The following is a 57098-nucleotide window of genomic DNA, read 5'->3' as shown; positions in this document are numbered from 1 at the left end:
CAGGGCAACAAGCAATGCCGGCAGGCGAACCATGAGCGGGGACTCCACGCTGAAAACGGTCGCCCGGCGGCAGGCCGCCGCCGGACTCAGGGGTTGAGTTCGGGGATGTGCAGCGACGATTCCTGCTTCGCGTAGAACCGCGCCAGGGCCTTCAGCTGCGCATCGGTCATGCCCTGCACCTGCCCGGCCATGATCGCGTTGTTGCGGTCACCGTCACGGTAGGCCTTCAGCGCATGCATGAGATAGCTCTCGTACTGGCCGGCAATGGTGGGGTACATCGGCGTCTCCGATACTCCCGCTTTGCCGTGGCAGCTGGCGCATACCTGGGTCTTCTCCTTGACCCAGTCGGCGCCGTGCGGCGCGGACTTCTCCGCCGCCTTCTCGTCGGCGGCCAGGGCGGACATTGCCGGCGCCAGCGTCGCAGCAACAAAAAACGTCATCAAGTACTTGCGCATCACCGCTACCACCTTGTTCATTCGCCGGGCGATTCGGACAGGTAGGCGGCAATGTCCGCCATGTCCTGATCGGAGAGACTGGAAGCCTGGGCATTCATGGTCGGGTGATTCCGCTGACCATCACGATAGGCCTTGAGAGCCGACTCGATGTAGTCGGCATGCTGTCCACCCAGGCGGGGTACGGCGAACGTGGGATAAACGTTGCTGTAGTCCTCGATACCGTGGCAGCCCATGCAGGTGCTGGCCTTGATCCGCCCGGCCTCGGGATCCCCCTCCTGCGCCGCAGCCGGTCCCGCGAACCCGACGGCCGCAAGAATGCCAGCGGCGCCGATGCGCCAGATCTTCTTCATTCACCCTCTCCGATTTATGCTGCGCCCGGTCGCGACGCGGGCCTAATGCTGTTCAAAAACGGCGCCGGAGTCAATTCGCATCGGCGCGACCAGCTCGCCGGCAGACCCGGGTCGGGGACGCGGCATGACGGTGCTCAAGGGGTACGGACGTCACCCGGGTCCCGGCGAACCGGGTCGGTCACCGTGGCGACACTGGCGGAGAAATTGAACGGCCCGCTGACCGTCCCGGCCGGCAGGTCGCGATCATCGAACTGGAGCAGCGCAAGCTGGGCGCTGCCGCCATCGGCCCCGGCGCCACGATCGATCCAGACACCCACCCGGGGCTCGCCCGGCGCGGCCGCCTGCAGCGGTCCGCACAGCTGCCGCACCCGTTCCGGCAACAGCGACGCTGCGCCGCCGGCCAGGGGTTCGGTCGAAGCCCGCACATCGACCCAGGTGCGCAGGCGGCGTTCGCCCGCCGGCAGCGGCAGTCGCGTGATGCCGTGACGCAGCAGCGCGCCGGCCGCCTTGCGGCCATAGCCAACCAGCCCGGTGCCGCGGCCATCGGTTGCCGCCAGGGCCGTGCGCGACGGCGCATCGCCACCGCGGCGCCACCAGCCGTCGAACTGCGCCTGCACCCGTAGGCTTTCGCCACGGGCATGGCGGCTGGTGGTCACCGCCACGCTGGCACGGCACAGCGGCGCCCCGCCCCAGGGATTGGGCAGGGCGAAATCCAGCTGCGTCCGGCGCGGCGCATCGGTCGGCGCCGGCGGCGCGGCCCGCACCCGGCGGGACAGGTTTCGGAATTGACCCCAGAGTGACATGGCGTTCGAATCGGTCACGATATTCGTCATGCATTATAAACGGGCATCGCCATGAGCACCCACCTCTGTCGACAGTTCCGCGTCACCGGCCGCGTTCAGGGCGTGTTCTTCCGCGCCAGCGCGCAGCAGGAAGCGCGCCGGCTGGGCCTGACGGGCCATGCCGCCAATCAGCCCGACGGGTCGGTCACGGGCCTGATCTGCGGCGACCGCGAGGCAGTGGCCGCGTTCGAAGCCTGGCTGTGGCGGGGACCGTCGGCGGCACGCGTGGCGCAGGTCGAACTGGCTGACAGCGATGTCCGGCCGCCATCGAGCTTCGATATCGGCTGACAAGCGACGCTCCGTTTCACTTGCCGAGCCCATAAAAAAGCCCGGTTTCCGGAGGGGGGCCAGAGACCGGGCAGCAGGGCAGGCTAGGAGGATTCATGGCCGCCGGCCCTGATGGCCGACGGGTTGCGATTGCCGCTGTGCAACATGATGCCGCCGGCCAGCGATTTTTCAAATGAATTGTTGATAACAACGCGATAGTTAAGGGCTATAATTGCCTGTACAGAGCCCGCCGCAGCCGTTAAGCTCGCGCGGCTTTTCCCCAGCAGGTTCCCATGTCTACTGCCGACCAGGTCGCCAAGCGCCGGACCTTCGCCATCATCTCCCATCCGGACGCCGGCAAGACCACGCTCACGGAGAAACTGCTGCTGTTCGGCGGCGCGATCCAGCTGGCCGGCACCGTCAAGGGCCGCAAGGCCGCGCGCCACGCCACCTCGGACTGGATGGCGATGGAGCAGCAGCGCGGCATTTCGGTGACCACCTCGGTGATGCAGTTCCCCTACGCCGAACGCATCATGAATCTGCTGGATACCCCGGGCCACGAGGACTTCTCCGAAGACACCTATCGCACGCTCACGGCGGTGGATTCCGCCCTGATGGTGATCGACGCCGCTCGTGGCGTGGAGCCGCGCACCATCAAGCTGATGGAGGTCACGCGGCTGCGCACCACTCCCATCTGTACCTTCATCAACAAACTGGACCGCGACGGTCGGCCGCCGCTGGAGCTGCTCGACGAGATCGAGGACATCCTCAAGATCCGCTGCGCGCCGATTACCTGGCCGATCGGCATGGGGCGGCAGTTCCGCGGCGTGTATCACCTGCTGGAAGACAAGGTTCATCTCTACCACGGCGAGGACAACGAAGCCGGCGGCAAGGAAGAGACCATCGCCGGGCTCGACGATCCGCGGCTGGCCGAGATCGCGGGCCAGGATCTCGACACCCTGCGCGAGGAAGTGGAACTGGTGCAGGCCGCCGGCCACGGCTTCGACCTGGACGAGTACCGGGCCGGGCGTCTGACGCCGGTGTTCTTCGGCTCGGCGATCAACAATTTCGGCCTGCAGTCGCTGCTGGACGCGTTCGTGGAATGGGCGCCGCCGCCCCAGCCCCGCGAGGCCCAGTCCCGCGCGGTGGAACCGGGCGAGGACAAGCTCGCCGGTTTCGTGTTCAAGATCCAGGCGAACATGGACCCGCAGCACCGCGACCGCATCGCCTTCCTGCGCCTGTGTTCCGGCCGCTACACCAAGGGCATGAAGATGCGCCACCTGCGGGCGGGCAAGGAAATCCGCGTGAACGACGCCATCACCTTCATGGCCAATCGCCGCGGTGCGGCCGAGGACGCCTGGGCCGGCGACATCATCGGCATCCACAACCACGGCACCATTGCCATCGGCGACTGCTTCTCCGAGGGCGAGGACCTGCGCTTTTCCGGCATTCCCAACTTCGCGCCCGAGCTGTTCCAGCGCGTGGTGCTGCGCGACCCGCTCAAGGCCAAGGCCCTGAACAAGGGGGTGGATCAACTCTGCGAGGAAGGCGCTACCCAGGTGTTCCGGCCACTGCACAACAACGACGTGATCCTGGGCGCGGTGGGCGTGCTGCAGTTCGACGTGGTGGCCGAGCGGTTGCGCACCGAATACGGGGTGTCGGCGACGTTCGAGGCCATCGACGTCTACACCGCCCGCTGGATCTACGCCGACGACGAGCGCGAACTCAAGCGATTCGCCGATCGCAACACCCCCGGGGTGGCCCGCGATCACGGCGGGGCCCTGGTGTATCTGGCCGCCTCACGGGTGAAGCTGGACCTGACGCAGGAACGCTGGCCGGATATCCGCTTCGAGAGCGTGCGCGAGCAGTACGCGGAATAGGGCCGGCGGGGTGTCGCCGTCCGGCGTCATGGGCAGGACCCCGCGACTGGCCTAGAATCGGGACCACGAACCAAACCCGCGGCGCGCCGTCCAAGCCGTGACACGACGCGAGAGGTCTCATCATGAACAAGTTCTGCACCGCCACCCTGGCCGGCACCCTGATGCTTTTCCATGCCGTCGCCGGCGCCGGCATCAGTGAAAATGAAGAGGTCAACGAGGCCACGGCGGTCCTGACCGATTTCGTGAATATCCCGGAAAACGCGATCCCGCCGAAACTCCTGAACCAGGCGTACGGCGTTGCGGTCATCCCCAGCGTTCTCAAGGTCGGGCTGATCATCGCGGGCCGGCGCGGCAGCGGCCTGGTTTCGATTCGCGGCGAGAACGGCAAGTGGAGCAACCCCGCCTTCATCAACCTGACCGGCGGGTCGCTGGGCTGGCAGATCGGCGCCTCCAGCACCGACGTGATCCTGATCTTCAAGTCCCGCCGCAGCATCGACCGCATCGCCCGTGGTGACTTCACCCTGGGCGGCGACGCGTCGGTGGCCGCCGGCCCGGTCGGGCGCAGCGCCAGCGCCGCCACCAACATCAGCTTCGATGCCGAAGTCTATTCCTACTCCCGTTCGCGCGGGCTTTTCGCGGGCATCTCGCTGGAAGGCGCGGCGCTGTCCATGGACCACGCGGCCAACCAGGATTTCTACGACGAGGCCGGGATCACGCCCTACGAGATCCTCGACAGCACCGACGACTCGGCCATGCCGGAGCCCGGCCGGCAGTTCGTGCGCACGCTCAGCCAGTACCTCCCGCGTCCTCAGGAGTAGGCAGCAACCCGAAGGCTGATCCGCGGTCATGGTTCGCGGGCTCTGGCGCCGCCTGCGGCGCTGGCTGCTGACCGCGCTGCTGTTAGCCCTGGCCGCCCCGGCACTGGCCGTGCTGTTGCTGCGGTGGGCCGATCCGCCGACCTCGGCCTTCATGCTGCAGAACCACTGGCAGCAGCCGGCCGGCGGACCGGGCGTCGACCAGCGCTGGGTGGACCTGGACAACATCGGCCCCACCCTGCCGCTGGCCGTGGTGGCGGCCGAGGACCAGACCTTCCCCGACCATCACGGCTTCGTCTGGGGCGCCATCGGCGACGCGCTGGAGAACAACCTCGCCGGCGGCAGCATGCGCGGCGCCAGTTCCATCACCCAGCAGGTGGCCAAGAACCTGTTCCTGACGCCGTCCCGCAGCTACCTGCGCAAGGCGGTGGAGGCCTACATCACGGTATGGATCGAGTGGCTCTGGCCCAAGCAGCGCATTCTCGAGGTGTATCTCAACATCGCCCAGTTCGGCGATCACGTGTTCGGCGCCGACGCCGCGGCCCGTCAATTCTTCAACGTTGACGCCGCCGATCTGACCGCCGGCCAGGCGGCCCTGCTGGCCGGCGTGCTGCCCGACCCGCGGGACCTGGATGCGGCCGCGCCCGGCCCCTACCTGCTGGAACGCCAGCGCTGGATCCTGAGCCAGATGCGCCAGCTCGGTCCGGGCCATATTGCCGGCGCGCTCCCGCCCTGACCCGGGCAGGCACAACCTGCAACACCGGCCGGATCGGTGGTAACTTGAACCGGGAATAACAAGACACACGGCCCAGCAGGGTCGGGCGAGGGTAGCGATGACGGGGCGGAACTGGCTGATCGCGGCGCTGGCCGCGACACTTGCAGCGTGTGGTGGCGGGGGCGGCGACAGCGGGCCCACGCTGGGGGTGCCGGACGACGGCAACGACGGGGGTGGCGGCGGCACGCCGAATCCTTCCGGTCGAGAGTTCATGATCGAGCCCGGCGCCAATGCCACGCGGGATGCGCTATCGGCCTTCATCCAGGCCGGTCCCGGCGACGTTATCCGCTTCGACTGCGGCTTCTTCGCGATGGACACCGGCCTGGTGCTGCAGAACAGCGAAAACGTCACCATCACCGGCTGCGGCCGCAACCGCACGGTGCTGTCGTTCGACAACAGCGATACGGCGGAAGGCATTCTCGCCCTCAACATCCGCGGCCTGACTATCCAGGACCTCACCGTCACCGACACCCCCGGGGACGGCGTCAAGGTGATCGGCTCGGATTTCGTTACCTACCGCAACATGCGGGCGATGTGGTCCTCCGCCAACAACCCGGTCACGGCCGCCAATTTCGAGTCGGCCGTGCAGATCGCCTGCCCGGCCCAGCCGCTGACCGCGATCAACCGGGCCGACTACCGCACCAGCCCCGACAACGGGCGTTACGCTATCTACCCGGTGCTGTCGAACAACGTGCTGATCGAGAATTCGGAAGCCATCGGCGCCTCCGATGCCGGCCTTTACGTGGGCCAGAGCAACGACGTGATCATCCGCAACTCGCGGGCGGCCTTCAACGTGGCCGGCTACGAGATCGAGAATACCGACCGCGCCGACATGCACGGCAACTTGGCCGAGTGCAATACCGGCGGCTTCCTGATCTTCGACCTGCCCGGCCTGTCCCAATACGGCGACGGCACGCGCGTGTTCGACAACATCGCCCGCAACAACAACACCGACAACTTCGCCGCCGGCGGCATCGTGCGGTCGGTGCCGCGCGGCACCGGTGCGCTGATCCTGGCCTACGACCGGGTGGAGATTTTCGACAACGAATTCCGCGACCACGACACCGCCAGCGTGATCATCGCCAGCCACGAACTCATCGGCCCGCCGGGCGACCGCCGGCTGGACATGTATGCCGAGGGTGTACACATCCACGACAACCTGATGATCAACGCCGGCGGCAACCCGCCCCTGCCCGATCAGACCGCGCTGGAGGGCAGCCAGGACAGCCTGCTGCCCACCCTGGTGCGCCTCAAGAACGGCGGCTTCGGCGCCCACATCGTCTGGGACGGCCTGTACGACGAGACCGACCAGGACGACGCCGAACACCAGGCCCGCGGTGGCAGCGGCGACTGCCCCTATCCCACCGCCGCAGACGGCAATCCGGTACCGGCCGACGCGCGCGGCGAACCGCAGTACGCCGGCGCCGATCCCAACCCGACCTGCCGCTACAACGATTACAAGTTCGACGACAGCCCGGACGGATCACGCGAACGGCCGAGCATGTTCATCTGTATCGACGAGGGCAGCAACGACCGGCAGGCCAATCCGCTGGTGCCGTTCTTCGCCAATTTCGGCGGTCTCGAGGGCCTGGAAGCGCTGGACCTGCTGGGCGACCCCACCCGCCTGGCCGACCCGGCGTTCCTGGCATCGCTTACCGGTATCGTGCCGGCGCTGATTCCGGACCGCGATGTCTCGCCGCATCAGTGCCTGACGGCCTACGGGGAAACCCTGCCATCGCTGCCGCCCGCCGAAGTGGCGAGCTTCACTCCCAGCGGCAACGCCCAGACGCCCCCGGACGAGGAGGAAGTGCGAGCCGCCTGCGAGGCCACCCCCGCCCCGGGGCAGATCAATCACGGCGCAGTGAATGTCGATTGCCCCCGACTGGAACAGTACAACCTGTTTGCCGATCCCGCGGATCCGCTGTCGGACCCCAACGGCCGCGGTACGCCGTTCGATCTCAACACCCGGCTGTTCGCCGACTACTCGCGCAAGCGCCGGGTGGTATTCATGCCCGAGGGCACGTCGGCCCGGTACCGGAGTGGTGCGGACGGCGCCAACGCCACCTATGTGTTTCCGGTGGGCACCATCATCGCCAAGACCTTCTTCTTTCCGGATGAATCCAGCGGCACCCGGCAGGTGGTGGAAACCCGGCTGCTGATCAAGCGAGCCAACGATAGCGGTCAACCACGCTGGGCCGGCCTGCCCTACATCTGGGAAACCACCCCGTCCGGCGAGCGCGTGGCCCGGCTGCGCCTGGGCGGCGGCGAGGCCGCCGTGTCCTGGCACTACACAAACACCGGATCGGGCGAACTGCACAGCGGCAGTTCCGAGCGCTACCAGATACCCCATGCCAATCAGTGCGTGACCTGCCACGGCAACGACGACCGCACCGCCGGCTCACCACCGATCGGGCCCAAGCCGCGCAATCTCAACAAGCCGTTCGATTATCCCGACGTCGGTCGGATGAACCAGATCGCCTACTGGATCGATAACGGCCTGCTCCAGGGCGCGCCGACCCCGCAGACCGACACCGCCGGCATTGCCACCAACATCCCGCGCCTGCCGGCTTTCGACGATGCCACCGACGGCGGGCTGGAGTCACGCGTGCGCGCCTATCTGGAGGTCAACTGTGCGCACTGCCACAACCCGGCGGGCATCGCCTCGAATACGGGGCTGTTCCTGGAGGCCCTGCGCGAGGTGGATGCCAGCTACGGCATCTGCAAGACGCCGACCGCCGCGGGCGGCGGGGCCGGCGGCCGCGAGTTCGACATCGTGCCGGGCGACGCTGACGGCTCGATCCTGCCGTTCCGCATGAATATTGCCGGCAACCCGGAAATCCAGATGCCGCCGATTTCCCGCAGCGTCATCCATACCCAGGGCGTGGCCGGGGTGCGCGACTGGATCGACAACGTGGTGGATGACAGCTATGACAATGCCGAATCCTGCGGCGGTGGCGGCCTGCTCGACGGGCTGCTGCGCCGGGCGCACTGAGGACAACCCGCACAGGCCGGGCCTCAGAAACGGTCGAGCGGGATCTTGAGATAAGCGGTGCCGTTGGCCTCGGCCTCGGGCAGGCGGCCACCGCGGATGTTGACCTGCAGCGAGGCCAGCATCAGCTTCGGTAGCGGCAGTTCCGCGTCGCGGGCGTCGCGCATGGCCACGTACTCGGCCTCGCCGGGGTTATCGGCGAAATGCTTGTTGTGCGCCTTCTGCTCGGCCACGGTGGATTCCCAGGCCGGCTCGCGTCCGCCCGGCATGTAGTCGTGGCCGGTGAACAGCCGGGTGGCGTCCGGCAGGGACAGAATGTCCTGAATCGAACGGTAGAGCTGCGCGGCGCTGCCGCCGGGAAAATCCGCCCGCGCCGACCCGAAATCCGGCTGGAACAGGGTGTCGTGCACGAAGGCGGCATCGCCGATCACGTAGGTGATCGAGGCCAGGGTGTGCCCGGGCGAGAACATCACCCGGGCCGACAGTTCACCGATACTGAACTGATCGCCGTGGGCGAACAGGCGGTCCCACTGTGAGCCGTCGGCGGGGAAATCGGGCAGGTGGTAGATGTCCCGCCACAGCTTCTGCACCTCGACCACCTTTTCGCCGATCGCCCTGGGCGCGTTGAACACGTCCGCCAGATACGGCGCGGCGGAGAAGTGATCCGCATGCGGGTGCGTATCCAGCACCCAGGTGACGGTCAGCCCGGCGTCTCGCACGTAGCGCACGATTTCGTCGGCGCTGTCGGTGCCGGTGGCACCGCTGTTGAGATCGAAATCCATCACCGGATCAATGACTGCGGCTTCTCGGGTGGCCGGGTCGCTGACCACGTACTGAACGCTGAAGGTGGGCTGATGGAAAAAAGCCTGCACATGGGCTCGGGGCTGGGTCATGGGTCACGCCTCCGGGTGCGCGCTGGTTGAGGTTCACCGGTAAACTTGGGTACGAAACATGCCATGTCAACCATACCCCGTAGTGTATTTTTCGGCTTTCGGTGATTCCTCCTGAAAACCCGTCGGCCGCGGTCGCACCACGCCTCAGCGCCATGATTGTTACCAGCCAATTCCGACCCGCATTCTGGTTGCGAGGCCCCCACCGGCAGACGCTGTTCGCCGCCCGCGGTCGCCCAACTCCGGCGCTGACCATCGATCACGAGTTCTGGCACCTGCCGGACGGCGATGTCATCGACCTGGCCTGGCTGCCCGACCGGGCCCAACCTCCGGATACCCCACTGGTCGTGGTCCTGCACGGGCTGACCGGCTCGATTGATTCCAGCTATGCCCGCGGCCTGCTCCGGCAGGTGCACGCTCGTGGCTGGCGCGGCCTGCTGATGCATTTCCGCGGCGCCGGGCCGCGACCCAACCGTCTGCCGCAGGGCTACCATTCGGGGGATACCGCGGACATCGGCCGGCTGCTGGTCCGGCTGCGGGAACGTTACCCGTCGGCCCCGCTATTCGCGGCCGGCTACTCCCTGGGCGGTAACGTGCTGCTGAAATATCTGGGTGAACGGGGTAACGCCGCGCCGCTGAATGCGGCGGTGGCCGTATCCGTGCCATTCGATCTGGACCGCTGCGCCACCGCCATCAACCGCGGGCTCTCGCGTGCCTACCAGGCCCATCTGCTCACCCACATGCGGACGGAAATCCGCCGCAAGGCCGACGTCGTGGCCAGTGCGTTGACGCTGCCGGACCTGGATACGCTGCGAGACTTTCGCGCCTTCGACGATGCCGTGACCGCGCCACTCAACGGCTTTGCCGATGCCGCGGACTACTACGCCCGCTGCAGCAGCCGGCCCTTTCTTCGGCACATCCGGGTGCCCACCCTGATCCTGCATGCCGCCGACGACCCCTTCATGCATCCGGACGTGGTGCCGCGGGCTGATGAACTGGCGCCCTGCGTGCGACTCGAACTGTCGGCGCACGGCGGGCACGTGGGGTTCGTGGCCGGGGACCGTTTCGGTCGTCCGCGCTACTGGCTGGAAGAGCGGATTCCGCGGTATTTCGACACGGCAGGGGCCGGCGACCGCATGCGGGCGACCAGCCACGCGAGCGCCCCGGCGTGAAGCGCCTGTCCGTGATCATCCCGGTCCTCGACGAGGCCGAACAACTGCCGGTCCTGTTCGACGCGCTGGCGGCGCAGCGAGGGGTGGATCTGGAAATCATCGTGGCCGACGGGGGGTCGCATGATGCCAGTCGGCTGATTGCCGCGCGATTTGGCGCGGAAGTGATCGCAGCCGAAACCGGACGGGCCCGACAGATGAACGCCGGGGCCGCGCGGGCGCATCACGACTGGTTGCTTTTCCTGCATGCGGACAGCCATCCAACGGGGGCCGATCAGTTGGCCGAGGCCTTGGTCATCCTCGAGGGCGAGCCGCCTCGCACCGCCGGTCATTTCGCCCTGCGCTTCCAGCGCCAGACGCGTGGACACGGTTTTCTGTACCGATACATGGAAGCCAAGAGCGCGAGCAACCGCCGCTACACCATCAACGGCGACCAGGGCCTGTTGATCCGCCGCGACTGGTTCCGGGAGCTGGACGGGTTCGATCCCGCGCTACCCTTTCTCGAGGATCAGCGCATGGCGGCCGCCATCCACGCGCAGGGACGCTGGCTGCGGCTACCGGGCCGGCTGACCACCTCGGCACGTCGGTTCGAGCGCGAAGGACCACGCCAGCGCTACCTGCTGATGGCCATGATCATGGTGGCGCACGTTACGGGGCTGACGGGCTTTTTTTCAGAAGCATCGGCGGTCTATCGACGACAGGGGGATACCGAGCGGTTGCTGATCACACCCTATTTCCGATTGCTGCGAGACCAGGTAGGACAACTCGATGCCGATAGCCGGAAGGCGTTCCGACAACGGCTGGGACGGTTCGCGGCGGATCAGGCCTGGCAGGTTTTCTTCGCCCTGGATGTCCTGGCGGAACCGTTGCTCCGCGGCCGGCGGCCCGCCACCACACTGCATGACCGGCTGCTCTCACCGCTGCTGGCACACCCGATTGCCGCGGTCCTGGCCGCAAGGCTGGTCATCATGACCAGTCTGACCGTGATTGCCCCCTGGTATCGGTGGCGCGAGCGGCGGGCCCTGCACGCGGCGGGACCCGCCTAGCACCGGGGCGGCGTCAGCCCCGCGGGCCGAACAGCAGCCAGGCGATCAGCCCGACAACCGGCAGCACGATGATGGCCACCACCCAGACAATCTTGATCACGGGTTCGGCCCCGCTCTTCACCACTTGCAGAATCGCCCAGATGTCGGCGATGAGAATGACCAGGCCCAGCAGGCCACCAATTGCTTCCATGTTCAGACTCCGATAGCCGGCGCGCCGCGCGGGGCGAACCGATCAGGATGAGGGGATAAATGCGTCAGAACGGCCGGCGCGGCCGTCAGGCAGGTTCTAGAGCGGTGGCTTTCGGCCACGCACCAGGTGGACGATCACGCTCACCACGAAGAGCACGAGAAACACGACGAATAGGATTTTCGCGATGTCGGTGGCGGCCGCTGCAATGCCGCCGAATCCGAATACGGCCGCCACGATGGCAACAACAAAGAATGTAATGGCCCAACCGAGCATAGTTGCTCACTCCTGTTAGCAGGTCGGCCCTCCCCTCATCCTCGATTCTACGCACCCGCCGTCACCCGGGGGAAGCCCGGTGCGATCAGTCCGATTCAGGGCAGAGCTCGGCCACCTGCTCCTCGGCCCGGACGATGACATCCACGCGCTCGTCGGCGTCGAGTTCGCGGGTTTCGCCCTCCGGCCCGGTCGTGGTCAGACGAGCCGCATCGCGATAGGCCTGCAGGCGGGTACGGGCCTTCTCGCATTCCTGCTGACGGACTTCGGCCGCCCGTTCGGCCCGGTCGTCGGCCTCATCCGTCCGGCCGGCCTCATTGCCGGATGTGTCGCGGTTCGCGGTGCGCGCGGGCCCGGCAGGGGTCGACTGGAGCTTTTCGGCGGTCCGGCCCGCCGCCGGCCGGTCTCCATAATGAACCCGGCCCTGATCGTCCACCCAGCGGTAGATCTCGGCGAACGCCAGGCCGGCGAACAGTGCCAGGCCCGCGCCGGCGAGCCTTACGAGAGTGCGCGGCCGCTGCCTCATCAGTAACCTGTGATCAGCCGCATGCTCAGACGCTTCATCGCGAACGGCAGCCACTGACCCGACACGAACAGCAGCTTGTAGAGCAATCCCACGGGCAGATGCAGGCGCCGGCGGCCGGTGGCGGCGCGCCAGGCGACCTTGGCGACACTATCCGGCGTCAGGCTGATACCCAGACGCTGCATGCTGGTGGTTTCACCGACATCATCGAGCATGGGGCTGCGAACGAACGAGGGCCAGATGGCGCATACGTGGATATCGGCCGCGGCCCATTCCAGGTTGAGCGCCTCGGTCAGACCGCGCACGGCAAACTTGCTGGCCGAGTAGCTGGCGAACTCCGGCACACCGAAATCGGCCGACGCCGAGGCCAGATTGATCAACCGCGCGCCCGGGGTTTTGGCCAGATAGGGATGGGCGGCATGCGCCACGCGCATCACCCCGGTGACGTTGACGTCGATAATCGCGGCATGGCGATCGGCCTCGATCTCGGCGAACTGGCCGATGGAGAGGATGCCGGCATTGTTGAGCACGGCGTCGAGCCGGCCGGCGGATTCCGCGAACGACGCCACACCGGCCCGGACCGATTGATCGTCGGTGACGTCCATGACGCCGGTGGTGATGTTGTCGTGTTCGTCGGCCAGCGCCTCGATGCCGCTATTCGGCAGGTCGAACGCGCCCACCCGCCAGCCACCGGCGGCAAAACGCAATGCGGTGGCGCGGCCAATGCCCGAGGCCGCGCCGGTGATCAGAATGCTCCTGTCTGCCATCTTCCGGCTCCCAAGTCCGTGATGTCGTAGGCCTACCCGCAGTTTAGCCGTTCCGGCCGTATCCGCCGAAGGACGGGCTCACCGCAATCGATCCAGGCGCAGGCGGGCGCGGTCGTCGAACAGGCGGCGAACGCCCAGCCACACTGCCGCGAGCGTACCGAAACCGGTGCCGGCGGCAATCAGGAACATGATCAGAATCTGGTATTTCACCGCCTCCCAGGGGGGTGCGCCGGCCAGAATCTGGCCGGTCATCATGCCCGGCAGGCTGACGATACCCGCCGCCGCCATGGCGTTGAGCGTGGGGATCATGCCGGCCCGGACCGCGTCCCGGCGGAGGCCCTCGATGGCGTCGGCCGCGCTGTAGCCCAGCGCCAGACGGGCCTCGATGGCCGCACGCTGGTGACCAACCCCGCTGGTGAGACGATCCATGCCCAGGGCCACCCCGGTCATGGTGTTGCCAAGCAGCATCCCCAGCAGCGGAATCGCGTACTGCGGGGCATGCCAGGGTTCGGGCTGGATCACGATGGTCAGTGCCAGCACCGCGGTCACGAACGACGACAGGAACATCGCCAGCGTCCCCCCGGCGAAGCTCCAGCCACCAGCAAGGCGCCGGACCTGGCGGGCCGAGGCTTCACGGCCGGCCAGCAACAGCATCGCCAGGGCAATCCCGCCGACCCAGACAACGCTGCCGCGGGCAAACACGGTTTCCAGCACCAGACCGACCAGCGCCAGCTGCACCACGGTGCGCGCTGCCGCCACCAGCAGCGGCCGCGCCAGTTCCAGGCGCATCGGCCAGGCGGTTGCGGCCAGGGCCAGCACCAGCACGCCGGCGAGGGCCAGATCCCGCGGCGTCAGGGCGATCAGCTGCACGAGAATCGACCCGTGCTGTCCAGCCGGGCGATCCGGTCGGCCACCCGGCCCAGCCGGTCGCCGTCGTGATCCACCCAGATGACCGCCATGCCGTCCTGCCGGCAGGCCGCCAAACGCGCGATGACCACCTCGATCAGATCGGCGTCCAGATGGCTGACCGGCTCGTCCAGCAGCAGCACCAGCGGGCCGGCTGCCAGATGTCTGAGCAGTGCCAGACGCTGACGCTCCCCGGCCGACAGCCGTTCCACCGACCAGTCGCGAACCGCCGGAGCAAACCCGAACTCGTCGAGGTCGGCATCACCAACCATTTCGATGTGGGCCCCGACGCGGGCATCCCACCAGCCGGGTTCCGCGGCCACGAAACTCACGCTGCGTCGCCAGGCCGGTCCCGGCATGGCACTCGCCGACCGGCCGTCCAGCCGGCATTCGCCCTCATGCGGCTCGAGATCGGCAACAGCCCTAAGCAGTCGGGTCTTGCCGGCACCCGAGGGCCCGGTCAGGCCGAGGCAGGCGCCGGCCGCGATGTCGAAGTCGGCGGGGCCGATGCCGCCGACCGACAGGCCGGTCACGGCGAGTCTCGGCCCCGCCACGGACGATTACAGCGCTTCGGTGTCGGTTTCGCCGGTCCGGATACGAATCACCTGCTCCAGCGGTGAGACGAAGATCTTCCCGTCGCCGATCTGACCGGTCTTGGCGGCTTCAATAATGGCCTCGACCACTCGATCCACCTGGTCGTCGGCGATCGCCACCTCCAGCTTGACCTTGGGCAGAAAATCCACCGCGTACTCGGCGCCGCGGTAGAGCTCGGTATGCCCCTTCTGGCGCCCGAAACCCTTGACCTCGGTCATCGTGGTGCCATGCACGCCAACCTCGGCCAGCGCCTCGCGCACGTCATCAAGCCGGAACGGCTTGATCACTGCCGTGACCATTTTCATCGTGTCGTCTCCCCTGAGTTGGTGAAATGCAGTGTACTACCGGCCGCACCCCGCGGTGAAAGCCGCGGGGTGCGGCATTTGCATCCGGCAACGGTGCCGGGCGACGCCCGCCACCGTCACGCATTACAGGTCGTAGCCGCGCTCTTCGTGCTCGGCGATATCCAGACCCATGGTTTCCTGCTCTTCGGTCACGCGCAGGCCGGTGGTCACCTCGAGCAGCTTGAGAATCCCGAATGTCAGCACCGCGGTGTACACCAGCGTGGCGATCACGCCGACGAACTGCACCCAGAGCTGGCCACCCATCGAGTCGATGCCGTCGGCAAACCCCTGACCGGAAAACACACCCAGCTGAGTGGAGGCGAACACCCCGACCAGCATGGTGCCGAGTATGCCGCCGACGCCGTGAACCGGGAACACGTCCAGACTGTCATCGACCTTGAGCACCCGCTCCAGGAAGTTGGTGGCGGTGAAACACACCAGACCGGCCGACAGGCCGATCACCAGCGCACCGGCCGGACCGACGAAACCGGACGCCGGCGTGATGGTGCCCAGCCCCGCCACCATGCCGGTGACAATGCCCAGCACGCTGGGTTTGCCGTAGCGCAGCCATTCCGCAATCATCCAGGCCAGCGAACCGGCGGCCGCCGAGATGTGGGTCACCAGGATCGCCATGCCGGCACTGCCATCGGCGGCCAGCGCCGAGCCGCCGTTGAAGCCGAACCAGCCCACCCACAGCATGCCCGCACCGGTCACGGTCATGGTCAGGTTGTGCGGGGGCATGGCCACTTTCTGGAAGCCGCGGCGCGGTCCCAGCACGATCGCCGCCACCAGCGCCGCCACACCGGCGGTAATATGCACCACGGTGCCGCCGGCGAAATCCAGCAGCCCCATGTCGCCGAGCCAGCCGCCGCCCCACACCCAGTGGGTGACCGGAAGGTAGACCAGGGTCAGCCACAGCACGGTGAAGCCCAGCAGGGCGGAAAAGCGGAATCGCTCGGCAAAGCCACCCACCACCAGGGCAGGAGTGATCACCGCAAAGGTAAGCTGGAACATGGCGAACACGCTTTCCGGAATGGTGCCGGACGTGCTGTCCACGCTGACCCCGCTCAGGAACACGTTGGACAGATCACCGATCCAGTTATTGCCCTCGGAAAACGCCAGGCTGTAACCGTAGGCAAACCAGATAATGGTGGCCACACAGCAGATGGTGAAACACTGCATGAGCACGGACAGCACGTTGCGCACCCGCACCAGACCGGCATAGAACAGGCTCAGGCCGGGCAGGGTCATGAACAGCACCAGGGCGGTGGCGGTCATGATCCAGGCGGTGTCGGCACCGCTGATGGTCTGCGCGAACGCACTCAGGGGGGCCAGCGCCAGCAGGGCGCCAGCCATCATCGGCATGGTCTTCATCGGGCTTCCTCTCTCTCTTTCGATATATTGGTTATCAACGGCGCACGTCGAGGTGCGCTCGTCTGCTTGTTCGGAGATGACCGTCAGGTCTCTCCTTTATAACGACAAAACGCGCCCCGGGGAAAACCCCGGGGCGCGCTGCCGTCGTCTTCAGTGACGGCGGGCGGTTCAGGCGCTACTGCGCTGACTGCCGCCTGACGTGAACTCCGGATAGGCTTCCATGCCGCATTCGGAATAATCCAGACCTTCGTCCTCTTCCTCTTCGGTGACGCGAATACCGATCACGGCCTTGAGGATGCCCCAGACGATCATGCTGGCGATGAACGTCCAGGCGAAGATCGACACGATGCCCACGATCTGGGAGACGAAATCCGCGTCTCCGTTGGTCAGGGGCACCACGAGCACGCCGAAGATACCGGCGGTACCGTGCACCGAGATCGCACCCACGGGGTCGTCGATCCGGGCCTTGTCGAGGGCAATGATCGAGAACACCACGATGATGCCGCCCACAACACCGATGATGGTGGCGATCAGCGGCGTCGGCGACAGCGGCGACGCGGTAATGGACACCAGACCAGCCAGGGCACCGTTCAGGGTCATGGACAGGTCGGCCTTGCCGAACATCGCCTTGGCGGTGAGCAGCGCGGCAACCACGCCACCCGCGGCGGCCATGTTGGTGTTCACGAACACCCGGGCCACGTTGTTGGCGGAATCAACGCTGGACACCGCCAGCTCCGAACCACCGTTGAACCCGAACCAGCCCAGCCACAGGATGAACATGCCGAGCGTGGCCAGCGGCAGATTGGCACCCGGAATGGCGCGGATCGAGCCGTCGGGCCGGTACTTGCCCTTGCGCGGGCCGAGCATCAGCACGCCTGCAAGTGCAGCCACCGCACCACACAGGTGCACGGTGCCGGAACCGGCGTAGTCGAAGTAGCTGAAGCTGCCGGTCAGGAAGCCGCCACCCCAGTTCCAGTAACCCTGGACCGGGTAGATGACGCTGGTAAGCACCACCGCGAAGGCAAGGAACGCGAACAGCTTCATGCGCTCGGCCACCGCACCCGAGACGATGGACATGGCCGTGGCCACGAACACTACCTGGAACATGAAGTCCGACAGGCTCGAGTAGTAGGGGGCGTCATCACCGCCAGCGGTCACGGCTTCCGCCGAGTTGTCCGCCGCGCTCAGGATGAAATCCAGGCCCGGGATGAAGCTGCTGATGGTGGTGGCCGGATACATCAGGTTGTACCCGACGATCAGGAACATGATGCAGGACACCGCGTAGAGCCCGACATTCTTGGTCAGGATCTCGGTGGTGTTCTTGGCGCGGACCAGACCCGCTTCCAGCATGGTGAAACCGGCCGCCATCCACATCACGAAGGCGCCCAGTACCAGGAAGTAGAAGGTATCCAGTGCGTATCTGACTTCGATATCCACTTGTTGTCTCCCTCGAAACGGATTTGGTTAAAGTGCTTCGCCGCCGGTCTCACCGGTGCGAATGCGGACGGCCTGCTCGAGGTCGGACACGAAGATCTTGCCGTCGCCGATCTTGCCGGTATGGGCGGCCTTGGAAATGGCTTCCAGGGCGGCGTCCAGGCCGGAATCGTCGATGGCGACCTCGATCTTGACCTTGGGCAGGAAATCCACCACATACTCGGCACCGCGGTAGAGTTCCGTGTGGCCCTTCTGGCGACCAAAGCCCTTGACCTCGGTCACAGTGATGCCCTGCACGCCGACTTCGGATAGCGCTTCGCGTACCTCGTCGAGCTTGAAGGGCTTGATCACAGCTGCAATAAGTTTCATCTGATTAGACTCCTGTAACGCTGATTGCGGCGGCCGCGCCCGAATCCCCATTGATTGACGGCACGCCTGCGGCTGCGTCGTCGGTTAAAGCATTGCGCGTGCCAACTTGCGAAAATTACGCTTTGTCAGATACTTGCAACTGCATCGCCGATCCCGGTGTAAACCAAGGCGGCATATCTGCACCATGACGGTGCGTCTATTCGTTTTGCCGCACGGCCGGGTTGCGGCACTCTCAACATTCACGTCCGCCATGCAGGAAACCGTTCCGTGATCGACGCCCGCCGCCTGGAAGAACTCGCCCAACGCCTGGCCGGCGTGATGCCGCCCGCCCTCGGCCCGATTCGCACCGAAATCGAACAGAACCTGCGCGCCGTGCTGCAGAGCCAGCTGCCCCGACTGGAACTGGTCGGTCGCGAGGAATTCGAGGCCGCCCGCAGCCAGCTGAACCGGGCGCGCGAACGCATTACCGAGCTGGAAACGCGGGTCGCCGAACTCGAGGCCCAACGCCGCGGCTGATCCGGCATGGCGCTGGCGACGGTCTTCAGCCGGGCCCGCACCGGCATCCACGCCCCGCTGGTGCGGGTGGAAGTCGACATCGCCGGCGGCCTGCCCGGCATTTCGCTGGTGGGCCTGCCCGAGACTGAAGTCAAGGAAAGCCGCGACCGGGTACGGGCGGCCATCGTCAACAGTGGCTACCAGTTTCCGCCGCGCCGAACGACGGTGAATCTGGCCCCGGCGGACCTGCCCAAGGAGGGCGGCCGCTTCGACCTGGCCATCGCGCTGGGCATCCTCGCGGCCTCGGGCCAGATGCCGACCGACGTGCTGGCTGACCGGGAGTTTCTTGGTGAGCTGTCGCTGTCCGGCGCCTTGCGACCCATTCGGGGTGCGCTACCCGCGGCCATTGCCGCCGCCGAATCGGAACGGGCGCTGGTTCTACCCGGCGACAACGCCGCCGAGGCGGGGCTGGCCCGCGCGGCCACCACCCGCGTGGCGGACCATCTGGCGGATGTCGTCGCCGCTCTGGCCGGCGACACGCCGTTGACAGCGCCCCCGTCGACCCGGCCGACGGAAGGGTCGTCGGACGTGCCGGATCTGGCCGATGTCCAGGGCCAGCACCAGGCCCGACGGGCGCTGGAAATCGCGGCGGTGGGCGGCCACTCGCTGCTGATGAGCGGGCCGCCCGGCAGCGGCAAGACCATGCTGGCGGCAAGGCTGCCCGGCATCCTGCCGCCCATGACCGAGGCCGAGGCCCTGGCGGCCGCGGCCATTACCTCGATCGCCTCGCCCGACGCCGACCCGGCCGCGCACTGGGGGCGCCGGCCATTCCGGGCGCCGCATCACACGGCATCGGCGGTGGCGCTGGTCGGCGGCGGCTCCAATCCGCGGCCCGGCGAAATCAGCCTCGCCCACCAGGGCGTGCTGTTTCTCGACGAACTGCCAGAGTTCGACCGGCGGGTACTGGAAGTCCTGCGCGAACCGCTGGAATCCGGCCGCATCACCATTTCCCGCGCGGCACGCCAGGCCGACTTCCCGGCCCGCTTTCAGCTGGTCGCGGCGATGAATCCCTGCCCCTGCGGTTATCTGGGCGACCCGTCCGGCCGCTGCCATTGCAGCGCCGACCGGGTGGCTCGCTACCGGCAGCGGCTATCCGGGCCGTTGCTGGATCGCATCGACATGCAGTTGTCGGTGGCACGGGTCGAAGCCGATCTGCTGGACCGGCCGGGCGATGAACCGGACAGCAGCGCAATCGTGCGCAAGCGGGTACTGGCTGCACGAGACTTCGCGCGCAATCAGGGACGGGACCAGCCCAATGCCACGCTCGACGAAGCCGGCCTCCGGGATCTCGCCCGCCTGACGGATGCCGGCCGACAGTTGCTCGGCCAGGCCATGAATCAGCTGGGGCTATCGGCCCGGGCCCGCGGCCGCATCATCAAGGTGGCCCGCTCGATTGCCGACCTCGCCGGTCAGGCGGAGATCGAACCGTCCGCCGTGGCGGAAGCCGTGGGCCTGCGGCAGCTCGATCGCCAGCAATAAACCACCGGACCAACCACGAAAAAGGGCCGCCCGAAGGCGGCCCTTTCCCGGTCACCCGAATGGATCGGGATCTAGAGGTCGAAGCCGTAGCTGGCATCAACCACCAGCTTCGGATCATCGTCGTTGCCGTTCATGCCGAACGTATCCCGGTCGGTCATCACCAACCCGAAGCTCATGCCGAACCCGTTATCCAGCGCGGCGGACAAGCCAAGGTTGTATTCCATGTAGCCGCTGTCATCACCGCCATAGGACTCGTTGCCCTCACCCTTGTGCATACCGACCGCCGCATCAAAGGAAAGCTTGTCGGTAAGGGGCTGACTGAACGTCAGGTATACGCCGTACGCACCCTCCGCATCGCTGCCATCGGGGTTGACCGCGGCAAAATAGGTATCGGGGGCGTAATAGCCTGAGATGCCGAACTGGCCGAAGCCGAGCGCACCGTAGACCTCGATCGTATTGTTGGTGGGATCGGAATCGCCGGTCGCTTCGTCTTCTTCCGAATACCAGTAGTAGATGATTCCGACGTCGTAGGTAACCTGATCACCGCCGGCAAACCCGGCGTAGAAGTCGACTTCGGCGCCGGTCGTGCCACCGTCACCGTCCGGGGTGCCAGCAAAATCCACGGTCGCCGCCCAGGTACCCACATAGAATCCGGAATCGGCAGCGTAATCGAGGCCACCATAAACCGACGGACTGTCGCTCTGCTCCAGTCCACGGAACAGATACTGACTCATCACACCGGCGTTACCGGACATGCCAGCCATTGCCGGCGCGCTCACCAGCGCCGAACTCCCCACCAGACCGGCTACCGCCAAATACTTGAAACTCTTCATTGCGCTCGTACTCCCGTAGTTAGAAATCATTCCACGCCGACCGGCAGCTCCGACTGCCGTCCGGTCCCCCGACATCACGTTCGGGTGTTCCGTATGCTTGCCGGCAGTGCCGAGCCAGATCGCCCTCGTAACGACGGCCTGGCCGGCCGGGCAGTCTCGAGCCGATCGCCAGGCGGCCGGTTCGAGTCCGGAATGGTTCCTGCAACGCTCATGCCAAGGCTGGTGTCGAGCGCTGCCACCCGCCTTGGAAATTTAATTTACTTTTACGTAACAAGGAGTTATCAATGCTGCGTTGCGCCATACCCCTGCTCGCCCTGGGCCTGACGGCCCCCAACCTGGCGGCGGCGGCCGATCGCTGCGAGAAAAGTCTCGCCGCCATTGAGTCGGCCAGCCGAGCCGCCCAGAACACGCTGCTGGTGGCCCGCGCCCGGGACGAAAAGCCTGTAATGACGGGTGATATTGCCGCCCTGGATCAGGCCATGACCGATGCCCGCACCGCCTGCGTCGGCTCCGCCGCCAGCATTGCGCCCGATGATGGCGAGGCCCCCTCAAGCGCGCCCCGCGATGAAGCGGCGGCACCGGAAAGTGCACCAAATGGGAGCAAGCGCCTGAATCGTGCCCAGCGGGGGTACTGATCGCCCCCGCATTGCGGGTAGACTCCGCGCCGCCATGAGCCGCGTTCAACTCAATCCACCACAGCGCGCCGCCGTCGAGCATCTCGACGGCCCGCTATTGGTGCTGGCGGGCGCGGGGTCCGGCAAGACGGGCGTGATCACTCACAAGATCGCGCACCTGATTGCCAGCGGCTACCAGGCCGAGCGCATCGCCGCGGTCACCTTCACCAACAAGGCGGCGCGGGAGATGGCCGCGCGCGTGGGGCAACTGGTGGGCCGCCAGCGCGCCAGCGGCCTGCAGATCAGCACCTTCCATAGCCTGGGACTGCGGCTGCTGCGCGAGGAACGCGAGGCAGCGGGGCTGAAGCGCGGCTTTTCCATCTTCGACGCCGATGACGCGGACAAGCTGCTGGCCGACCTGCTCGGCCGCGATGCGGAGTTGCGCAAGCTGGCGCGCATCACCGTCAGCCGCTGGAAATCGGCGCTGATCTCACCGACCCGCGCGGTGACCGAAGCCGAGGACGACCGCGAGGCCAGCCTGGCCCGCGCCTACTCGGAGTACCAGCGACACCTCGGCGCCTACAATGCGGTGGACTTCGACGACCTGCTCTACCGTCCGGTCGAGCTGCTCCGCGAAGACCCGGCGCTGGCGGAACGCTGGCAGAACCGCTTCGGCTATCTGCTGGTGGACGAGTACCAGGACACCAACGGCGCCCAGTACGAGCTGTTCCGGCGGCTGACCGGCCCGCGGGCCGCGTTCACCGTGGTGGGGGATGACGACCAGTCGATCTACGCCTGGCGGGGCGCGCGGCCGGGCAACATCGCCGACCTGTCGCGCGACTTTCCGCATCTGACGGTGATCAAGCTGGAGCAGAACTACCGCTCCTGCGGCCATATCCTCACCGCGGCCAACCGGCTGATCCAGGGCAACGAGCGGGTCTATGACAAGAACCTCTGGAGTGCCCTGGGGGCGGGTGATCGCGTGCGTATCCTGGCCTGTGACGACGAGGCCGACCGCGTGGTCAGTGAAATGGTATCGCATCGCCTGCGCACGGGCGGCCAGCCGGGCGATTACGCGGTGCTCTACCGCAGCAACCAGCAGGCCCGAGCCTTCGAGCGCGTCCTGCGCGAACGCAACGTCGCCTACCGCGTGTCCGGCGGGCGCTCGTTCTTCGACCGCGGCGAAATCCGAGACGTCATCGCCTATTTACGGCTGCTTACCAACCCGGATGACGATGCCGCGTTCCTGCGCATCGTCAACCTGCCGCGGCGGGAAATCGGCCCGGCCACGCTGGAACAGCTCGGCCGCTACGCCGGTGAGCGCGGGCTGCCGCTGTTCGCCGCCGCCCGGGGCATCGGCCTGAGCGGCCGGCTGGGTGAGCGCAGCGCCCGACGGCTGGGGGATTTCGTCGAATGGGCCGCCGACCTGATGATGCGCAGCGAGTCGGAAGCGCCGGACAGCCTGGTACGGCAGATGTTGGCCGATATCGACTACCGGGCCTGGCTGCGGGATACCGCCGCCAACCGCCAGCAGGGCGAGCGGCGGGCCGAGAACGTGGACGAATTCGTCGCCTGGCTGGGCCGCCACAGCGAGGACGACCGCGGCCAGCCGGCCAGTCTGGAAACACTGGTCGGCAAACTCGGGCTGATGGACCTGATGGAGCGTGAGGACCGCCAGGACGCCGCCCAGGTACAGCTGTCCACCCTGCATGCCGCCAAGGGCCTGGAGTTTCCGCACGTGTTCCTGGCCGGCATCGAGGAAGGCCTGCTGCCGCACCAGAACAGCCTGGACGAAGACAACGTGGCAGAGGAGCGCCGGCTGATGTATGTCGGCATCACCCGTGCCCGGCGGTCACTGACCCTCAGCTACTGCCGCCAGCGCCGCCGCGGCCGCGACCTGGTGGACTGCCAGCCCAGCCGGTTCCTCGAAGAACTGCCCGTCGACGAACTGGACTGGCCCGGCAAGCGCCGCGACAACGACGACCCGGAGGCCCGTCAGGCCCGGGGCCGCGCCCATCTCGCCGGCCTCAGGGCAATGCTCGACAGCGAGTGACGCGCCCGGGCGGCGATGCTAGGGCGTTGCTGAAAAAGGCCATCCTGGCCTTGTTTCAGCGTCGCTGCACGCAAACGCGGTTTGCGCTTGCTCCCAAAATCAAGCGCTTCCAGCGCATGATTTTGGCGGTACGTCCTTGTACCACGCGGGACCTGCCGAAAAACGGGGTTTCAGCGGCCCCCTAGACGCCCGATTCCTCGAGAATGTAATCCACCAGTTCCTTCACGCGATCATCGGACAGATCGGCCTTGCCGCCTTTCGCCGGCATGCCCTTGAAACCGTTGATGGCGTGGTCATAGAGCGTGTCCCGCCCCTTGTCATCCAGCCGCGCCTGCCAGGGGCCGGCTTCACCGGTCTTGGGGGCGCCTGCCATGCCGGTGCCGTGACAAGCCGCGCAGACCTGCTTGTAGGTATCCTCGAGCGATGCACTTTCGCCCCCGCCGTCACCGCCGCTCCCGGAGGCCGGACTGGCCGCAACCTGTTGCAGGTTGTCCGCATCGGTCACCACCTGGAAATCGGGCTGGGTGCGCTCGGCGATGCGTTCCTTGCGGACGTCACTGAGTTCGCCATCCCCGCCGGTGATCATGACCGCGGCAATAATGATCAGAAACGTGATGCCCACCAGCACGCCAAGCACGCCGAGGAAGGTTCGCACGAACGTGCGGTCGTGGTCTGCGCTCATGAGGTCGACCTCTGGAGATTCCTGTCAACTGGATGGCCAAGATTATACCGCGCCCGACTTCGGCCCGCCGACGATAATTGGCGCCGGACGCATCTAACGCACTACAATGTGCGCCGCGCGCCCGTAGCTCAGCTGGATAGAGCGCAGGCCTCCGAAGCCTGAGGTCGCAGGTTCGAATCCTGCCGGGCGCACCAACTTCGACTAAAGGCTCGTGGCAAAGTAAACGCCAGCGCCTTTAGCAGGGAACCTGCGAGCTTTAAGTCATTGGTCGCAGGTGGACTCGGCGCATCCCTGCGCCTCGCCCTTCGGGCGATGGCCCTCGGCCATCGTCAATCCGGCCCTCCTGGCCGGATTAATCGAATCCTGCCGGGCGCACCAACTTCGACTAAAGGCTCGTGGCAAAGTAAACGCCTGCGCCTTTAGCAGGGAACCTGCGAGCTTTAAGTCATTGGTCGCAGGTTGCCTGACCCATCCCTGGGTCAGGCCCTCCGGGCTCACTACGTTCGCGTCGATTCGTTCCCGACGAATCGATGATTCGGCGCACTCCTGGGCCTCACGCTTCGGGTGATGGCCTTGGGGCCATCGTCAATCCGGCCTTCCTGGCCGGATTAATCGAATCCTGCCGGGCGCACGATGAAATGCTATCCCCTCTCCCCGCCGGGGAGAGGGTCAGGGAGAGGGGCAAGAAAGAATCGCGCCGCGACGCGGCGCACCACCGCCGTCAGTCGGCGAACATCTTGAGAATGCTGGAGAAATCTCGATCGGCGAAGCCGGCGTCGCCGTGCTTGTCGTAAAGCTGTCGGGCCAGGTCGCCCATCGGCGTGGCGGCCCCCAGCTTGCCGGCGGCATCGGCGGCCAGGCCGAGGTCCTTGTTCATAAGCTTGACCAGGAAACCGCCCTGGTAGTCGTTCGAGGCCGGCACCCCCTCCATCACGCCCGGGAACGGGTTGTACGTGTCCAGCGACCAGTTGCGGCCGCTGGAGGCGGCCATGATTTCGGTGAGGGCCTTGGGATCGAGACCTGCCGCCGCACCCATGTTCAGGGCCTCGGCGGTGCCGATCATGTGCACGGCCAGCAGCATGTTGTTGCAGATCTTGGCGATCTGCCCGGCGCCCGCCGGTCCGGCGCGGAAGGCGGCCTTGCCCATCACCTCCAGAATCGGCCGGGCCTTGTCGACGGCGGCTTCGTCGCCGCCGCAGATGAAGGCCAGCTTGCCGGATTTCGCGGCCCCGACTCCGCCCGAGACCGGGGCATCAATCATGGCAATACCGCGGCTCTTGGCGGTCTTGTGGACCTCCACGGCATCCTCGCTGGCGATGGTGGAGGAATCGATCACAACCGTGGCCGGGTCGATCACGTCCAGCAGCTTGTCCTGGTGGATGTAGAGATTCTTGACGATCTCGCCGGAGGGCAGCATGGAGACCACGAATTCGACCCCGGCAACCGCCTCGGCCGCGGTGGCGGCCTTGCTGGCCCCTTGCTCGACCAGCGCGTCCGCCAGGGCGTCGGCGACGTCGAACACGATCACGTCGTGCCCGGCCTTGACCAGGTTCGCGGCCATCGGGCCGCCCATGTTGCCGAGGCCGATGAATGCAATCTTGGCCATGTCGTGTCTCCTCCTGTGTTCGCGATTGCCGCGCCGGTGGCGCGGCACGGGAATTGTTATCTGGACGCGACCGCGGGCGGCGCGGTCAGATCAGCCAGCGGGTGATCCCCGTCCCAGGACGGGGCGAAATGCGCCTTGACGGTGCTCGCGGGCACTTCGGCCACGCTCTTGAACGACCAGTCGGGCTGGCCGTCCTTGTCGATGAGCAGGGCCCGGACGCCCTCGCGGAAGTCCGGATGGCGGATGCACTGGCGCGCCATCGCCAGTTCCCGCAGGAACACGTCGCGCAGGGAAAGCTGGGCGCCGTGGCGAATCTGCTCGTGCACCAGATGCGCGGTGACCGGGCAGCCGCCGTCCAGGGTCGCGGCGGCCTTGGCCAGCCACTTGTCCTCGTCGGACGCCAGGCCGCGGATCGCCCCTACCAGCTCGGACAGCGTATCCGCGTCGGTCACGTCGTTGATGCGGTCGAGGTGGCGGCGCACGTTCGAGGCCGGCGGTGCGCCGTCCTGCTCGTGGGCCAGGCGACGCAGCAGGCGGTCCACCGTGTGGGTGGGATCGCCCCAGTCTTCGGCCGACGCCAGCACCGACAGCATGTCATCCTTGGCCGCATGCGGCAGGTAGCGGTCGGCCAGCCCCACGAACAGGGCATCGCCGGCGTTCATGTGGGCCCCGGTCAGTCCCAGGAACAGACCCGAACGACCGGGCATGCGGTTGAGAAACCAGGTGCCGCCCACGTCGGGGAACAGGCCGATGGTGATCTCGGGCATGGCCAGACGGGCGTTTTCGGTGACCACCCGGAAGTGGCAGCCGGCCAGAATGCCGAGCCCGCCACCCATGGCCACGCCGTTGCCCCAGCCGATCACCGGCGTCGCAAGAGTGTGCAGGGTGTAGTCGAGCCGGTATTCCGCCTCGAAGAAGTGGTCCGGATAGTCGGCGTCACCCTCGCCTTCACCATGCAGCGACTTCATGCCGTGGTAGATCTGCACGATGTCGCCGCCGGCGCAGAAGGCCCGGTCCCCGGCGCCCTCGATGAAGATCGCCACCACGGCGTCGTCGGCATCCCACTCGATCAGCTTCGGCTGCAACTCGCGGGCCATGGCCAGGCTCAGCGAGTTCAGCGCCTTGGGGGCGTTGAGGGTGACGCGCTTGATGGTCTTGCCGCCGGCGGCGGCGATGTCCTGAATCAGAAGCGGCTCGTCACTCATGCGTTCTTCCACTCCGCCTGACGCTTTTCCAGGAAGGCCTGGACGCCCTCGGTCTGATCGGCGGTGTCGAACAGGTCGACAAAGGCCTCCCGCTCGCTCACCAGATTGAGCGCCGGCGGCTGGGTGCGCGCGCCCTGGATCAGGTGTTTGCAGGCCCGCACCGAGGAGGGCGACTGGTTGGCGACTTTCTCGGCCAGGGCCACGGCCGTATCCAGCGCCTCACCCTGGCCTACCAGCTGTTCGGCCAGGCCGATCTTCTCGGCAGTGGCGGCGTCCACCCGCTCACCACAGAGAATCATGCGCTTGGCCCAGCCTTCGCCCACCAGCCAGGGCAGATTCTGGGTGCCGCCGGCGCAGGGCAGCAGGCCGACGCCGGCCTCGGGCAGGGCCATCTGGGCATTCTCGGCCACTATGCGGATGTCGCAGGCCAGCGCGCATTCCAGTCCGCCGCCCATGGCATAGCCGTTGACCGCGGCAATGGACACGCCGTCGTAGGCACTCAGGCGCTCGAAAGCGCGACCGAAGGCCTTGGCCATGGTGGCGGCCACGCCCTTGTCGCCGTCGGCGAACAGCTTGAGGTCGGCCCCGGCGGAGAAGAACTTCTCGCCGCTGCCGGTGATCACCAGGGCGTAGTTGTCGCGGTCGGCGTCCAGCGCCTCGACCGCGTCATACAACTGGTTCAGCGAATCCCGGGTCCAGGTGTTTGCCGGCGGATTGTCGATGGTGAGCACGGCCACGTGGCCGCGTTTTTCGACGTTGATGTTGCTCATGATCGTCCGTTTCCCCTGTCGTATTGCCAGTCCCGAGTCCCGAGTCCCGAGTCCCGAGTCCCGAGTCCCGAGTCCCGAGTCCCGAGTCCCGAGTCCCGAGTCCCGCAGCTATTGCATCTGTTCGAGTACGCCGTCGGCGAACATGCGCCGGGCAATCACCAGACGCATGATCTCGTTGGTGCCTTCCAGGATCTGGTGCACCCGCAGGTCGCGGATCATGCGCTCGAGCGGGTATTCGCGGATGTAGCCGTAGCCGCCGTGCAGCTGCAGGGCATCGTTGCAGATGTTGAAGCCGGCGTCGGTGGCGAAGCGCTTGGCCATCGCGCAGTAGGCGGTGGCCTCGGGGTCGCCGCGGTCGAGCTTGCTGGCGGCCAGCCGAATCATCTGCCGGGCGGCGACCAGATCGGTGGCCATGTCCGCGAACTTGAACTGCAGTGCCTGGAACTGGTTGAGCCGGTTGCCGAACTGGCTGCGCTCGGCCATATAGTTGCGGGTGGTCTCCATCGCCGCCTGGGCGGTGCCCACGGAACAGGTGGCGATGTTGATGCGGCCACCATCCAGCCCCTTCATGGCGAACTTGAAGCCCTCTCCCTCCTCGCCCACGCGATAGCGGGCCGGGATGCGGGCGTCGTCGAAGTTGATGGCCCGGGTCGGCTGGCAGTTCCAGCCCAGCTTCTCTTCCTTCTTGCCGTAGGACACGCCGTCGGCATCGCCCGGCACCAGAAAGCAGCTGATGCCGCCCGCCCCGTCACCACCGGTGCGGGCCATCACTACCAGCGCCTCGGTATCGCCGGCCCCGGATGAGAACACCTTGCCGCCGTTGAGCACATAGTCGTCGCCGTCGCGCCTGGCGGTGGTCTTGAGCTGGGCGGCATCCGAGCCGGCGCCCGCTTCGGTCAGACAGTAGGAGGCCAGCTTGCGGCCCGACGTGAGTTCCTCGCCCCACTCGCCCACCAGCTCCTCGTTGCCGAAGGCCGTGACCATCCAGGTGGCCATGTTGTGGATGGTCATGAACGCCGTGGTGGAGGTGCAGCCGCCGGCCAGGGCCTCGAACACGATGGACGAATCCAGCCGCGACAGACCCAGGCCCCCGGCTTCCTCAGGCGCGTACAGCCCGCAGAAGCCGAGCTCCCCGGCCGCAGAAATCACGTCCTTGGGGAAGTGCGACTCGGCATCCCATTCGGCCGCGTGCGGGGCCAGCTCGCTGGCAGCGAAGGTGGCCGCCGCCTCGCGGTAGGCCCGCTGGTCTTCGGAGAGTTCGAAATCCACGGCGCCGGCTTACTTCATGTTGATGGTGAGATTCGGGCCACCCGCGGGGATGCCCGAATCGAACCAGCGCGAGATCACGGTCTTGGTTTCGGTGAAGAACCGGATCGACTGCTTGCCGTAGGCGTGCAGGTCGCCATAGAAGCTGCCCTTGGCACCGGTGAACGAGAAGAAGGGCACCGGCACCGGAATGGGCACGTTCACGCCCACCTGGCCGACCTCGATCTCGTGGGTGTACTTGCGGGCGGCCGCGCCGCTGGCGGTGAAGATCGAGGTGCCGTTGCCGTAGGGGTTGGCGTTGATCATGGCGATCGCCTCGTCCAGCGAGCCGGCCTCCACCGTGCACAGCACGGGACCGAAGATTTCCTCGTCGTAGACGGTCATGCCGGGCTTGACGCCGGAGAACAGCGTGGGGCCGACCCAGTTGCCGTCCGGATAACCCTCGACGGTGCACTCGCGCCCGTCCAGTTCCAGTTTCGCGCCTTCCTTCTCGCCCTGGCCGATCAGATCACGGATGCGCTGGGCCGCGCCGGCGTTGATCACCGCCCCGTAGCCGGCGCCCTCGTCATCCCAGCGGCCGGGACGCACGGTTTCCATGGCGGCCTTGATCTCGGGCAGCCACTCGCGGGTCTCGCCCACCAGCACGGCCACGGAATTTGCCATGCAGCGCTGGCCGGCGGCGCCTACCGCCGAGCCCACCAGGTTGTTGATGGTCTGCTGCTTGTCGGCGTCGGGCAGGATCACCATGTGATTCTTGGCCCCGGCAAACGCCTGGCAACGCTTGAGATGGTCGGTGGAGGTCCGGTAGACGTGCTGGGCCACCGGCACCGAACCCACGAAGGACACCGCACGGATGGTCGGGTGGGTGAGCAGCGTATCCACCTGTTCGCGACCGCCGTGGACCACCTGCAGCACGTCCGGCGGGAAGCCGGCTTCCAGAAACAGCTCGGCCAGCCGGTTGGGGGTCATCGGATCCTGTTCCGAGGGCTTCAACACGAAGGTATTGCCGGTCACGATTGCCAGCGGGAAGAACCACAGCGGGATCATTGCCGGGAAGTTGAATGGGGTAATGCCCGCGCACACACCGATCGGATGCGTGATGGTGCGCGTGTCGATGCCGCCGGCAATGTTCTCGGCCGAATCGGCCAGCATCAGCGCCGGGGCGTGGCAGGCCTGCTCCGCCACTTCAATGCCGCGCCAGACGTCACCCTTGGCATCCGCGAAGGTCTTGCCCGTTTCCTTGGCGAGAATTTCGCCCAGCTCGTCGTGGTGCTCCTTGAGCAGCGCCTGGTAGCGGAACATCATCCGCGCGCGCTCGGACACCGGCACTTCCTTCCAGGTCTTGAACGCCTCGGCGGCGGATGAAATCGCCTGCTCCATCTCGTCCGGCGTGGTGTTCGGCGCCCGGGCGATCACGTCCTGGGTGGCCGGGTCGGTCACGTCGATCCAGTCGGCACAGGCCGAGGTCCGCCACTCACCGGCGATCAGATTGAGAACGTCGGGGGCGTTTTGCATCGCTTGGGGATTGGTAGCCATCGCGGATTTCCTGTTGTTCGTTTCTGTGGGGCGGCCGCGGTACGGCCGGCCTTCTCGGGGCGCAACTCTAAAGTGTACCCGCTGACCGGTCCCACCTCGAACGGGTAGGGGCCCGGCACCTCGCGTCACCGATCAGACGGGCCTTATCGCAACACCACGGTCCGGTTGCCGTTGACCATCACCCGATCTTCCAGGTGGTAGCGCAGGCCGCGGGCCAGCACGGTCTTCTCGATGTCCTTGCCACAGCGGGCAAGATCGGTCACCGAATCCGCGTGCGAGACCCGATTGACGTCCTGCTCGATGATCGGCCCCTGATCCAGCTCCTCGGTGACGTAGTGACAGGTGGCGCCGATCAGCTTTACGCCCCGCTGGTAGGCCTGGTCATACGGACGTGCCCCGACAAAGCTGGGCAGGAAGCTGTGGTGGATGTTCAGCACCCGGCCGAGATACCGGCGGCACAGCTCGGGCGGCAGAATCTGCATGAAGCGGGCCAGCACCATGGTGTCGCCCCGGTAATGGTTGAACAGGCGTTCGATCTCGGCGAACCCGGCGGCCTTGTCGTCGCGGCCGATGGGTACGTGATGGAAATCGATGCCGTGCCATTCCACCAGCCCGCGGGCATCCTCGTGATTGGCGATCACACAGGGGATGTCGATATCCAGCTCCCGGCACTGCCAGCGCTCGAGCAGATCGTAGAGGCAGTGCAACTGGCGGGATGCCAGGATCACCACGCGATGTCTCACCGCGCTGTCGCTGACGCGCCAGTCCATCCCGAATTCATCGGCAATCGGGGCGAACCGTTCGCGCAACACGGCCGGCTCGATTCCCAGCGATTCGGCCCGCACCTCCACCCGCATGAAGAAGCGATTGGTCTGCTCGTCGGCATGCTGGCTGGAGCGCAGAATCCAGCCGCCCTGCTCAGCCAGGAAACCGGCCACGCGGGCCACGATGCCCACCCGGTCGGGGCAGGAAAAACGCAGTGTGTAGAAACGGTTTCGTTGCATCGATGGCACCAGCCGGCGAGTGAGAGTCAGCACTGACCCCCATATTAAGGCAGGCCCGGCGCCCGGGGGCGATGCGGGCAGCGGCCCGCACTAGGTATTACACTCCCGCGGTCCGATGCGAACAGGAGTGAGAACCGATGACCGAACAAAACCGCCAGTGGATTCTGCGCCAGCGCCCGGTGGGCGATGTCAGCGACAACGACCTGGTCCTGGAGACCGGCGACATGCCGAGCGCCGACGAGGGCGAGATCGTGGTGCGCACCCGCCTGCTGTCCATGGACCCGGCCAACCGCGCCTGGATGAACGAAACCCCCAGCTACATGGACCCGGTGCCCCTCAACGGCCCGATGCTCGGCATGGCTCTGGGCGAGGTCACGGAAAGCCGCAGCGACCAGTTCAGCGTCGGCGACACCGTCATGGGCCTGGGCAGCTGGAGCGAATACTGCAAGCGTCCGGCCGCTGCCTTCCAGCCGGTGCCCACCCTGCCCGGCCTGTCGGAACAGGAAGTCTTCGGCATGCTGCTGGTGGTCGGTCCGACCGCCTATTTCGGGGTGCATGACATCTGCGCGCCGAAACCGGGGGAAACCCTGGTGGTCTCCGGCGCCGCCGGGGCGGTGGGCTCCATCGCCGGGCAACTGGGCAAGGCCTGGGGCGCCCGCGTGGTCGGCATTGCCGGCGGTGCCGAGAAATGCCGCCGCGTGACCAAGGAATACGGCATGGACGCGGCCATCGACTACAAGGCCGAGAACGTCAACGCCCGGCTGGGCGAACTTTGTCCGGACGGCATCGACTGCTATTTCGACAATGTCGGCGGCGACATTCTCGACGCTGTGCTCGGCCGCATGAACGACTTTGCCCGCGTGGCCCAGTGCGGGGCCATTTCCATGTACAACGCCGACAAGCCGGTGCCGGGGCCCTACAACTACATCAACATCGTCATGCGGCGGATCAAGATCCAGGGCTTCATCGTGCTCGATCACATGGACCGCTACCCCGAGGCCTTCGAAGTGCTGGCCAGCCTGCGCAACGACGGCAAGCTGCACTGGGACTTCGACCTCGACGAAGGTCTGGACAACGCGCTCACCGCTTTCCGCAAGCTCTACAGTGGCGACAACACCGGCAAGATGCTGCTCAAGGTCGCCGATTAACGTCGAAAAACAAGGAGTCACCTCATGAGTCTGCCGGCCGCCATCGCCGACCGTCTGCGCCTGCCCGTGTTCGGGGCGCCCATGTTCATCGTGTCGAACCCCGAACTGGTCATCGCCCAGTGCAAGGCCGGGGTGGTCGGCAGTTTCCCCTCGCTCAACGCCCGTCCGGCGGATCAGCTCGAGGTGTGGCTCGAGCGTATCAAGAGCGAACTGGCCGACTGGGACGCCGCCAATCCGGATGCGCCCGCGGCGCCGTTCGGCGTCAACCTGATCGTGCACAAGTCGAACGACCGCCTCGAGCACGACCTCGAACTGTGCGTTAAACACGAAGTGCCCATCGTGATCACCTCGCTGGGCGCGCAGAACGCGGTCAACGACGCCATCCACAGCTACGGCGGCATGGTGATGCATGACGTGATCAACCAGCGCTTCGCCCACAAGGCGATCGAGAAGGGGGCCGACGGCCTGATCGCGGTATGTGCCGGGGCCGGCGGCCATGCCGGCACGCAATCCCCGTTCGCCTTCGTGCAGGAGCTGCGCGAATGGTTCGACGGCCCGCTGGCGCTGTCCGGCTGCATCGCCAACGGCCGGTCGGTAGCCGCCGCCCGGGCCATGGGTGCCGATGTGGCCTACATGGGCTCGCCCTTCATCGCCACCGCCGAGGCCAACGCCCACGACAACTACAAGCAGATGGTGGTCGACAGCACCGCCGAGGACATCGTCTACACCAACTACTTCTCCGGGGTGCACGGCAACTACCTGAAATTCAGCGTGGAGAAGGCCGGCTATGACGCCGCCGACCTGCCCGAGGCCGACCCCTCCAAGATGGACTTCGGTTCAAAAGACGGCGACAACGAGGGCCCCAAGGCCTGGAAGGACATCTGGAGCGCGGGCCAGGGCGTGGGCGGCGTCCACAGCGTCCAGCCCACGGCCGATTTCGTGGCCGGGCTGCGCCAGGAATACGAGGCCGCCAAGGGCGCGCTCTGACGCCCTGAAAGAACGCGGAGCGCGGGGCTAAAGTTCAGCCGCGCGCCGCCGTTAGCTTCACTACCACTGACCCCAAGGTGGCACCCGGCCCGCGTTCCCCCTTCGCGGGCCGGCAACCGGACCGGCGATCAACGCGAGTGTCGCCGGACCAACCGAGCGGGACGGCTTTCTCCCCCTGGCCGTCCCGCTCGTTTTTTCAATCATCGCCGGCGCTGTCAGCATCCAGCTCACATCGCGCAGGCAGAAGCGGCGCCAGCTCGGGCCAGACGTTATCCAGCATGCGCGGCTGGGCCGCGGCGGTGGGATGAATCCCGTCGGCCTGCATCAGGTCGTCGTCCAGGGCCACGCCTTCCAGCAGGAACGGCACGAAGGCCACCTCGGTGGCCGCCACCGTCTGTTCGAAGGCGGCATCGAAGGCGCGGGTATAGGCCGCCCCGTAGTTGGGCGGAATGCGAATGCCCACCAGCAGCACCCGGGCGCCGGCGTCGCGCGACGCCGCAATCATGGCTTCCAGATTGGCCTGCAGCCGCGCCGGCGGCAGCCCCCGCAGGCCGTCGTTGCCACCCAGTTCCAGGATCACCAGCTCAGGCTCATGACGTGTCAGCAACGGCGCCAGCCGGGCCCGGCCGCCGGCTGTCGTCTCGCCGCTGACCGAGGCATTATGCACGGGCAGCGCGTCGCAAACCCGCGCCACACGCGTATCCAGCAGCGATACCCAGCCCTGTTCCGCTTCCAGGCCGTAACCGGCGCCCAGGCTGTCGCCCAGCACCAGGATGCCGTCGGCGGCGGCAAGCCCGGGCAGCCACCCGCACAGCAACAAGATCCACACACGCATGAACAACACTCCGATGGTCGAGGCGCGCGGCGTTTCGCGCACCGTTCCCGGCCCCGACGGGCCCCTGATGTTACTCGACGCCATCGACCTGACCGTGGCCCGCGGCGAAACCGTGGCGGTGGGCGGTCCCTCGGGCAGCGGCAAGTCCACCCTCCTGGGACTGCTGGCGGGGCTGGATGTGCCCAGCGCCGGCGACATCCGGCTGGCCGGCGAGGCTTTCAGCGACCTCGACGAGGACGCCCGGGCCGCCCGCCGCGGCGCCCTGTGCGGCTTCGTGTTCCAGTCATTCCATCTGGTAAGCGACCTCACGGCGCGGGAAAACGTGATGCTGCCGCTGGAACTGGCCGGCGCCGACCGGCCCGGTGACGCGGCCGACCGCTGGCTGGAACGCGTGGGCCTGACCCATCGCCGCCAGCATTTCCCGCCCACACTGTCGGGCGGCGAGCAGCAGCGGGTGGGGCTGGCCCGGGCGTTCGCCACCCGTCCGCAGCTGCTGTTCGCCGACGAACCCACCGGCAGCCTCGACCACGCCAATCGCGACCGCGTGGCGGAACTGCTGTTCGACCTCAACCGCGAGGCCGGCACCGCGCTGCTGCTGGTCACCCACGATGATGACCTCGCCCACCGCTGTCAGCGGGTGCTGCGGCTGGAGGCCGGGCGGCTGCAACATGGGTAGTCTGCAGCGCTGCTGGCGGGACGGCGCCTTCCGCATCCTGGCGTTGTCCGTGGGCCTGGCCGCACTGGCGCTGGCCAGCGTGATCCTGCTGCGCGCGGAACTCGACCAGCGGGTGGACCAGCGCACCGCCGCCAGCCTGGGCGGCGCGCTGGTACTCGAAGGCAGCCGCGCCCCCGATGATGGCCAGCGGCCGGTCGGAAACGAGCTGTCCAGCTCCCTGGTGCTGGAATTCCCCACCGTGGTGGTGGCCGGCGATGACACCCTGCTGGTGTCGGCCAAGGCGGTGGACGCCGACTATCCGCTGCGCGGCGAGCTGCAGGTGGCGCCCGATCGTTTCGGCGCCGCCGGCCCCCGCGATCACGGCCCGCGGCCGGGCAACGCCTGGGTGGCCGACGGCGTGATCGACCGCCTGGGCAAGGCCGTGGGCGACACGCTGACGCTGGGCGAAACCGACCTGACCATTACCGGGGTGATCCGCAGCGAACCCGATCAGGGCACCGCCTTCTACAGCGTCAATCCGCGGGTGATGATGCACGCCGACGACGTGGCCGCCAGTGGCGTGATCGGCCCCGGCAGCCGGCTGGATTACCGCCTGCTGGTGGACGGGCCGGCGGCGGCCGTGGCCGCCCATCGCCGACAACTGGAATCCGCCAGCCTGCGTCCGGATCAGTCCCTCGAAGGCGTGGACGACGCCCGCGTGCGCTCGTTCGGCCCGCTGCAGCAACTGACGCTCTACGTCAGCGTCGGCGTGCTGCTGGTGGTGGTGCTGTGCGCGGCGGCGCTGACCATGGCCAGCGCCCAGCGCGCCGCCCGTCAGGCCCGGCTGGCCGCCCTGCTGCGCACCTTCGGTGCCCCGCGCCGGCGGGTGCTGCGACGGCTGCTCACCGGCGAGGCCATCGCCTTGTTGCCGGCGGTGGCCGCCGGTCTGTTGCTGGGTAGCCTGGTCGTCGTGATCGCCCGCCAGGCCCTGGGCTGGCAGGGGCCGCTGGCCGCCGGTCCGGCCGACTGGCTACTGATCGCCGCACTGCCGCCCGGCCTGTGGCTGGTGTTCGGCGTGACCCAGGGCCTGGCCCTGGCCCGAGCCCCGATTACCCGGCTGCTTCAGCGTAGCGGCGGGGTCCAGCCGGTGGGCGCGGGCGGGCTGGTCGCCGCGGCGGCGCTGCTGGCGCTGGCCGCTGCCTGGCTGAGCGGCTCCGCGCAGGAACTGGCCTGGTTGATCGGCCTGCTGCTGGTGCTGGCCATCGGGCTGCCGGCCGCGCTGTGGCCGCTGCTCAAGGGGCTCGACTGGCTCAGTCCGCGGCTGCCGCTGGCCAGCCGGCTGGCCCTGCGCCGGCTGACCCGCCGGCCGGCTCTGGCCCTGCCCCTGCTGGCGGCGCTGATGGCGGCGATGGCGGTGCTTGCCCTGTCCGGCCATGTCGGCACCCGGCTGCTGGCCGACTGGCGCGCCAGCCTTCCCGAGCGGGCCCCCAACTACTTTCTGCTGAACGTATTCGACGCCGACCTGCCAGCCCTGGACGCCTGGCTTGACGACCACGACGCGCTGGCCAAGCCGCGCTACCCGGTCACCCGGGCCCGGCTCACCGAGATCAACGACCAGCCGGTGCGCCAGGCGGTGACCAAGGAGTCCCGCCAGGCCGGCAACGCGTTGAATCGCGATCTGGTGCTCACCGAAACCGACCGCCTGCCGCCCAGCAATCAGGTCAGCGCCGGCCGCTGGCACGGCGAGGACGACACCACCGGCGTGTCGGTGGAAACCGAGCTGGCACAGGGGCTGGGCATTTCACTGGGCGACGACGTCACCTTCGTGGGCCCGTCCGGCGAACTCACCGCCACTGTGACCAGTCTGCGAACCGTGGACTGGGAGAGCTTCGAGCCCAATTTCTACTTCATCTTTACCCCCGGCACGCTGCCCGCCGCCGATCTGTCCTGGCTGACCAGTTTCTGGCTACCACCCGGCGACGGCGGCCGGCTGGCCGGGCTGCTCAAACAAATGCCCCAGGCCACGCTGCTGGACGTGAACACCCTGCTCGACCGGGCCCAGGCCATCATCAACCAGGCCAGCCGCGCCAGCGCCCTGCTGGCCGCGCTGCTGATGGCCGCCGCTCTGCTGGTGCTGGCCGCCGCGCTGATGAGCCTGCGTACCATAAGGGACCGCGACAACGCCATGCTGCGGGTACTTGGGGCGGACGCCGCGCTGCTGCGCCGCATCGCCTGGCGCGAGGCGCTGGCCTGGGGCGGGCTGGCCGCGATCGGCGCCAGTCTGCTGATGACCGCCGCCCTGTGGCCGCTAGGTCACCTGCTGTTCGACGGGCGTCTGCCCTGGTCGATCTGGCAACTGCTGCCGGCCGCCGCCGCGCTGGGCATCGCCCTGGGCGGACTGCGGCTGGGCCGCGGCGGGGACGATGGCCCCATGCGCCTGCTGGCCTCGTAGCAAGGTCATCCGCGCCCTTTTTTGCTAATCTTGCGCCCGCAAAAACGGTTCGGGGGAGCTATGGCCCGTTATCAATGCGACGATTGCGGCTTCATCTATGATGAGGCCGAAGGCTGCGAACACGAGGGTTTCAAGCCGGGTACGCCCTGGTCGGAAATCCCCGAGGACTGGCCCTGCCCCGATTGCGCCGTCCGGGAAAAACCGGACTTCATCCCACTCGACGATTAGGAATCACGATGAAGAAGTGGCAGTGCATTGTCTGCGGCTGGATCTACGACGAGGCCGAAGGCTTGCCCGACGAGGGCATCGAACCCGGCACCAAGTGGGAGGACATCCCCGACGACTGGACCTGCCCGGACTGCGGCGCACCCAAGGACGACTTCGAGATGATGGAGGTCGACTGACACCGCCGCGCGGATGCGGGCAAGGATCGCGCGGCATCGATCGGAGGGCCCCTGAATGAGCGGCGTCCGCCTGGACAAGTGGTTGTGGGCCGCGCGGTTCTTCAAGACCCGCACCCAGGCCACGAACGCCGCCAACGGCGGCAAGGTGTCGGTTAACGGCGGGGGCGGCAAGGCCGGCCAGACCGTGCGGATCGGCGACAAGCTCGACATCCGCAAGGTCGGTCAGCAGTTCCGCATCCAGATCACCGACCTGGCCGATCGCCGCGGCAGCGCCACCGCCGCCGAAGCCCTCTATCACGAGGACGAGGCCGACCGCACCGCGCGTCTCGACGCCATGGCCATGCGCCGGGCCGAGGCCCGCAGCCAGCCCCGACCCGACGGGCGGCCCGACCGCAAGGGGCGCCGGCAGTTGCGGGATATCAAGCATCGGGGTGGGTGAGTCGAAGCGACCATACCCGGGTATCGCACCTTTTCCTCATTCCCGTCGGGACGAGCCGAGCACTGCAGGGCGGTGAGGTCCCAGGCCCGAAGGGGCGCGCACAGGGCATCCTGCCTCGAACCCCGTTCGAGGCAGGACTCGCCCGCCGGAAGCGGTTCTTTGGTGACTTTCTTGTCGCACAAGAAAGACACCCGGCCCGCTTTAGCGGGGCGGAATTCTCTTCATTTCTGAAGCGCTGGAAACGCTGAGTTACCAGGATGACTCAAGATTGCCGCGGCCCCTGACGGGGCCTCGCAATGACGTTTTTAAGGCGTTGGGACGCGTTGATTCGGACAGGCGACATGAATGACGCCTTACGGCCCGGTATATGCCGCTGTAACCGCCGATCCGCACCGCGGCGGCAGCGTCGCTAAATCACCGGCAACCGCGACTCCACCACCGCCCGATCCGCCATCGGCGGCGACACGGCCAGTTCGGCGGAGGCCGCGGCCAGGCGCTCCCCCGCCAGGCGCGCGCCGCGAATATTGCCGGCCATCGGCCCCAGTTCCATTTCCGCCAGTCGGCCGGTCACGTACAGCCCCGGCCGCCACTGCAGATCGGGTTGCGGGGCGGGAAAGCCGCAGGGGGTCAGCGGCGGGGCCAGTTCGCGGATCAGCTGGCTGATGAGCTGGCCGCCGGGCAGGCGGTCGGCGAACCCGGTGGCGACAACCAGTTCGTCCGCCGGCACGGTGCGGCGATCGGCCAGCACCACGCCGCGGTCGTCCAGACCCATGGCCGAACCCACATGCACATGCAGCGCGCCGCGACGGATGGCGCGTTGCAGCCCGGCGGCCACGTCGCGCGGCAGGGTGCCCGGATGGCGGGCCACCTGGATACGCCGCCGGCGCTGGCGCCAGTCGCCGGCGGCAAACGGCACCAGGCAGCGGGGCCCGGCGTAGCAGGGCTGGGCGTCGAAATCCGCCCGGCGCAGGCGCCGGCGGGTGACCAGATTCACCGACCGGCCGCGGGCGATCAGGCACAGGGCAAGCTGCCCGGCGGTGATGCCGCCGCCGATGATGGCGACGTGGCCGTCACCGCCCGGCATGGCGAAATCGTGATCGAACACATGCGGCACGCCGGCGGCCCAGTCCGGCCGGTCGGGCGCGGGCGGCCCGGGGGCCAGCAGCACCCGGCGGGTCCACCACGAGCGTTCCCGGCCCCAGACGCGATAGCCGCCGGCCTGGGGTTCGATGCGGGTCACCCGTTCGCAGGCGCGCAGATGCGCCGGTTCGTCGGCGATCAGTTGACGACAGTGGGCGTCGAACAACGCCAGCGCCGGGCGTTGATACGGATCGATGAAGGCCGGGCCGTCCAGACGCACGCTGTCGGCAAAGCGCCGCAGGGCATCGCTGCGCAGGCCCAGATGATGAGCCTGGGGCGAGCGCAGATAGTCCATGCCGCAGGCCTCGGCCCGGCGGTCCCAGGCGGCCAGCGGGGCCGGGGCATCGTCCACGATCAGCAGATCGTCATCGGCCACGCCCAGCCGGCCGCGCAGCACCCGGGATAAGTGGGTGCCATGCACCCCGCCGCCGACAATCAGCCATTCGAGCACGGTCGCTCAGCCCCCCTCGCTCATCCCAGCGCCCGCATCTGACCGGCAGTGAGCTGCCAGCGCAGGGTGCCAGTGCCGCCCTCGGCCGGGCCGGGGAATTCCACGCAGGCCGCGCCGGCCTTTTTCAGCGACAGGATGCGGTCGCGCTTGCGGGTCAGGCCCCAGGACACCCAGGCAGACAGGTCCGGCTCGTGCCCCACCAGGATCAGCGATTCGTCGGTGGGACGGCCATGCAGCCAGGTATCCAGCGCCTCCGGACCGGCGCCGGGATTCAGCGCCGCCGATTCCACCAGCGGCGGCTCACCCACGTACGGCGCCAGCAGTTCGGCGGTCTGCTGGGCCCGCAGCAGCAGGCTGGACACGATGGTATCCACTGCCTGGCCTTCGAGGCAGGCACGCAGACCGGCGGCGGCCGCCCGGGTACGGCGGCGGCCCTTGTCGGTCAACGGGCGTTCCTCGTCGGAAAGCCCCATGTCGTGCGCTTCCTCGCGATCCATTGCTATGCCGTGACGAAAGGCGATGATGTCCATCGGATGGTCACCTCTAAACCATGAATGCGTCGGGGCGATGACAGCCCCGCCGCGGGGTTCGACACCGGCGAACGGCCGTCAATTCGGCACTATCCGCCGCGACGCCGGAATGCCGATCCGGCTTTCCATTCAAATCAGAAGCTTACCGCAGTGCAGCGCGCAATGGCTGCCGGGCAGGCGGGTACGGGCAGTCGCATCACGGTAACCCCGAACCGGGTTTTTATCCCGGTGCCGGCCGGGCACGCCAGCCCCCTGATTGCGCAGCGATTCTGGCGCTGTCCACACGGGATATCCACAGGTCATCCCGGTCCCAATGCACCGGCTTTTCCACCGGCGGACACAATATGTAGTAACGAATGCGCAAAATACGCTTGTTGACCACACCATATAGTGGTGTATTGTTGAGTCGTCGCCCGTGACCGCGGGCGCCCGAACAACGAACCGCCAGCAGGGGTGAACGCACATGCAGACGCAAACAGACGCCGTGACCGAGCGGCCGCAACAGCCTGTTGATACGCCGTCCAGCGCGGAACTGGCCGCCACGGCGCCGGGCTCCTACAAGGTGATCCGCCGCAACGGCAAGGTCACGCCGTTCGACCGTTCCAAGATCGAGGTGGCCCTGACCAAGGCGTTCCTGGACGTGGAAGGCCGCTCGGGCGCTGCCTCGAGCCGCATCCGCGACACCGTCAAGCAGTTGTCCGAGCAGGTGGAACAGGGCGTGACCCGCAGCCTGCCCGGCGGCGGCGCGGTGCACATCGAGGACATCCAGGACTACGTGGAGCTGGCGCTGATGCGCGGGGGCGAGCACAAGGTGGCCCGCTCCTACGTGCTGTACCGCGAGGAACGCGCCCGCGAACGCGCCGAGGCCGCGGCCAAGAGCGGCAAGACCGGCGCCACCGTGGCCAAGGGCGCCATCAACGTGGCGTTCAAGGACGGCACCACCCGGGCGCTGGATGAAGTCCGCCTGAAGAAGGTGATCGAGGAGGCCTGCCACGAGGTCAAGGGCGTGGACGCCGAACGCCTGCTGGCCGACACCATCAAGAACGCCTACGACGGCATCAACGAGGACGAACTGGCCACCGCGCTGGTGCTGTCCGCCCGCCAGCGGCTGGAAGCCGAGCCCAATTACGGCCAGGTCGCCGCCCGCCTGCTGCTGGACAAGCTGCGTCACGAGGCGCTGACCTTCCTGGCCGACGGTCAGGTGGAATACGCCACCCACACCGAGATGACCCAGCGCTATGCGGATTACTTCGCGGACTACGTCAAGCGCGGCGCCGAGCTGGAACTGCTGGATTCCCGCCTGCTGGAATACGACCTCGAGCGCCTGGGCAACGCCCTGATCGCCGACCGCGACCTGCAGTTCACCTACCTGGGCCTGCAGACGCTCTACGACCGCTACTTCATCCACTCCGAGGGCAACCGCTTCGAGCTGCCGCAGGCCTTCTTCATGCGGGTGGCCATGGGGCTGGCGATCAATGAAATCGAGAGAGAAGAGCGGGCGATCGAGTTCTACAAGCTGCTTTCCAGCTTCGACTTCATGAGCAGCACGCCCACCCTGTTCAACAGCGGCACCCTGCGCCCGCAGCTGTCGAGCTGCTACCTGACTAGCGTGGCCGACGACCTGGGCGGCATCTACGGCGCCATCCACGACAACGCCATGCTGAGCAAATTCGCCGGCGGCCTGGGCAACGACTGGACCCCGGTGCGCGCCATGGGCGCCCACATCAAGGGCACCAACGGCAAGTCCCAGGGCGTGGTGCCGTTCCTGAAGGTGGTCAACGACACCGCGGTGGCGGTCAACCAGGGCGGCAAGCGCAAGGGCGCGGTCTGCGCCTACCTGGAGACCTGGCACAAGGACATCGAGGAATTCCTGGAGCTGCGCAAGAACACCGGCGACGACCGCCGCCGCTGCCACGACATGAACACCGCCAACTGGGTGCCGGATCTGTTCGTCAAGCGCGTGCTCGACGACGCCCAGTGGACGCTGTTCTCGCCCAACGACGTGCCCGACCTGCACGACCTGACCGGCAAGGCCTTCCAGGAGGCCTACGAGCGCTACGAGGCCAAGGTGGACGCCGGCGAAATCAAGAACGCCAAGAAGGTGTCCGCCGTGGGCCTGTGGCGCAAGATGCTGTCGCAGCTGTTCGAGACCGGCCACCCCTGGTTCACGTTCAAGGACCCCTGCAACCTGCGCAGCCCGCAGCAGCACGTGGGCGTGGTGCACTCGTCCAACCTGTGTACCGAGATCACGCTCAACACCAGCCCGGGCAAGGAAATCGCGGTGTGCAACCTGGGGTCGATCAACCTGCCCCAGCACATCGTCGACGGGGAACTGGACAGCGCCAAGCTGGAAGCCACCGTCAACACCGCCCTGCGCATGCTCGACAACGTGATCGAGTACAACTACTACAGCGTCAAGACCGCGCGTGACTCCAACCTGCGTCACCGCCCGGTGGGCCTGGGCCTGATGGGCTTTCAGGACGCCCTGTACAAGCTCAAGCTGCCCTACGAATCCGAGGACGCGGTGACCTTCGCCGACCGCTCCATGGAGCAGATCAGCTACTACGCCATCCAGGCCTCCACCAACCTGGCCGAGGAGCGGGGCGCCTACTCCAGCTTCAAGGGCAGCCTGTGGGATCAGGGCGTGCTGCCGATCGACTCCATCCGCATACTGCGCGACAACCGCGGGGCGGAGTACCTGGACCAGGACGACTCCCACACCCTGGACTGGGACAGCCTGCGCGCCCGCATCAAGCAGGTGGGCATGCGCAACTCCAACTGCATGGCCATCGCCCCCACCGCGACCATCGCCAACATCACCGGCGTGAGCCAGTCGATCGAGCCGACCTACCAGAACCTGTACGTCAAATCGAACCTGTCCGGCGAGTTCACCGTCATCAACCCCTACCTGGTGGATGACCTCAAGACCCTGGACCTGTGGGACGAGGTGATGGCCAACGACCTGAAGTACTACGACGGCTCCGTCCAGGCGGTGGACCGCATCCCGGACGATCTCAAGGTGCTGTACAAGTGCGCCTTCGAGATCGACCCCAAGTGGCTGGTGGAAGCCGGCAGCCGCCGTCAGAAGTGGCTGGACCAGGCCCAGAGCCTGAACCTGTACATGGCCCAGCCCTCCGGCCGGAAACTGGACGAGCTGTACAAGTTCGCCTGGCAGAAGGGCCTGAAGACCACCTACTACCTGCGCACCATGGGCGCCTCGCACACCGAGAAATCCACCATCACCGACCATCGCCTGAACGCGGTGGCCCACGGCGGTGGTCACGGCAGCGGCGGTCCGGCCGCCGCCAGCGGTCGCGGTGCCGGCGCGGCCGGGGCCTCGAACGGCAGCACGGCCGGCGCGGCCCCGACCAATGGTCACGCCAACGGCAAGGCGCAAGCCGCGGCACCCGCCGCCCAGCCGACCGCCCCCATGGCCTGCGCCATCGACGACCCGGACTGCGAGGCCTGTCAGTAACCCGGATCTCTATCGCCTGAACGAAGCCATGCCCTCTCCCCGCCGGGGAGAGGGCCAGGGAGAGGGGGGAACGATTGCAACCATGACCCAACAAATGGACTGGCACCCAACAATCATCGACACCGGCGACGACCCGCGCGAATCCGGCCCGCTGCCCTCCCAGGCCAGCGACGCCAAACGCCATCAGCAGCAGATCCGCCAGCGGCGCACCCGCGCCCGCCGGGTGATGCAGCTGAACCGCCGCCGCTAGACAACCACGAAGACCGACGCCACCACGCAGCCGGCCTTCGACACCGACTTAACGCAAGACAAGGATGACGACCATGCTCGAATGGAACGACAACCGCCCGACCGATCCCAACCAGAGCGTGCACCCGCCGCAGCCGGCCGCCACCCCCGACCCCTTCGCGGTGGAAGACGGCGAGCTGCGCGCCCGCGAATCCGCCGACAAGGACACCGCCGTTACCGGCCTGGAACAGGTGGAAATGGGCGCCGACCGCGTGCAGGTGGACGACAAGGCCATCATCAACTGCCGCGCGGACGTCAACCAGCTGGTGCCGTTCAAGTACCAGTGGGCGTGGGAGAAATACCTGTCCGGCTGCGCCAACCACTGGATGCCGCAGGAAATCAACATGTCCGCCGACATCGCCATGTGGCAGGACCCGGACGCCCTGTCCGATGACGAACGCCTGATCCTCAAAAGGGGCTTCGGCTTCTTCGCGTCATCCGAATCGCTGGTGGCCAACAACCTGGTGCTGGGCATCTACAAGCACCTGACCAACCCGGAATGCCGCCAGTACCTGCTGCGCCAGGCCTTCGAGGAAGCCGTCCACGGCCACTGCTTCCAGTACATCGTGGAAAGCCTGAACCTGGACGAGGGCGAGATCTTCAACATGTACCGCGAGCTGCCCAGCGTCCACAACAAGGCCGCCTGGGCCATGCAGTACACCCAGAGCCTGAACGACCCGGACTTCACCACCGGCACCCCGGAAAACGACCAGAAGTTCCTGCGTGACCTGATCGCCTTCTACGTCATCTTCGAAGGCATCTTCTTCTACGCCGGCTTCGTGCAGTTCCTGTCATTCGGCCGCCGCAACAAGATGACCGGCACCGCCGAACAGGTGCAATACATCATGCGCGACGAATCGATGCACCTGAACTTCGGCATCGACGTGATCAACCAGATCAAGATCGAGAACCCCCACCTCTGGACCGCCAGCTTCCAGGAAGAGGCCCGGGCCATGATCGACAAGGCCATGCACCTGGAAATCGCCTACGCGCACGACTCCATGCCCCGCGGCGTGCTCGGCATGAACGCCAGCATGTTCGACGAGTACATGAAGTTCATCGCCAACCGCCGCTGCAGCCAGATCGGCCTGGCCGAACTCTACCCCGGCGCCGAGAACCCGTTCCCGTGGATGAGCGAGATGATGGACCTGAAGAAGGAGAAGAACTTCTTCGAGACTCGGGTGATCGAGTATCAGACGGGTGGGGCTTTGAGTTGGGATTGATTGTCAGTCACAGCATTAAGTGACCGAAATCACAGGATGCGGTGACCCTGCGAACGATTCGCAATTGGGCGGCTTGAGCACCGGAATCAACGCTGATATAAGGGACTGGTAGATAGGCGCGACGACGCAATCAAGCGTGTCGCGCCATTTCGAATCTTCGGGTCCGGTGACGTTGAAAGTTTAGAAATGAAATTTCACGTCAAGCCTCTTGAGTATGGTCAACTTACACGCGACAGTATCCGTTGAAGCGGATCGAATATCATCGTATTCTCCGCGTTACGGCTCGTAGATATAAGAATTTAGGATGAAAGTAGCGCCCGGACCTTACGTATTTTGAGGCCCCAAAGAGTCTTGAGCTTATACGTTCAAGGCCCGAGTTGTACGCCGATGGCAGCTGCGCCAAGTGCCGGGCTGGTCGAGCATTTAGGCCCGTCACTTCATTTCCAACGCTTGTAGTTAATGCCCAGCCATTAGGCGACTATCCCATGCGCGATGCGGCCGAGGAGATATTCCACCTCGCGCGCGCCGGTCTCACTTTTAGCGTATGCCAGAGGCGTGTGGCCTCCCAAGCCTCGATTCGGCGTATGCATCCAATCGATCGCCATCGCACGGTCACGAACGACACTCTCCGCTACCCCATATAGCCCCGCGACGCGTAATAGTCGATCCGACTCCGGCTCATTGAACCGCCCATCTCGCTCACGTTGATTAAGGGTGCTTTGCGAAACTCCTATAGTGTCTGCGAGCAGTTGCCTGGGCGCACCATAGCGACTACAGAGCACTGTAAACACCTCGAACCTGAAGCCCTGCTGGATGGCCTCGATCAGATCGGCAATTGCAGATCTCTTTGGGAGCTCTAGGACCCTGGCACCCTGCAACCGGTAGTCCATGCTCATTTCGCCGAACGGTTCCGAACCTTCGCCAATCGCCACCTGTGGCTCCACTCGTTATTCGTCAGGCTAGAGAAGGTATCAGGTTAGCGAATGCGGTAAGAAGCAAAGGAGTCCAATCTAGGCTCTACGCTGACATAAGAGGAAGTTCGGCTTGAGTGTCCAGCCGAACCCTCGACAACTCCCTTAGCATCGTCAGGAAGCAGCCTTATACGCACCATTTGCAAATTTACCTAAAACCACTTTCGTACCACGCTCCACATAACACGATAAACGTACTATTCAGAGGTAAAGGCGAACTATTGCAGATGAAGGTCAGCGGGCTGACTAAACCTTATTGATGCTCTAGCCATTTAGCCAGATCAGCACACTTGCATAAGAGCGTAAAAGAAAGCGGTGCGGTTAGCCAAAGTGAGAGCTGCTCGATCAGTACAAAGCCCACCCGGGATGGTCGGCCCGCAAGTAGCTCGTCAGAATTTCGGGACTCGGGTTTATTGCGTCGCGCCATGTTGCCTTCCTCGGGCTGTCATAATAGCTCAACACACTGAATCAAGCATTGATTTGACGATAGTCGAATTCAGCATCCAAAAGGCTATACAACTCAGAAGCAATCCGACGCCAACTACAACACCGACTATCCAAAGAATCAGCCGCTGGTGATTGATCCGTCTTTCCAGCATCAGGAAGGCCGCTTCAAACCCATCAGCGACCTCAAGGAGCTCTGATTTAAGTTGTCCTTTCTGACGTGCCACCTCGGTTTTTATGACTTCCAGAGTGTGCCCTTGGTTAACGAGCAGCAAGATCAAAAAAATACCGAAGATGAAGGCCCCAAGCAGAACTGCAGCGTTGGTAATGAAAACTGCGCCCATAACATCGGCTTTCTTCATCTGCGTTGCGACGACGACAGTAGCAGCAGGAATGCCCAGCAGTTGACCCTGTATGCTAGAAAGAACCTTGTGGATTCTTGAGGTGTACTCGACCTTCAGCGCCTCAACTTCATCACGCACCTTTTCGTAGGAGAATGCTGAGAGGAATACAGCATGCTGCGATTTTGCATCAGAAAGGATCACGTCCAGATTACGGAAGACGTGGTGAATCCTATTATTGGCGGAGATCCCGCGAGTCTGCCGGATTACTACCTTGGCTACAGCCTCAAGACGGTGCTTTCTGTGAAGACTGTCAGCACAGAATTCAACGAAAGCGTCACTGCTCTCGGGCGTAATTGCGTTGAGGTCCGTCGGCGAAATGTTGATAGGCAGATCGACAAGCCCGGCACTGTCAGCAAAGAGCAGTCGCGTCTTGTCCTTATCCACGAGCGTCGCGGAATCGCATAGCTGCTGCAGGACACTATGCAGCGGTTTCAAGTTCTCGCCTTCAGCCGGAGGTCCCGGATCTTCAGAAAACCAATCCAAATCAACGATATAAAATTCGCCAATAGGTGAAAGAAGCCGCGCACCGTTGCCCAGAAAAACTTCTAGATTGCGGTACACCGGAGTACTTCTAGGGGGGAACAGTCGAATATTTACCGCGGCACCTATCTGAACGTCCTCTGGCGCTGACAGAATGGCTAGACCGAGTTCTTCCGAGCGGTCTTCATCTTCTGCCTGCAATAGGAATAAACGCATCGATTCGCCTGAGACATCGAGATAAGCTTCAGTTGTGCCATCTACTTGTTTGGTATCCCTGATGGCCCGGTAGATTTCGACGATGTGAGCTAAGTCGTTCACGGCTCAGGGAAGTCGTTCTGGAAGCGTGCAATAACTTCGTCAGGCACGTTCTTAATAGTTATCTCTTTCGCATCAGCATTTAGCTGGATATTGCCTTCAGTCACAGCTTCCCGCTCGAATTTCATATGCCAGTGCGGGCCTTTCCCCTCGAAGCGGACAAGCCCCTTCAGGGCAGTCTTGTGTGGCACGAAGCCATCCGATATTCCGGAGTCAGGATCTATTAACGGCTCACGCAGCGCATCCGGGTTGTCCGGCCAGGCTCGATTGCAAAGTGAATCAATGTTCAGGGGTTCGGCGTTCTTGGCGCAGTCATTTAGGTACTGATAGATCAGACTACGAGCGGCTTCCCGCTGGTCTTCTGTGGCATCCAGCCTATTGACGGCACTACGGACGACATCCACCAAACGCGTCGTTTCCTTGCGTATGGCCTGGGGATGGGTGCAGCCCAGAAACCTCAGAAAGTAATCGGATACGTCTTTCGATGCGCCCTGAAGAAAGCTGACGTAGCGATCTTCGTTATCGAGCCAACGCGTGATATCCACCCGTCCCGCGAACCTCATGCTGTTGAGGTCGAGATGAACGCTATCGACGAGATTCAGGTTGTTGTCAATCGCCGCGCTTACCTTGTCGGTAAGTATCGTAACGATGAACCATTGGGAACCACCGCTCGTCACGTGCGCCATCAGTACACTGCCGCCCGTTGCCAAGTTTGAGCTGGCCTCGTTTGCCTTGGTCAGAAGGGTTTGCATCAGTGCATGGCTGGTTGCAACGAAATCAGCGGACTGATCCTGGAAGTGCTTGCGAAGGTTGGCCGCTGTGGGATAGTTCTGCTCATCGGCCTCAAAAGCTCCATGAGACTTCCCGGAGCGATTCTTGTAGGCGGCGTGGATCTCGTCGATCAGGCGATCCAAAGAGTTTGATGGTGGGAGCGGCGTATTCCGAAGCTGCAATGTTCCCTTAGCGCGTTGCGCCTTGATGATTTTGTGCGCGATTGCCGCAGTAGTGGTCAGTTCCATCCGAAGCTCCCAGAGTCATTCTTTTCTTAGCGCCATGATGGTAGAGATGCGTTATTCTGGCCTAAGCGCTTAGATCAACAAGGTCAGTCACGTTCATCACTGAGGGTAGCACTATGCGGAATACTACCCACTACCAGAAACCACCGTTTTCTTTACGCTTCGACTGTCCCTCTCAGAGCCCCTGAAAGGGCTTGATACGGCGCAAGAAACCACGTACAAAAAACTATATCAAGAATAGGTACGTTTTCTTGCTTATAGGATATGCCCGCGTGTCGACCGTCGACCAGCGCCCAGAGTTGCAACTGGATGCGCTGCGTGCCGCTGGGTGCGAGCAGGTCTTTGAGGATCGAATTTCGGGAGCCACCAGAGAACGCCCGCAGCTCGCCACGTGCCTCCAGACGCTTCGCAGGGGCGACACTCTGGTCGTGTGGCGCTTGGATCGGCTGGGACGCTCATTGAAGGACCTCGTATCGATTGTCACGGAGCTGGACTCCCGAGGGGTCGGCTTTCAGTCCGTGACCGAGGCCATCGATACCAGTACGTCGAGTGGACGCCTTGTCTTCCACATCTTCGCGAGCCTAGCCGAGTTCGAGCGATCGATAATCCAGGAGCGCACCCGCGCTGGTCTCGCGGCAGCTAGAGCTCGCGGTCGCAAAGGCGGGCGCAACCCAAAGATGACGCTGGCCGACGTGCGCAAAGCCTCAGCCATGCTCCGTGACCCGAACATGACCAAAGCGGAGGTGGCGGAGCATTTTGGTGTCTCGCGGATGACCTTAAATGCTTCGCTGAAGCGCCACGGACTGCCCGACCTTCCAAGCTCACGCAGTGAGCCTCACAACTGACAGACTGCGGACATGACCGAAGAAGACTTCAAGAAGACCCTCTGGGATACAGCCAACGCGCTGCGGGGCTCCGTTTCAGCCGCCGAGTATAAGTACCCGGTGCTGGGGCTGGTGTTCCTCAAATACGTGTCTGACATGTTCGATGCCCAGGCCGAGGTTATCCGATCCCGGCTTGCCGACCCGAAGTCGGACATCTACATGGATGACGAAGCGATTCGCGCTGAGGCCGAGCAGGAGTTCGTGACCGATCGCAGCTTCTATGACGCAGACAACGTGTTCTGGGTGCCGAAAGAGGCGCACTACTCCCACCTTCTGAAAGGTGCGGCGGCTGCCGGCAAGGATTTGCCCAACCAGCTCAACGCGGCCATGCGGGCGATCGAGAAGGAGAACGCCAGCCTGAACGGTGTGCTTTACCGGCAGTTCGATCAGCTCGAACTCGCGCCGGGAACATTGGCCTCCCTCATGGCCAAGGTCGCGGAGCTGAAGTTCGACCCGGGGAAGCACGGCAGCCGCGACATCTTCGGCGAAGTCTACGAATACTTCCTTGGTGAGTTCGCGCGCGCCGAAGGTGCGCAAGCCGGCGAGTTCTATACGCCAAAGTCTGTTGTGAATCTGCTCGTCGAGCTGCTTGCGCCCTTCCGGGGCAAGATCTACGACCCCTGCTGCGGCTCGGGTGGCATGTTCGTTCAGTCGGCGCAGTTCAAGGAAGCCCACGCCAGAAAGCTGGGCAAAAAAGGGGATCTACCGATCTATGGCCAGGAAATGATGGCCGCGACGCGCCGACTGGCGAAGATGAACCTCGCGGTACACGGGCTGGGAGACAGCGATCTCGGCGAGACCTATGGATCCACCTTCAACAACGACCAGCACCCGAAGCTGCGGGCCGACTACATCCTCGCAAACCCGCCCTTCAACATTTCAAATTGGGGCGGCGACAAGCTGACCGAAGATCCGCGCTGGACCTACGGCATACCGCCGAAGAACAACGCCAACTACGCCTGGCTGCAGCACATGCTGGCGCGGCTATCGACACATGGGCGCGCAGGCATCGTGTTGGCAAACGGCTCGATGACCACCAACACCTCGGGTGAAGGTCAGATTCGCAAGATGATGATCGCCGCCGATGTGGTGGAGTGTATGGTCGCGTTGCCTGGCCAGCTTTTCTCGAACACGCAGATACCCGTCTGCCTGTGGTTCCTGACCAAGGACAAGAAGGCAGGCGTCAATGGGGCCATCGATCGAACCGGCCAGACCTTGTTCATCGATGCTCGGAAGATGGGGTCGCTCCAGCTCAGCCGCACCATGATCGGGTTCTCGGATGAGGAAATTCACCGCATTGCGCAAACCTACCATCGGTGGCGGGGCACGGAGTTTGTTGACGACGGCGAGCACGAAGACGAACCGGGATTTTGCAAGTCGGCGGACTATGCGGAGATCGAGAAGCACGGCTTCGTCCTGACGCCAGGTCGCTACGTCGGCGCAGCTGAAGTCGAGGACGACGACGAGGCCTTCGAGGAGAAGATGCAGCAGCTCACCGGCCAGCTGAGCGAGCTTTTCGCCAAGGGGAACGCGCTGGAGGACGAGGTGCGCAGGCAGTTGGGGAGGGTTGGATATGAAGTCTGAGTGGCCAACAGGCCATCTAGGCGATAATGCAGAAACCTGCCTCGGAAAGATGTTAGACGCAAAGAAAAACCGAGGGGTGTTGCAGCCGTACCTGGGCAACGCGAATGTCCAGTGGGGACAATTCAATCTCGACGATCTTCAGTGCATGCGCTTCGAGCCTGATGAAGAAGCGCGATACAGCGTTTCTGAAGGAGACCTCATCGTATGTGAAGGCGGGGAGCCAGGACGTTGCGCAATTTGGCACGGCCAAGTACCAAACATGAAGTTGCAAAAAGCGCTCCACCGTGTGCGGGTCAAGCCATCGCTTGACAACTACTTCCTGTACTACTGGCTAAACCATGCAGCGAGAACTGGTGAACTGGAGGTTTTCTTCACTGGGACAACCATAAAGCACCTAACCGGGCGAGCATTAAGGGCTTTGCAAATACCCTTGCCGCCTATTGAGGAGCAAAAATCTATATCGACGGCACTGCGCGCATTGGACGAAAAGATCGCCAACAACGGCGCCCTCGCCGCCAACCTCGAATCCATCGCTCGCGCCGTCTTCAAATCCTGGTTTGTTGACTTCGACCCAGTGCGCGCCAAGATGGAAGGCCGGGAGCCGGAAGGCATGGATCCCGAGATTGCGGCCCTGTTCCCGGATCGGTTGGTGGAGAGTGAGCTGGGGTTGGTGCCGAAGGGGTGGAATGTACGACCCATCTCTAATCTATGTGAGATCGTGGGCGGAGCTACACCTTCTACTAAGGAGCCTGAGTATTGGGAAAATGGCGAATTCGCCTGGGCCACGCCCAAGGATCTGGCGAACCTATCTGTGCCTGTGCTGCGCCAAACTGCTCGTCACATTACTTATGCTGGTGTCTCACGCGTTAGTTCGGGGTTGCTTCCTCCCGGGACAGTGTTGCTCTCTTCTCGTGCGCCTATCGGTTATTTGGCGATCAACACGCTTCCGGCGGCTATCAACCAGGGCTTCATCGCGATGAAGCCCAGTCAAGGTGTATCAAACGTTTTCCTTTTGTACTGGGCTCAGGCGTCGCAAGACATGATCGTTGCAAATGCGAATGGCTCGACCTTCCAAGAGATAAGCAAGAAGAGTTTTCGGCCTTTGCCTGTTATAGCCCCACCACAAAGCGTCATGGGGGCTTTTGATGAAATAGTTCGTTCGCTGTTCAATAGGGTGGCCGTATTAGAAGAAGAGTCGGCTGCGTTAGCTGAGGCGAGAGATGCACTCCTTCCAAGGTTGATATCTGGAATGGTTAAATTGCAATAGTTGCAGCGCCTATAGAACGCCAGTGCGTCGCTGCTGCAATGTGGGCAAGATGGCCTTTGGTGAGAGGCGGAGGAGGTTATATGGCAGGCCGTATGCCGGAAAAACTATATAAGTATTACTCAATTAGCGATAGGTCGCTCAAGGCAGTCAAAGATCAAGCCATTTACTTCTCGCCACCTAATAAGTTCAACGATCCATTCGATTCTGCTGTAATGGCGCCGATAGCCGAGCCCTCTCCACAGGAGAAGTTGGAGCTTCATACGCGGCTAAAGCATGAGCGATCATCCGAAGATCCCTTCCCTGATGATCTGCACCTTTTGACGCCTGAAGATGCATGGATCTGCGTGAAAAAGGTTGTTGAGGACGTTAGGGACGATTTTAGAAGCAGGTTTCTTAATTTGAGAGGTGTTGCTTGCTTCTCGGAAGTCAACGACAGTATTTTAATGTGGTCCCATTATGCCCGCGCGCACACAGGTTTCTGTTTGGAGTTTAATACAAGTGGAGATCTGTTCTCGAAAGCAAGACGGGTTGAATATAAGAATAGTTTCCCGGAGCTATCGGTTAATGAATTGCTGCTGAAGCAAAACGCAGAACACCTCATTGACCTCTCGTGCACAAAGCATGAGTCTTGGGCGTACGAGAGAGAATGGCGACTTATTCATAGAGATGGCGGTACGGTATACAACTACAGCGCTGAAGAGCTGACTGGCGTGTACTTTGGATCAAATATCGATTCTTCATTTCTGGAGATAATATGCTTGATCCTTCGTGGGCAGAACGAGCATATAAAGTTCTACTATGGCGGGATGGACAGCTCCTCATTCTCCGTGAATTTTCGAGAAGTGGGCTACTGCAGTCATCTTGAGAAGAGCAGGATGGAGTCGTGATAGAAGACCACCTCGAAACCTCTGCCCTCGATTGGCTCGATGGCATAGGCTACGAGTGTTGCAAGGGCGAGGCGATCACCGGGGAGGGTAAGGACCGGGAGCGCTACCGCGAGGTGGTTCTGAGGCCTCGCCTTGCATCAGCAGTGCGAGCGCTCAATCCCGACCTCGCCGAGGTGGATGAGGTCGTTGACAAGCTGGCTGACTACAGCGCCCAGTCGCAGCTTGAGGGTAACCGCGAGGTTCACGACTGGCTGATCAGCGGTGTACCGGTCGAGGTAATGCGTGACAACGGTGAGCGTGAGGTCATCCGCGCCCAGGTGATCGACTTCGAGGATGCGGAGGCCAACGACTGGCTGGCCGTGCAGCAGTTCACGGCCCACGGCACCCATCCACGCCGACCCGATGTCGTGGTCTTCGTCAACGGCCTGCCACTCATCGTCATGGAGCTGAAGAACCCCGGCGACGAGGATGCGGACATTGAGGAGGCCTGGAAGCAGATCCAGACCTACAAGCGGGAGGTCCCGCAGCTTTTTCACTACAACCTGCTGAACGTCATCTCTGACGGCATCGTGACCCGCTACGGTTCGCTAACCGCCGATCTGGAGCGGCACACGCCATGGCGGCTAATAGGCGCTGAGGAAGCGCCTAGCCACATGATGGAGCTGGAGGTGCTCTGCCGGGGTCTGCTGGACAAAGCGACGCTCCTGCGCTTCCTGAGGGGCTATGTGGCCTTTGTGACCGACGACGGCGCGGCGCAGGCCAAGGTCGTCGCGCAGTGGCAGCAGTTCCATGGCGTCGAGAAGGCGGTCGAGCGTGCTGTTTCGGCCTATCGCAGCGGTGACGGCAAGGGCGGCGTGGTCTGGCATACCCAGGGTAGCGGCAAGTCCTTTCTGGCGCTGTTCTACGCCCATGCGCTGCGCAAAACCCCCGAGCTGGAGAATCCGTCCATCGTGGTGGTCACCGACCGCAATGACCTAGATGGCCAACTATTCGAGACCTTCGCGGCGTGCCGGGACACGCTGGAAACCGTGCCGGTGCAGTTCGAGGATCGCGCGGACCTGCGCAAGCGGCTCCAGGCTGTGGCAGCGGGCGGGATCTTTTTTACGACCATCAACAAATTTGCACCGGTCGAGGATGGTGTCGAGGCGCTGAGTCAGCGGCGCAACATCATTGTGATCGCCGACGAGGCGCACCGAACGCAGTACGGCTTTCGGGCCAAGATCAACGCGGAGACCGGTAAGAAGAAGTACGGGCTGGCCAAGTACATGCGTGAAGCGCTGCCCAACGCCATCTATCTCGGCATGACCGGCACCCCTGTTGAGCAGGATGACCGCGACACGCGGGGCGTGTTCGGCGAGTACGTCGATGTCTACGACATGCTCGACGCCCAGCGCGACGGCGCAGTGGTACCGATTAGCTACGAGGCCCGGATCATCGACCTGGCCTTCAACGAGGCCGAGAAGCAGGCCCTGCTCGACGAGTTCGAAGAGGCCATGGCCGATGAGGACGTGGAGGGGCAGAGCAAGGCTGCCAGCCGCTACACGCGCCTGGAGGCGCTGGCGACCGCTGAAGGCCGGATGCAGACGCTCGCCGAGGATCTGGTCAAGCACTGGGAACAGCGCCAGGAATCCATCCAGGGCAAGGCGATGGTGGTAGCCATCTCTCGCGCGGCCGCTGTACAGCTCTACGACGAGATCGTGAAGCTGCGCCCTGACTGGTATAGCGACGATCTGGACAAGGGCAAAATCAAGGTCGTGATGACCGGCAGCAAGGCCAGTGACCCTGAGCACTTCGCACCGCACCGGACGGACAAGACGCAGCGCAAGTTCATCGAAAAGCGTTTCAAGAAGCCGGATGACGAGCTGGAAATCGTCATTGTCCGGGACATGTGGCTGACCGGCACTGATTCGCCGCCTTGCCACACGATGTACATCGACAAGCCCATGCACGGCCACGGTTTGATGCAGGCCATCGCCCGCGTCAATCGCGTCTGGAAGGACAAGCCGGGTGGGCTGGTGGTGGACTACATCGGCATCGGCGAGGACCTCAAGAAGGCAATCACCAGCTATACCTCGGCGTCCGGCAAGGAGGAAGAGCCCGTTGATCGCTCCGGCAAGGCGCTGGGCGTTTTGCTCGACACGCTCGACGTGCTGCGCAAGGAGTTCTGGCGCGGCTTCGATTACAGCGGATTCGAGGAGCCGCAGAAGGCCGTAGCGCTGCTCAAGCCGGCGATGGACCACATCGCCCAGATCAACCCCAAGGGCGACGAGAAGGGACGCAACCTGGGCATCCGGGACTTCATCGATCAGGTCACCAAGCTCACAAAGGCCCAGGCGATTGCCGGTACTCGCGAAGAGGCTTTGGCGGTACGCGATGAGATCGCCTTCTTTCAGGTCATCAAGGCGGGTTTGGTCAAGATGACCCGCGCCAGCAGCGGCAAATCCCGACTCGAAAAGGAAGCCGCGCTGCGCCAGCTCGTGGCCAAGGGGGTGCTGGTCGAGGGTGTACGAGACCTCTACGAGGGCTTAGGCATCGACAAGCCGGATATCTCGCTTGTCGATGAGTCGTTTATTGCGAAGCTCCGCGAGATGCCGCAGAAGAACCTCGCGGCGGAGCTGCTCCAGCGCCTGCTCGACGACAAGATCAAGTCGCGAGGCAGCCGCAATGCGGCGCTGGAAGTCGAGTTCGCCAAGAAGCTGAAGGACGCCATCGACAAGTACCGTAGCCGCTCGCTGCACAGTGCCGAGGTCATCGAGGAACTGATCCAGATCGCCAAGGAGCTGGCCGAACACAAGCCCCCTGAGGGTCTGACTGAGGAGGAGGCAGCCTTCTACCAGGCGCTGATCAAGAACGAGAGCGCGGTGCGAGAGCTGGGTGATCCGACATTGCGTGCGCTGGCCCAGGAGCTGACTGACAAGCTGCGCAAGTCGGCCACTATCAACTGGCATGAGCGCCAGTCCGCCCGAG

At 64.9% G+C, this 57098-nt stretch carries 55 protein-coding genes and 1 tRNA gene (2 of these 56 running past the window's edge); 27 read left to right on the top strand and 29 right to left on the bottom strand.

Features of this window, described 5'->3' with window-relative positions:
* From RM531_RS07740 to RM531_RS07725, 4 genes are all read right to left on the bottom strand, one after another.
* Positions 1-33 carry the beginning of a hypothetical protein gene (locus tag RM531_RS07740; RefSeq protein WP_311658461.1) on the bottom strand. Its footprint begins 1254 nt before the window's first position, so 33 of the gene's 1287 nt are visible here — the first part of the coding sequence; its start codon is at positions 31-33; its stop codon lies off the left edge, out of view.
* Positions 34-86: 53 nt separating this feature from the next.
* A complete protein-coding gene (locus RM531_RS07735) occupies positions 87-476 on the bottom strand; it encodes a c-type cytochrome (protein ID WP_311658460.1) in 390 nt (129 codons plus the stop codon).
* Positions 473-805, bottom strand: coding sequence for a c-type cytochrome (locus tag RM531_RS07730; RefSeq protein WP_311658459.1), 333 nt, complete (start codon positions 803-805; stop codon positions 473-475). Before RM531_RS07730 ends, RM531_RS07735 begins: the two co-directional genes overlap by 4 nt.
* A 134-nt stretch (positions 806-939) precedes the next feature.
* Positions 940-1638 (bottom strand): hypothetical protein, encoded by a 699-nt coding sequence (locus RM531_RS07725; protein ID WP_311658458.1) that lies wholly within the window; start codon positions 1636-1638, stop codon positions 940-942.
* A 21-nt stretch (positions 1639-1659) separates the two neighbouring features.
* Between RM531_RS07725 and RM531_RS07720 the strand changes: the two genes are divergently transcribed.
* The 5 genes from RM531_RS07720 (at position 1660) to RM531_RS07700 (ending at position 8376) form a co-directional block, all read left to right on the top strand.
* Positions 1660-1935, top strand: a complete 276-nt coding sequence (locus RM531_RS07720; RefSeq protein ID WP_311658457.1) for an acylphosphatase — start codon at positions 1660-1662, stop codon at positions 1933-1935.
* Positions 1936-2207: 272 nt separating this feature from the next.
* Positions 2208-3794 (top strand): peptide chain release factor 3, encoded by a 1587-nt coding sequence (locus tag RM531_RS07715; protein ID WP_311658456.1) that lies wholly within the window; start codon positions 2208-2210, stop codon positions 3792-3794.
* A gap of 122 nt (positions 3795-3916) precedes the next feature.
* Positions 3917-4612: a lipid-binding SYLF domain-containing protein gene (locus RM531_RS07710; RefSeq protein WP_311658455.1), complete on the top strand. Its 696-nt coding sequence runs from the start codon at positions 3917-3919 to the stop codon at positions 4610-4612.
* A gap of 28 nt (positions 4613-4640) precedes the next feature.
* Positions 4641-5345: a monofunctional biosynthetic peptidoglycan transglycosylase gene (gene mtgA, locus RM531_RS07705; protein ID WP_311658454.1), complete on the top strand. Its 705-nt coding sequence runs from the start codon at positions 4641-4643 to the stop codon at positions 5343-5345.
* A 97-nt stretch (positions 5346-5442) separates the two neighbouring features.
* Positions 5443-8376 (top strand): parallel beta-helix domain-containing protein, encoded by a 2934-nt coding sequence (locus tag RM531_RS07700; RefSeq protein WP_311658453.1) that lies wholly within the window; start codon positions 5443-5445, stop codon positions 8374-8376.
* 23 nt (positions 8377-8399) lie between these two features.
* Here the strand turns inward: RM531_RS07700 and RM531_RS07695 are convergent, their stop codons facing one another.
* Positions 8400-9266 (bottom strand): MBL fold metallo-hydrolase, encoded by an 867-nt coding sequence (locus tag RM531_RS07695; protein ID WP_311658452.1) that lies wholly within the window; start codon positions 9264-9266, stop codon positions 8400-8402.
* Positions 9267-9418: 152 nt separating this feature from the next.
* Between RM531_RS07695 and RM531_RS07690 the strand changes: the two genes are divergently transcribed.
* Complete coding sequence (locus RM531_RS07690) at positions 9419-10435, top strand: hydrolase (protein ID WP_311658451.1); 1017 nt, start codon at positions 9419-9421, stop codon at positions 10433-10435.
* On the top strand, positions 10432-11478 hold the full coding sequence (locus tag RM531_RS07685) for a TIGR04283 family arsenosugar biosynthesis glycosyltransferase (protein ID WP_311658450.1): 1047 nt from the start codon (positions 10432-10434) through the stop codon (positions 11476-11478). The genes RM531_RS07690 and RM531_RS07685 overlap by 4 nt, the downstream gene beginning before the upstream one ends.
* Before the next feature lie 13 nt (positions 11479-11491).
* On the opposite strand, the gene RM531_RS07680 is transcribed toward RM531_RS07685, so the two are convergent.
* The 10 genes from RM531_RS07680 to glnK (RM531_RS07635) form a co-directional block, all read right to left on the bottom strand.
* A complete protein-coding gene (locus RM531_RS07680; RefSeq protein WP_311658449.1) occupies positions 11492-11668 on the bottom strand; it encodes a PLDc N-terminal domain-containing protein in 177 nt (58 codons plus the stop codon).
* Between the two features lie 96 nt (positions 11669-11764).
* Positions 11765-11941 carry a DUF1328 domain-containing protein gene (locus RM531_RS07675; RefSeq protein ID WP_311658448.1) on the bottom strand — a complete coding sequence of 59 codons (177 nt, stop codon included), beginning with the start codon at positions 11939-11941 and terminating at the stop codon, positions 11765-11767.
* Positions 11942-12026: 85 nt separating this feature from the next.
* Positions 12027-12464 carry a DUF4124 domain-containing protein gene (locus RM531_RS07670; protein ID WP_311658447.1) on the bottom strand — a complete coding sequence of 146 codons (438 nt, stop codon included), beginning with the start codon at positions 12462-12464 and terminating at the stop codon, positions 12027-12029.
* Positions 12464-13228: an SDR family oxidoreductase gene (locus RM531_RS07665; RefSeq protein ID WP_311658446.1), complete on the bottom strand. Its 765-nt coding sequence runs from the start codon at positions 13226-13228 to the stop codon at positions 12464-12466. The genes RM531_RS07670 and RM531_RS07665 overlap by 1 nt, the downstream gene beginning before the upstream one ends.
* 78 nt (positions 13229-13306) lie before the next feature.
* Complete coding sequence (locus tag RM531_RS07660) at positions 13307-14098, bottom strand: ABC transporter permease (RefSeq protein ID WP_311658445.1); 792 nt, start codon at positions 14096-14098, stop codon at positions 13307-13309.
* Positions 14089-14667: an ABC transporter ATP-binding protein gene (locus tag RM531_RS07655; protein ID WP_311658444.1), complete on the bottom strand. Its 579-nt coding sequence runs from the start codon at positions 14665-14667 to the stop codon at positions 14089-14091. Before RM531_RS07655 ends, RM531_RS07660 begins: the two co-directional genes overlap by 10 nt.
* A gap of 27 nt (positions 14668-14694) precedes the next feature.
* Positions 14695-15033, bottom strand: coding sequence for a P-II family nitrogen regulator (glnK, locus tag RM531_RS07650; RefSeq protein WP_311658443.1), 339 nt, complete (start codon positions 15031-15033; stop codon positions 14695-14697).
* 123 nt (positions 15034-15156) lie between these two features.
* Positions 15157-16446 (bottom strand): ammonium transporter, encoded by a 1290-nt coding sequence (locus tag RM531_RS07645; RefSeq protein ID WP_311658442.1) that lies wholly within the window; start codon positions 16444-16446, stop codon positions 15157-15159.
* Between the two features lie 168 nt (positions 16447-16614).
* Complete coding sequence (locus RM531_RS07640; RefSeq protein ID WP_311658441.1) at positions 16615-17883, bottom strand: ammonium transporter; 1269 nt, start codon at positions 17881-17883, stop codon at positions 16615-16617.
* Between the two features lie 27 nt (positions 17884-17910).
* Positions 17911-18249, bottom strand: coding sequence for a P-II family nitrogen regulator (gene glnK, locus RM531_RS07635; RefSeq protein ID WP_311653615.1), 339 nt, complete (start codon positions 18247-18249; stop codon positions 17911-17913).
* 267 nt (positions 18250-18516) lie between these two features.
* On the opposite strand from glnK (RM531_RS07635), the gene RM531_RS07630 reads away from it, so the two are divergent.
* Positions 18517-18765 carry an accessory factor UbiK family protein gene (locus RM531_RS07630; protein WP_311658440.1) on the top strand — a complete coding sequence of 83 codons (249 nt, stop codon included), beginning with the start codon at positions 18517-18519 and terminating at the stop codon, positions 18763-18765.
* A 6-nt stretch (positions 18766-18771) separates the two neighbouring features.
* Positions 18772-20283 carry a YifB family Mg chelatase-like AAA ATPase gene (locus RM531_RS07625; RefSeq protein ID WP_311658439.1) on the top strand — a complete coding sequence of 504 codons (1512 nt, stop codon included), beginning with the start codon at positions 18772-18774 and terminating at the stop codon, positions 20281-20283.
* 71 nt (positions 20284-20354) lie between these two features.
* On the opposite strand, the gene RM531_RS07620 is transcribed toward RM531_RS07625, so the two are convergent.
* Positions 20355-21116, bottom strand: a complete 762-nt coding sequence (locus RM531_RS07620) for a TorF family putative porin (RefSeq protein WP_311658437.1) — start codon at positions 21114-21116, stop codon at positions 20355-20357.
* Positions 21117-21400: 284 nt separating this feature from the next.
* On the opposite strand from RM531_RS07620, the gene RM531_RS07615 reads away from it, so the two are divergent.
* Together RM531_RS07615 and RM531_RS07610 are read left to right on the top strand one after the other, a co-directional pair.
* Complete coding sequence (locus tag RM531_RS07615; RefSeq protein ID WP_311658435.1) at positions 21401-21751, top strand: hypothetical protein; 351 nt, start codon at positions 21401-21403, stop codon at positions 21749-21751.
* A gap of 34 nt (positions 21752-21785) precedes the next feature.
* Positions 21786-23783, top strand: coding sequence for a UvrD-helicase domain-containing protein (locus tag RM531_RS07610; RefSeq protein WP_311658434.1), 1998 nt, complete (start codon positions 21786-21788; stop codon positions 23781-23783).
* A gap of 181 nt (positions 23784-23964) precedes the next feature.
* Here the strand turns inward: RM531_RS07610 and RM531_RS07605 are convergent, their stop codons facing one another.
* The gene (locus RM531_RS07605) at positions 23965-24465 is read right to left on the bottom strand and encodes a c-type cytochrome (protein WP_311658433.1); all 501 of its coding nucleotides are present in this window, start codon (positions 24463-24465) and stop codon (positions 23965-23967) included.
* Between the two features lie 117 nt (positions 24466-24582).
* On the opposite strand from RM531_RS07605, the gene RM531_RS07600 reads away from it, so the two are divergent.
* Positions 24583-24659: transfer RNA gene (locus RM531_RS07600), tRNA-Arg, on the top strand.
* A 527-nt stretch (positions 24660-25186) separates the two neighbouring features.
* On the opposite strand, the gene mmsB is transcribed toward RM531_RS07600, so the two are convergent.
* The 6 genes from mmsB to purU form a co-directional block, all read right to left on the bottom strand.
* Positions 25187-26071, bottom strand: a complete 885-nt coding sequence (mmsB, locus tag RM531_RS07595) for a 3-hydroxyisobutyrate dehydrogenase (protein ID WP_311658432.1) — start codon at positions 26069-26071, stop codon at positions 25187-25189.
* A gap of 56 nt (positions 26072-26127) precedes the next feature.
* Positions 26128-27276 carry an enoyl-CoA hydratase/isomerase family protein gene (locus RM531_RS07590; RefSeq protein ID WP_311658431.1) on the bottom strand — a complete coding sequence of 383 codons (1149 nt, stop codon included), beginning with the start codon at positions 27274-27276 and terminating at the stop codon, positions 26128-26130.
* Positions 27273-28046, bottom strand: a complete 774-nt coding sequence (locus tag RM531_RS07585) for an enoyl-CoA hydratase (RefSeq protein WP_311658430.1) — start codon at positions 28044-28046, stop codon at positions 27273-27275. The genes RM531_RS07590 and RM531_RS07585 overlap by 4 nt, the downstream gene beginning before the upstream one ends.
* Positions 28047-28154: 108 nt before the next feature.
* Positions 28155-29315 (bottom strand): acyl-CoA dehydrogenase family protein, encoded by a 1161-nt coding sequence (locus tag RM531_RS07580; RefSeq protein WP_311658429.1) that lies wholly within the window; start codon positions 29313-29315, stop codon positions 28155-28157.
* A gap of 9 nt (positions 29316-29324) precedes the next feature.
* On the bottom strand, positions 29325-30848 hold the full coding sequence (locus RM531_RS07575; protein WP_311658428.1) for a CoA-acylating methylmalonate-semialdehyde dehydrogenase: 1524 nt from the start codon (positions 30846-30848) through the stop codon (positions 29325-29327).
* A 143-nt stretch (positions 30849-30991) separates the two neighbouring features.
* Entirely contained in the window at positions 30992-31852 is an 861-nt protein-coding gene (gene purU, locus RM531_RS07570) for a formyltetrahydrofolate deformylase (protein ID WP_311658427.1), read from the bottom strand.
* A gap of 137 nt (positions 31853-31989) precedes the next feature.
* On the opposite strand from purU, the gene RM531_RS07565 reads away from it, so the two are divergent.
* Both RM531_RS07565 and RM531_RS07560 read left to right on the top strand, forming a co-directional pair.
* Positions 31990-33000 (top strand): NADP-dependent oxidoreductase, encoded by a 1011-nt coding sequence (locus tag RM531_RS07565; RefSeq protein ID WP_311658426.1) that lies wholly within the window; start codon positions 31990-31992, stop codon positions 32998-33000.
* A gap of 24 nt (positions 33001-33024) precedes the next feature.
* Positions 33025-33987, top strand: coding sequence for an NAD(P)H-dependent flavin oxidoreductase (locus RM531_RS07560; protein ID WP_311658425.1), 963 nt, complete (start codon positions 33025-33027; stop codon positions 33985-33987).
* Positions 33988-34183: 196 nt separating this feature from the next.
* Here the strand turns inward: RM531_RS07560 and RM531_RS07555 are convergent, their stop codons facing one another.
* Positions 34184-34822 (bottom strand): arylesterase, encoded by a 639-nt coding sequence (locus RM531_RS07555; RefSeq protein WP_311658424.1) that lies wholly within the window; start codon positions 34820-34822, stop codon positions 34184-34186.
* On the opposite strand from RM531_RS07555, the gene RM531_RS07550 reads away from it, so the two are divergent.
* From RM531_RS07550 to RM531_RS07530, 5 genes are read left to right on the top strand one after another with little or no spacing between them, the layout of a single operon-like run.
* Positions 34821-35498, top strand: coding sequence for an ABC transporter ATP-binding protein (locus RM531_RS07550; protein WP_311658423.1), 678 nt, complete (start codon positions 34821-34823; stop codon positions 35496-35498). The genes RM531_RS07555 and RM531_RS07550 overlap by 2 nt on opposite strands.
* Positions 35491-37929, top strand: coding sequence for an ABC transporter permease (locus RM531_RS07545; RefSeq protein WP_311658422.1), 2439 nt, complete (start codon positions 35491-35493; stop codon positions 37927-37929). Before RM531_RS07550 ends, RM531_RS07545 begins: the two co-directional genes overlap by 8 nt.
* A 60-nt stretch (positions 37930-37989) precedes the next feature.
* Positions 37990-38157: a rubredoxin gene (locus RM531_RS07540; protein WP_311658421.1), complete on the top strand. Its 168-nt coding sequence runs from the start codon at positions 37990-37992 to the stop codon at positions 38155-38157.
* An 8-nt stretch (positions 38158-38165) separates the two neighbouring features.
* On the top strand, positions 38166-38333 hold the full coding sequence (gene rubA / locus RM531_RS07535; RefSeq protein WP_311658420.1) for a rubredoxin RubA: 168 nt from the start codon (positions 38166-38168) through the stop codon (positions 38331-38333).
* A gap of 55 nt (positions 38334-38388) precedes the next feature.
* Positions 38389-38772 (top strand): RNA-binding S4 domain-containing protein, encoded by a 384-nt coding sequence (locus tag RM531_RS07530; RefSeq protein ID WP_311658419.1) that lies wholly within the window; start codon positions 38389-38391, stop codon positions 38770-38772.
* A 409-nt stretch (positions 38773-39181) separates the two neighbouring features.
* On the opposite strand, the gene RM531_RS07525 is transcribed toward RM531_RS07530, so the two are convergent.
* Both RM531_RS07525 and RM531_RS07520 read right to left on the bottom strand, forming a co-directional pair.
* Entirely contained in the window at positions 39182-40363 is a 1182-nt protein-coding gene (locus RM531_RS07525) for an NAD(P)/FAD-dependent oxidoreductase (protein ID WP_311658418.1), read from the bottom strand.
* Between the two features lie 20 nt (positions 40364-40383).
* Positions 40384-40893: a SixA phosphatase family protein gene (locus RM531_RS07520; RefSeq protein WP_311658417.1), complete on the bottom strand. Its 510-nt coding sequence runs from the start codon at positions 40891-40893 to the stop codon at positions 40384-40386.
* Between the two features lie 463 nt (positions 40894-41356).
* Between RM531_RS07520 and RM531_RS07515 the strand changes: the two genes are divergently transcribed.
* The 3 genes from RM531_RS07515 to RM531_RS07505 all read left to right on the top strand — a co-directional run bounded on the left by RM531_RS07515 (position 41357) and on the right by RM531_RS07505 (position 45879).
* Positions 41357-44368 (top strand): ribonucleoside-diphosphate reductase subunit alpha, encoded by a 3012-nt coding sequence (locus tag RM531_RS07515; protein WP_311658416.1) that lies wholly within the window; start codon positions 41357-41359, stop codon positions 44366-44368.
* An 82-nt stretch (positions 44369-44450) separates the two neighbouring features.
* Positions 44451-44618 carry a hypothetical protein gene (locus RM531_RS07510; protein ID WP_311658415.1) on the top strand — a complete coding sequence of 56 codons (168 nt, stop codon included), beginning with the start codon at positions 44451-44453 and terminating at the stop codon, positions 44616-44618.
* 73 nt (positions 44619-44691) lie between these two features.
* Positions 44692-45879 (top strand): ribonucleotide-diphosphate reductase subunit beta, encoded by a 1188-nt coding sequence (locus RM531_RS07505; RefSeq protein WP_311658414.1) that lies wholly within the window; start codon positions 44692-44694, stop codon positions 45877-45879.
* A 470-nt stretch (positions 45880-46349) separates the two neighbouring features.
* Here the strand turns inward: RM531_RS07505 and RM531_RS16130 are convergent, their stop codons facing one another.
* The 3 genes from RM531_RS16130 to RM531_RS07495 form a co-directional block, all read right to left on the bottom strand.
* Positions 46350-46769: an Xre family toxin-antitoxin system antitoxin gene (locus RM531_RS16130; protein ID WP_432280505.1), complete on the bottom strand. Its 420-nt coding sequence runs from the start codon at positions 46767-46769 to the stop codon at positions 46350-46352.
* Between the two features lie 536 nt (positions 46770-47305).
* Positions 47306-48496, bottom strand: a complete 1191-nt coding sequence (locus RM531_RS07500; protein WP_311658413.1) for a hypothetical protein — start codon at positions 48494-48496, stop codon at positions 47306-47308.
* Positions 48493-49512 carry a nucleoid-associated protein gene (locus RM531_RS07495; RefSeq protein WP_311658412.1) on the bottom strand — a complete coding sequence of 340 codons (1020 nt, stop codon included), beginning with the start codon at positions 49510-49512 and terminating at the stop codon, positions 48493-48495. Before RM531_RS07495 ends, RM531_RS07500 begins: the two co-directional genes overlap by 4 nt.
* Positions 49513-49760: 248 nt before the next feature.
* Between RM531_RS07495 and RM531_RS07490 the strand changes: the two genes are divergently transcribed.
* The 5 genes from RM531_RS07490 to RM531_RS07470 all read left to right on the top strand — a co-directional run.
* Entirely contained in the window at positions 49761-50354 is a 594-nt protein-coding gene (locus RM531_RS07490) for a recombinase family protein (RefSeq protein ID WP_311658508.1), read from the top strand.
* Positions 50355-50366: 12 nt separating this feature from the next.
* Positions 50367-51977 carry a type I restriction-modification system subunit M gene (locus tag RM531_RS07485; protein ID WP_311658411.1) on the top strand — a complete coding sequence of 537 codons (1611 nt, stop codon included), beginning with the start codon at positions 50367-50369 and terminating at the stop codon, positions 51975-51977.
* Entirely contained in the window at positions 51967-53244 is a 1278-nt protein-coding gene (locus RM531_RS07480; RefSeq protein ID WP_311658410.1) for a restriction endonuclease subunit S, read from the top strand. Before RM531_RS07485 ends, RM531_RS07480 begins: the two co-directional genes overlap by 11 nt.
* Positions 53245-53324: 80 nt before the next feature.
* Positions 53325-54131 carry a DUF2971 domain-containing protein gene (locus tag RM531_RS07475; protein WP_311658409.1) on the top strand — a complete coding sequence of 269 codons (807 nt, stop codon included), beginning with the start codon at positions 53325-53327 and terminating at the stop codon, positions 54129-54131.
* Positions 54128-57098, top strand: the 5' portion of a protein-coding gene (locus tag RM531_RS07470) for a type I restriction endonuclease subunit R (RefSeq protein ID WP_311658408.1). The gene runs 134 nt beyond the window's last position; the window shows 2971 of its 3105 coding nt (coding positions 1-2971); it begins with the start codon at positions 54128-54130; its stop codon lies beyond the right edge, outside the window. Before RM531_RS07475 ends, RM531_RS07470 begins: the two co-directional genes overlap by 4 nt.

The sequence above is a fragment of the Spectribacter acetivorans genome (genome assembly GCF_031846305.1).
GTDB lineage: Bacteria > Pseudomonadota > Gammaproteobacteria > Nevskiales > Salinisphaeraceae > Spectribacter > Spectribacter acetivorans.
The sequence above is the reverse complement of the archived record's forward strand: the minus strand, read 5'-3'. Positions and strand labels throughout refer to the sequence as shown.

Coding starts and splice junctions, on each gene's coding strand:
- RM531_RS07610 (WP_311658434.1), top strand. CDS start 21,786: ATGAGCCGCGTTCAACTCAATCCACCACAGCGCGCCGCCGTCGAGCAT.
- RM531_RS07695 (WP_311658452.1), bottom strand. CDS start 9,266: ATGACCCAGCCCCGAGCCCATGTGCAGGCTTTTTTCCATCAGCCCACC.
- RM531_RS07505 (WP_311658414.1), top strand. CDS start 44,692: ATGCTCGAATGGAACGACAACCGCCCGACCGATCCCAACCAGAGCGTG.
- RM531_RS07480 (WP_311658410.1), top strand. CDS start 51,967: ATGAAGTCTGAGTGGCCAACAGGCCATCTAGGCGATAATGCAGAAACC.
- RM531_RS07485 (WP_311658411.1), top strand. CDS start 50,367: ATGACCGAAGAAGACTTCAAGAAGACCCTCTGGGATACAGCCAACGCG.
- RM531_RS07495 (WP_311658412.1), bottom strand. CDS start 49,512: ATGGAACTGACCACTACTGCGGCAATCGCGCACAAAATCATCAAGGCG.
- RM531_RS07690 (WP_311658451.1), top strand. CDS start 9,419: ATGATTGTTACCAGCCAATTCCGACCCGCATTCTGGTTGCGAGGCCCC.
- purU (WP_311658427.1), bottom strand. CDS start 31,852: ATGCAACGAAACCGTTTCTACACACTGCGTTTTTCCTGCCCCGACCGG.
- RM531_RS07550 (WP_311658423.1), top strand. CDS start 34,821: ATGAACAACACTCCGATGGTCGAGGCGCGCGGCGTTTCGCGCACCGTT.
- RM531_RS07735 (WP_311658460.1), bottom strand. CDS start 476: ATGAACAAGGTGGTAGCGGTGATGCGCAAGTACTTGATGACGTTTTTT.
- RM531_RS07510 (WP_311658415.1), top strand. CDS start 44,451: ATGACCCAACAAATGGACTGGCACCCAACAATCATCGACACCGGCGAC.
- RM531_RS07720 (WP_311658457.1), top strand. CDS start 1,660: ATGAGCACCCACCTCTGTCGACAGTTCCGCGTCACCGGCCGCGTTCAG.
- RM531_RS07605 (WP_311658433.1), bottom strand. CDS start 24,465: ATGAGCGCAGACCACGACCGCACGTTCGTGCGAACCTTCCTCGGCGTG.
- RM531_RS07700 (WP_311658453.1), top strand. CDS start 5,443: ATGACGGGGCGGAACTGGCTGATCGCGGCGCTGGCCGCGACACTTGCA.
- mtgA (WP_311658454.1), top strand. CDS start 4,641: ATGGTTCGCGGGCTCTGGCGCCGCCTGCGGCGCTGGCTGCTGACCGCG.
- RM531_RS07515 (WP_311658416.1), top strand. CDS start 41,357: ATGCAGACGCAAACAGACGCCGTGACCGAGCGGCCGCAACAGCCTGTT.
- RM531_RS07555 (WP_311658424.1), bottom strand. CDS start 34,822: ATGCGTGTGTGGATCTTGTTGCTGTGCGGGTGGCTGCCCGGGCTTGCC.
- RM531_RS07730 (WP_311658459.1), bottom strand. CDS start 805: ATGAAGAAGATCTGGCGCATCGGCGCCGCTGGCATTCTTGCGGCCGTC.
- RM531_RS07575 (WP_311658428.1), bottom strand. CDS start 30,848: ATGGCTACCAATCCCCAAGCGATGCAAAACGCCCCCGACGTTCTCAAT.
- RM531_RS07590 (WP_311658431.1), bottom strand. CDS start 27,276: ATGAGTGACGAGCCGCTTCTGATTCAGGACATCGCCGCCGCCGGCGGC.
- RM531_RS07615 (WP_311658435.1), top strand. CDS start 21,401: ATGCTGCGTTGCGCCATACCCCTGCTCGCCCTGGGCCTGACGGCCCCC.
- RM531_RS07665 (WP_311658446.1), bottom strand. CDS start 13,228: ATGGCAGACAGGAGCATTCTGATCACCGGCGCGGCCTCGGGCATTGGC.
- RM531_RS16130 (WP_432280505.1), bottom strand. CDS start 46,769: ATGGACTACCGGTTGCAGGGTGCCAGGGTCCTAGAGCTCCCAAAGAGA.
- rubA (WP_311658420.1), top strand. CDS start 38,166: ATGAAGAAGTGGCAGTGCATTGTCTGCGGCTGGATCTACGACGAGGCC.
- RM531_RS07625 (WP_311658439.1), top strand. CDS start 18,772: ATGGCGCTGGCGACGGTCTTCAGCCGGGCCCGCACCGGCATCCACGCC.
- RM531_RS07710 (WP_311658455.1), top strand. CDS start 3,917: ATGAACAAGTTCTGCACCGCCACCCTGGCCGGCACCCTGATGCTTTTC.
- glnK (WP_311653615.1), bottom strand. CDS start 18,249: ATGAAACTTATTGCAGCTGTGATCAAGCCCTTCAAGCTCGACGAGGTA.
- RM531_RS07680 (WP_311658449.1), bottom strand. CDS start 11,668: ATGGAAGCAATTGGTGGCCTGCTGGGCCTGGTCATTCTCATCGCCGAC.
- RM531_RS07585 (WP_311658430.1), bottom strand. CDS start 28,046: ATGAGCAACATCAACGTCGAAAAACGCGGCCACGTGGCCGTGCTCACC.
- mmsB (WP_311658432.1), bottom strand. CDS start 26,071: ATGGCCAAGATTGCATTCATCGGCCTCGGCAACATGGGCGGCCCGATG.
- RM531_RS07565 (WP_311658426.1), top strand. CDS start 31,990: ATGACCGAACAAAACCGCCAGTGGATTCTGCGCCAGCGCCCGGTGGGC.
- RM531_RS07620 (WP_311658437.1), bottom strand. CDS start 21,116: ATGAAGAGTTTCAAGTATTTGGCGGTAGCCGGTCTGGTGGGGAGTTCG.
- RM531_RS07545 (WP_311658422.1), top strand. CDS start 35,491: ATGGGTAGTCTGCAGCGCTGCTGGCGGGACGGCGCCTTCCGCATCCTG.
- RM531_RS07530 (WP_311658419.1), top strand. CDS start 38,389: ATGAGCGGCGTCCGCCTGGACAAGTGGTTGTGGGCCGCGCGGTTCTTC.
- RM531_RS07675 (WP_311658448.1), bottom strand. CDS start 11,941: ATGCTCGGTTGGGCCATTACATTCTTTGTTGTTGCCATCGTGGCGGCC.
- RM531_RS07645 (WP_311658442.1), bottom strand. CDS start 16,446: ATGAAGACCATGCCGATGATGGCTGGCGCCCTGCTGGCGCTGGCCCCC.
- RM531_RS07560 (WP_311658425.1), top strand. CDS start 33,025: ATGAGTCTGCCGGCCGCCATCGCCGACCGTCTGCGCCTGCCCGTGTTC.
- RM531_RS07475 (WP_311658409.1), top strand. CDS start 53,325: ATGGCAGGCCGTATGCCGGAAAAACTATATAAGTATTACTCAATTAGC.
- glnK (WP_311658443.1), bottom strand. CDS start 15,033: ATGAAAATGGTCACGGCAGTGATCAAGCCGTTCCGGCTTGATGACGTG.
- RM531_RS07520 (WP_311658417.1), bottom strand. CDS start 40,893: ATGGACATCATCGCCTTTCGTCACGGCATAGCAATGGATCGCGAGGAA.
- RM531_RS07540 (WP_311658421.1), top strand. CDS start 37,990: ATGGCCCGTTATCAATGCGACGATTGCGGCTTCATCTATGATGAGGCC.
- RM531_RS07725 (WP_311658458.1), bottom strand. CDS start 1,638: ATGACGAATATCGTGACCGATTCGAACGCCATGTCACTCTGGGGTCAA.
- RM531_RS07670 (WP_311658447.1), bottom strand. CDS start 12,464: ATGAGGCAGCGGCCGCGCACTCTCGTAAGGCTCGCCGGCGCGGGCCTG.
- RM531_RS07715 (WP_311658456.1), top strand. CDS start 2,208: ATGTCTACTGCCGACCAGGTCGCCAAGCGCCGGACCTTCGCCATCATC.